The organism is Staphylococcus coagulans, from assembly GCF_022557135.1.
Classification (GTDB): Bacteria; Bacillota; Bacilli; order Staphylococcales; family Staphylococcaceae; genus Staphylococcus; species Staphylococcus coagulans.
In genome coordinates this window covers 1374935-1432605 of record NZ_CP092966.1, presented here as the reverse complement: position 1 = coordinate 1432605, position 57671 = coordinate 1374935, and the positions used below count along the sequence as shown (strand labels likewise).

Sequence of the window (57671 nt, the reverse complement as noted above, 5' to 3'; positions counted from 1 at the left end):
CCTTCTTCATTTTCCTTCGTATCTTTAGAGCCGCGTCCCTTTTTACTGATCATATCAGTCATATCGTCTGTACTATCGCCTTCTCTTGCGGTGTCATTATCACTTAACACCTCACTGTTTTCACCTTCGTGTAATTCCATTTCGAGATAGGCACCACCAGCAGTGTTGCTATCTGCATGTTTAGACTCGATCTGCTCTGCTTCAACTTCCTCTTCTTCATCTCGATGGCCATCTGTTTGTGCAGCATCTGTCCGTTTTAAATCTTCAAGTGTAAGATTTGATAAAGCTTCATAAATATGGCGAGGAATATGATAATATTCATTGAGCATATCTTCACTGAGCCAGTCGTCCACTTGAAACATAATCCGTTGTACAAGGTACATTGTCTCTTCACTAGAACGAAGTTGAAAAGCATCAGGCAGATATTGATACATTCTATTTAATATGCCTTCTAACTCAATATGAATATCCGGTACAGTGTAGAAATCATCTTGTAAAAATGATAATTCTAAATTTAGAAACAGTAAGTCAGTGAATAATGTTTTAGTGCGGTATACATTGATTTGTGACTCACAATACTGTTTGCGAATCTGCTTTCTGACTTGTATCATCCGTTGTGTCATCGGTCGTTGTTTGATAATTAAGTTTAAAATACGCATTTCCTCAATCATTTTAAATAATTGACGATACAGTTTAGGATGTTTAAAATCTTCTTCATTATTTAAAACTTCATTGACCACTTGCGGATCCATATGAAAATAACTATACGTTGCAAGTAAAATATCAGTTTTCAGGCCTGTATGTTCGATGGTTTTAGGTCGATGTGCCCAAAAAGAACTACAGATTACTTCATTTTGGATAGCGTCATAATATGGAAATTTATGAATTTTTACTTGCGTGTCTTCATTTTTCAGTAACAACCTTGCAAGGTCTTGGAGCATCATCACTTTCATTGCATCAAGTTGTTCATCATTAAACATGATAAAACGATCGCTCATCAAATCACCCTCTAAAAGTTAAGTTCTACTGCATTCATTATCGCTTGTTGCTCACGTTCATCTTCTAATTTATCAATAATGGTACGTTGTATGGCTCTTTCAATTGGCATCACTGTTGCTAAATCACTCATATCAATTAAAGCACGTATACTGGCTGCTTCTTCAGAAAGCTGACCTTGTTGTGTCATCGTGCGCAGATCTTCATTAAATTTAATAATTTGATGGATTAATCGGTCGTCTTGCAAAAGACTTTGTGCTTTAATGACATCATGCAATGTATCGCCATCGATATAATCCACATTAATGACCACAAAGCGGTTTTTTAAAGCTTCATTCATGGGTAATGTACCGACGTACCCTTCATTAATTGCAGCAATCACTTTAAATCCGGGTGCGGCTTTGATGACCTCACCAGTAAAAGGATTCGTAAGTTGTCTTCGATAATCAAGAACACCGTTTAAAATCGGTAGTGTTTCAGGTTTGGCCATATTAATCTCGTCAATATACAAAATATGTCCTTCACGCATCGCTTTAATGACTGGCCCATCAATAAAGACAATTTCTTGATGCCCTTCTTCTGAAGTTTTAATTGTTTTGAAGCCGAGTAAACTTTCAGCATCTAAATCCACAGAACAGTTAATTTGATGCATAGGCAATTGAGTGATATGACTTAATGTTTCGGCTAATTTAGTTTTACCAGATCCTGTTGGCCCTTTAAGTAAAATGTTTTTATTTAAAGCAAATAATTTTTCAGCATCTCCTAATACTGTTTCATCTGAGTTTATATAACTTGTAAATTGTTCTTTCATCATTCCCAAAATCCTTTCTAATTCAGTGCATGAAAAAAGACGTGAGTAAAAAGATACCCCCGCTTTTTGTCACATCTATTTTCTATGTCCGTTTGTATTAAACTTCTTCAAAATAAGTTTTATAGTATCCACCGACATGACCAGAATTATCAATAATTTGATAATACTCTTCTGTTTCATTAACGACTGGATATGTATTACCAATAGTTAGCATATCACTTACTGTAAATTTCTTTGCATCTGTATGAATGACTTTAACTTGCTTTTGAGGTGTTTGTTCTTTCCAAGTTTCGTGTAACATCTAATTTCATCCTTCCTCTTGTTGTTCTAAAGTTAAGATATATGAAATACCGTTCGCATCATTAATGCGAATAGAACGTGTATGTTGTTGATCATTTTTTAAATTTTCGTAAGGCATTTGATGCGCTTTTAATTTATTAATTGCATCATTAAATTCAGAAATATTTTGTGCAGTAAACTCGACTTGCTCTACAATGCCATATTCTGGGAGTATTACGGTTTCTTCTGATTCAAACACGTGAATTTCAGCGCCTAAGCCACCATTTTGAGATTGTAATACAACTGTGCGTATTTGTGTTTGTGGTGTCACGTATTCTGCAAAAACTTCAAAATTGAATATTTGCGTTAATAAAGCAATCGTAATCATCAACTCATTTGTTTTAATAATCACTGGGCCCACGCCTTGAAGTTGATGAAGTGGATTAACGGTACTCTCTTCATTTGGTATACCTAGACCCACACCCGTATTGTTTTCGTTTGAAAAAATGTCAAATCGTTGTTCATTGGAATCATAAAAAGCGAGGTGTGAATGACCATTCATGAATGTGGGTTCTTGAAAATCAAGACGATGTTGATGAAAAATATCTTCATATTCCCGAATTCCTTCATCTGAAGGTGTACGCAATCCAATCAGTTGAAAATGCTGATGCTCTGGGTGAATAGGTTGATTCACTTCAACAAATTGTATTCTTGTTCCTGGATTAATTGCTGCATCACCAAATTGAACAGTGTGATTCTTTTTTTGATAAGTCATTCCTAACACATTATGAAATAAATCAATCGTTTTGTCTATATTTTCAGTCGCAAGTGTAATACTTCGAATATGAGACATAAATGATTCTCCTTCTTTCTTAAGTCCGTTTTAGATTTCATCTTAAAGTTACGTTATCGCTATTATTATTTAAAGAAAATACCAAACACAATAAAAAGAATTCCTGCCCACAAATATATGGACTTCGCATGACTGTATTTCATCATATCAAAACCATATAGTACGAGTAATGCTAAGCCTATCGTTTGGAAAATAGGATAGTAATGAATAGAACCAACTAGGCTTGCTATCATCAACCCTATATTGATTAAAATTAGGAAAATGCCCCCTGTTAATACAGGCACTATTAATTTACGATTCATTTGTCAAATCCTTTCTTAATGCACTTATCTTTTATTGTAACGTATATAGCAAAGTTTGAATATGTATTGACAATTGAATATATAATGATTATTCATTTAAAAATAAATACTTATCATTTTTCACTATTCAATGTAATGAATAGCATAGCGACATAGAGATAAAATAAAGCTTATTAAGTTGGTCGAATGTAAAAATACAACGGTGCATGACACCGTTGTATTTTAATGTGTAAAGTAGTTTCTTTTTATGATTCTAATAATAAATCTTCAGGATTTTCAATCAGTTCTTTAATCGTTTTTAAGAAACCTACTGCTTCTTTTCCATCGATAATTCGATGGTCGTAACTTAAAGCAATGTACATCATTGGTCGATTTTCAATCGTATCTTTATCAATTGCAATCGGTCTTGTCATAATAGAATGCATACCTAGTATTGCAGCTTGGTTACCATTAATAATTGGTGTTGACATCATTGAACCGAAGATACCACCATTAGTAATTGTAAATGAACCATTGACCATATCATCGAGAGAGAGTTTATTGTCACGTGCTTTAGCAGCTAAGCGTGCAATTTCTTCTTCAATCTCTGCAAAGTTCTTTTTATCACAATCACGAACGTTTGGAACTAATAATCCACCTGGTGTCGAAACGGCCACACCGATATCATAAAACTGTTTCGTTACCATATAGTCGCCATCAATTTCTGCGTTAACTTCTGGATATTTTTTAAGAGCGGCAACTGCAGCTTTTGTGAAGAATGACATAAAGCCTAACTTTGTACCATTATGGTCTTCCATAAATTTTTCTTTTTTACGTTTACGCAATTCCATAACATTTGTCATATCAACTTCATTGAAAGTTGTCAGCATTGCTGTATTGTTGCTCACTTCTAATAATTTTTTAGCTGCAGTTTTCTTTCTACGGCTCATTTTTTCACGAATCACTGGTTTGTTCGGATTTTGTGGTGCTTGTGATTTTGATTCATTTTGCTTATCTGATGATTTTGTTGCTTGTTGTTCTTGAGGGCCACGAGCAACATCTTCTTTACGAATAACATCGTTCGCTTTGCTACTCACTTCACTCAAACTGATGCCTTTTTCACGTGCAGCACGTCTAGCTGACGGTGTGGCATTGATTCGTTCATTTGAAGCAGTTTGTGCGACTTCATTTTGTTTATCTGATTTTGCTACTGCTTTTTGATCAGACTGGCTTTCTTGTTTATCATCTTTTTCTTTTGATGATGCTTCTTTTTTAGAATCATCTGTATTTGATGCTTTTGCGCCACCTTCGCCTACAACAGCGATTGCTTGACCGACCTCAACTGTATCGCCTTCTTCTACAAGTAATTCTTGAATTGTACCTTCTTCTTCAGAAACGACTTCAACGTTTACTTTATCCGTTTCTAGTTCAAGTATGGCTTCACCTTTTTCAACAGTGTCACCTACTTGTTTTAACCATTCTGCAATGGTACCTTCTGTAATTGATTCTGCTAACTCTGGAACTTTTACCTCTGCCATTTTAAATATGCCCCCTAAATATTTAAACTATTTTCAATAATGATATTTTGAACAAGTTTGTGAATCTCTCCATCACCCTCAGAAGGTGCAGCACGATGTTTTCTGCCGTGATAAATGAGTTGATATTGATCCCCTGCAAGTTCATTTAAAATAGGGTGAACAAAGTACCATGCACCTTGGTTTTGCGGTTCTTCTTGAACCCATGCAATGGTTTCAAGTTTTGGTAATGTTTTTAATAGCGACTCAATTTCTTCTTTTGGAAATGGATAAAGTCTTTCAACAGCTACAATTAAAATTTCATCGTTTGGTGATTCTTTTAGACGTTCTTTCAAATCAATAAACATTTTTCCTGATGCTAAAATGACCTTTTTAATCTTATTTGCGTCGTGATTTTCAGTAAGAATAGGTTCAAATCCACCGCTTGTAAATGCATCAATAGGCTGTGCAACAGTTTTATTACGTAATAAGCCTTTTGGTGACATTAAGACTAAAGGTCTCATCGCATCTGTGGCTAAACTTGCTGCTTGTGCACGTAGCAAATGGAAATAGTTACTTGAACTTGATAAGTTACATACTGTCATATTGTTTTCTGCTGCCAGTTGCAAGAAGCGTTCTAAACGTGCTGATGAGTGTTCGGGACCTTGTCCTTCAAACGCGTGTGGTAAGAAGAATGTCAATCCTGAACGTTCTCCCCATTTTGCATTACTTGAGAAAATAAAGTTATCATAATACATTTGTGCCATATTCGAAAAATCACCGAATTGTGCTTCCCAAATATTGAACGATGATGGATTTTCTACATTGTATCCATATTCAAAGCCAACAACAGCAGCTTCTGATAATGGTGAATTATGAATATCAAAAGTTGCTTTTTGATCAGGTACATGTTGTAACGGAATGTACGTTTCTCCATTTTCTTGATCATGTAGGACTGCATGACGATGACTAAATGTACCACGCTCACAGTCTTGACCTGTCATACGAATTGGGATTCCTTCTTGCATCACTGTAGCAAATGCCAATTGCTCAGCATGTGCCCAGTCTACGAGACCGCCTTCTTTTTCAAAAGGTTCTCTACGTTGTTCGAGGATACGATTTAACTTTTTAAATACATTAAATGTTTCAGGATAATTGAGCATTGCTTCATTAATTTCTTTTAATCTTTCAAGCGATAATTCAGAATCATTATTTGCTAACGGTTTTGTGATACTTTCAGGCATTGCCATATCAGTATTGTTATTTGTATCTTTCTTATCAATTTTGTCGTGTGCTTGACGCATTTCTTTTTGTACGCCTTCAATCACTTCATCCATCTCGTCTTTACTAATCACGCCTTCATCCACCAATTGTTGACCGTAGATAACCTCTGAAGTGTCATGCTTTTTAATTTCTTTATATGGTAATGGATTGGTAAGAGTTGGCTCATCCATTTCATTGTGACCGAAACGACGATAGCCAACTAAATCAATAACGACATCTTTGTTGAATGTTTTTCTAAATTCCATAGCAATATCGATAGCTTCGATTGTAGCTTCTACATTATCTGCATTCACATGTAGTATTGGAACGTCATAACCTTTAGCGACATCTGTTGCATAAGTTGTTGAACGGCCATCTTCTGGATCTGTTGTAAAACCAATACGGTTATTCGTAATAATATGCAAAGTACCTCCAGTGGAGAAACCATTCAAGTTACCCAAGTTCATTGTTTCAAAATTAACACCTTGACCGGGATAAGCGGCATCACCATGAACGATGATTGGCATTGCACTATTGTAATCTGTCTCAATTTGACTTGAGGCGTCAGTGCGATCTTGTGCAGCTCTTGTACGTCCAGTGACAACAGGTGCCACAACTTCAAGATGGCTAGGGTTATTTGCTAATGTGATACGTTGTTCAAAGCCATGGTCTTTAATTGTTTTAATGCCACCTAAATGATACTTAACGTCTCCTGTCCAACCTGAAGTGATTTTTAAACTGCCATCTTTAGGTAAAAACTTCATCGGATCTGTATGCATAAATTCAGAAAGCATCATTTCGTAAGGCTTTTTAAGTACATGGGTTAGCACATTTAAACGCCCGCGATGTGCCATACCAATTTGAATATTTGTAATTTGTTCTTCTGCTGCACGTTTAATTGTTTGAGTAATCATAGGCACGAGGGTATTTACACCTTGGATTGAAAATCTTTTTGCACCTACGAAGTTTTTGTGAAGGTATTTCTCAAACCCCTCTACGTGCGCGAGAAGTTTAAATAGTTTAATTTTTTCTTCCTTGTTGAGGCTTGCTTTATAAGGTGTCTCAATTCTACGTTTCAGCCATACACGTTCTTTATTATTATTAATATGTGTATATTCAAAAGCGATAGGACCTTTGTACCGTTTTTCCATTCTCACTATGGCTTCATACGCATTATCATAAATATCCTTAAAATGGTCAGAAACGATTTCTGCTGAGATACCCTCAAGTGTTTGTTTGTCTAAATTAAAGTCTTCTGGATTTAATTTAGGAATATTCGTACGTTGAGGCGCGTTTACAGGATAAATATCAGCCTCTAAATGACCATATTGTCTAATATTATCAATTAATCGCATGACACGTTTTATCGTGCTATCCCCTGAGCTTGATTGATGTTTTGATGAAACTGTTGCTTCACCGTCTTTAATTGTACTAAAGAGAACTTGTAAATCTTCAGTAACAGAACTAGGATCATCTAAATATTGATCATAAAGTTCTAAAATTAATCCTAAATTTGTTCCAAAGTTTACAGGTGCCTCTGTCACCTGTTTATCGTTCTTCATAATCCACCCTCCACATTTTAAAAAATAAAAACGCTTACAGGTCAATAATAGCATTAAAATGTGAACATTTAAAGGCAAAAAATTGGATAATTATAGTTATTACAATGAATCGAAGCTGATGATAAATGTTGTAAATTGACCCACTTCACTTTTGACTGAAATACGACCGTTATATAGTTTCACCATTTTATGTGCAATTGATAAACCAAGTCCGTTTCCACCTTGTTGGCGAGAACGAGATTTATCAACACGATAGAAACGATCAAATATATGTGCTTGATCTGCTTGAGGTATGCCCATCCCCTTATCTGTAATTTTAATTAAGACTTGGTTGTTAATCAGTTTTGTTGATATTGATACATGCTTATTTTTCGTATCATATTTAATTGCGTTGTCGAGAAAGATTAAAAGTATTTGTTCTAGATGGAAAGAATTAATATCTAAATAGATAAAATCTAAATTAGATGAAAAGTCAAATTGATAGTCTGGGTGAATTTGTTGTAAAGAATGTATACGATTTTTAATTTCTTCGTTTACATCTACTTTTTCTGTTTGATTGTCAGTTAAGCGTGAGTCATCTTTAGTTAACAATAATAATTCTTCGACAAGTTTTGTAATTCGATTCATTTCTTCTAATGAAATATTCAATGATTCTTCTAATATGTCAGGGTCTTTTTTACCCCAACGTTGAATTAAATTGAGATGGCCCTGTATGATTTGTAACGGTGTGCGCAATTCATGTGAAGCATCTTCAACAAATTGCTTTTGTTGATTAAACGAATTTTCAAGTTTGACCATCATACTGTTAAATGTGTCAATCAGCGCATCTGTTTCTTCGTAATTCGTAGGCACTTCGAGTTTCTCTTGAAACCCATTACGTCTAATTTGAGTCATCTTTTCAGTAATAATATTAATCGGCTGTGTGATTTGCGATGAAAAGAAATAACTAATACATGCGGTTACAAATAATGCGATAAAACCAAATATAAGTGCTAAGTAGGTAATAAAATTGAGCAAATCATCGTAAACATCAAGAGAATGAACAATCGTAGCATAGCCTTTAAAGTGACTCGTATCTACAGGATTAGAAACAGTAATATATGAGCCTTTATCATTTCGTATAATTTTAATATTTCGTGTTTCGTGAGGGTGAAAAGGTGGTGAGAACTGGATATTCGTTGTATTTGAGTTTTCTAATAATTTATGTCCATGTTCATCATAAAGAATGACTTTTTGAGAGCTATCTGTGACGGAACTATACTCTAAAGCTGTAATATTTTTTACCGGTTTTGTCTCTAAAAGATTGTAAAGATCATCAGCACTTCTTTCTGCTTTTTGAAATTCATTTTGCTTGAGTAAACTACTAATTGCATAGATAATGAGTAAGCAAAATATGAAAATAATAAGAAATGTAATGAGTGTCGTCACAAATGTCCATTTGGTTTTTAGTGTCGATTGTTTCATTGTCTGATCACGTATCCTACACCTCTAACCGTTTCAATTAGCTTTTGTTTATCGATTTTTTTCAATTTATTTCTTAAATATCTAATATATACATCTACTACATTTGTTTCGACTTCAGATGCATAACCCCAAACATGATCAAGAATTTGTTCTCGATGCAAGACGCGATTTTTGTTTTCTGCAAGGAGTAATAATAAATCAAACTCGGTTTTAGTGAGTTCGAGAGTTTCATTTTCATACCATACTTTGAAAGCATTTTTATCTATTTTGATGCCATCTATTTCTATCACATTTGATTTAGCTGCATGCTCATCTGTGTACCGTCGTATCAATGCACGACTCCTAGCTAATAATTCTTCAATTTCAAAAGGTTTGACAATATAATCGTCAGCGCCATAATCTAACCCAGTGACTTTATCTTCTATTTCACCTTTAGCAGTAATCATAATGATAGGCGTATCTTTTTGCGTACGCAATCTTTTACAAACTTCTAAACCATCCATTTCAGGTAACATTAAATCTAATAAAATAAGATCAAAATCATGTTGTAAAGCGCGATTCAATCCTGAAGCGCCATCATTTCTAATTTCTACATCATAATTTTCATGTTTAAGTTCTAATTCAATAAAGCGAGCTAAGTTTTTTTCATCTTCTACAATGAGTACTTTTTTCATGTTTGTCACCTCTTCCATAATCATATGCTAAAACTATAAAACGGGAAAGTTTTTTAAAAAATTTTGCATTTTTAATTGACAATCATTCTCAATGAGTTATAATGTAATTGAAAATGATTATCAATCACAACGACCCCCCACTACAATTCGTTCTTAAGATTGAGTCATTTTCAATAATATCCCCTTTTATATGCCCGTATAAAAATTCGTTGATATTAAACGTTAAATAAAAGCCGTCGCATTCATTTGCGGCGGCTTTGTTACTTTTATAGATTCAATTGTTTACGTAGGATGAGTTGAGTAATTAAAATACAAATCACACCGCCTACAATTCCTGCAATGATGTCAGTTGGATAATGAACCCCGAGATAGACACGAGAACTAGAAATCAAAATGATAAATAGTGCACTTGCACTTATAACAAAAGCTTTTGATTTCCCTTTTAAAATGCGGTGTGCAACAAACATTAAACTTCCAAAAAATGCTGTTGCTCCCATGGCATGTCCGCTTGGAAAACTAAAACCTGATATATCAATGAGTCGTAACAAAGTTGGTCGTTCTCTATCGAATATATTTTTAAGTATCGGATTAGTTACGCCCGACATTATCATAGTCAGTGCAAAAAAGAGCGCTTCAATTTTATATTTATAAAGCATAAGTAATGTCACAACAATGAGTGATAGTGTAATCATTGCCCAAACTTCACCGATTTGAGTTGCACCGAAAAAGATAGAAGTGGATATAAAACTCTCTGAAGAATAAATAAATGAATAAACTTCATTATCAATCCACTTGCCTATGCGAGATTCATGAAACATGGCAATCACTGAAAATATCAGTGTGAAAATGAGTAAAAGTGAAATTCGTTTCCAATGAGACATGGATTAACCTCCTTAACCAAGTGCATCATGAATAATTTTTTCAAGTAAATCATCTTTCGTATAACTTTCATTGAAATTTTCCATATTATTAATATATTGAGCTCTATTTTTTTCAATTTCATTGAGTGCTGCCATCAATGTTTCACTAGAGAGTTCAGACTCATCTAACATGGTAGCGTAACCTTGCTTTTCGAAATATCGCGCATTATCAATTTGATCCCCTCGTGATTGGTCAAGACCTAATGGGATTAAAAGCATTGGCAAACGTAATGCTAGAAATTCATAAATCGCATTTGAACCCGCTCTTGAAACGACGGTATCTGTAATCGCGAGTAAATCCGTTAAATCATCTTTAACAAATTCAAATTGTACATAACCTTCAGTTTGGACATGTGGCGCGACTAAACCTTTACCAGTCAAATGAATAATCTGATAAGTTTCAAGCAATGTATCAAGATGACGACGAATGGCCTCGTTTATTTTAAGGCTTCCCATACTGCCGCCCATCACAAGTAACACTTTTTTGTTTGGATTAAATCCAGTTAATTGATAACCACGTGTTTTATTGCCGCGCTTCAAATCTTCTCGAATGGTAGCCCCGACGAAATCTGCTTTTTCTTTTGGAACATGTTTTAATGTATCTTCAAATGTCGTATAAAGTTTTTTGGCAAACTGAATTGCAATTTTATTGGCTAGTCCCGGTGTTAAATCAGATTCATGAACAATTGTAGGTATTTTCAATGATTTTGCAGCTAATACAACTGGCACGGAGACAAAGCCCCCTTTTGAAAATACGATATCTGGCATTTCGCGTTTTAAAACTTTACGTGCATCTAAAATCCCTTTTAGCACTTTAAAGACATCTTTCAAGTTTTCAAAAGAAAAGTAGCGACGTAATTTACCACTAGAAATGACATAATAAGGTGTTTGAGGCAATTGCGATTCAATCATTTCACGTTCTATTCCCTTTTTTGAACCAATATAAAATGCCTCGTGCCCTTTCTCTATTGCAGTCGGAATTAAGCTCAAGTTGACCGACACATGTCCAACAGTTCCGCCACCTGTAAATGCAATTTTAACCATATTAACCCTCTATTCTGTTAAATTTTTATAATATGCATAAAATGGTTTTCCCTTATCAAAAGGAAATTCAGTACTTGTCATTTCACCAGTTTTGACAAAATCATATTTTTTGAACAATCCTTGTGCACGTTTATTTTGTGAAAATGTATCTGTCAACAAAATTTGAACGTGATGTGATTCTGCCAAGTCCATTGCGAATTGCATCAGTTGTTGTGCAATGCCACGATATTGTGGCGATGCGACAAGGCGATGAATGACATAAGCATTCGATTTATCAATTGGCCATTCAAGCGCATCATACCAATCCGGTGCGTTTTGGTCAATAACGATAAAACCTTTTATTTCTGAATCGTCATAAACGTATAGGCCTCCCATTTCAATATCTGTTTTAAAATGGTTTTTAAGTGGGTAACGATGATCCCATTGTGGATTGTTATCCTCAATCATTAATTGTTTTGCTTCTTCTGTTAAAGCTTCGATTTGATTAAGGTCTTGTAATGTTGCTTTTCTAATCAATGAAATCACTCCTCAAGTTTCTTTAGCGTTTGTTCAAGCATAGGATCTTCACTCGTTGCTTTTTCTACTAGCTTTTCTGTAAATAGACGATTTGTTTCTTCGTTAAACATCCCATTTGCCTCTATGTGATTTTTTTGTTGAAATGCTTTAATTGCAGTTGATAATTGCGCATCGTATGATTCGTCAACTGTATCTATTGAATAACCTAAGGCTTTTATTCCAATTTTAATGGAGCGTATATTTTTATCGTGGTCGCCTTGTTGATAAGTTTTATCTGTCGGAATTGGTTTAATATTTTCATAGTCTGCACCTTTAACTGGAACGTCTGGCTTAATGCCTTTACCGTGAATGTAATGACCATCAGGCGTTAACCATTTCATTTCAGTAAATTTCAATAAAGATCCATCTTTAAATTCACGTGTCGTTTGTACGATACCCTTACCAAATGATTTTGTACCATAAATTTTGGCAATATGATGGTCGTGTAGCGCACCTGAGAATACTTCAGAAGCACTCGCTGAACCTTCATTTAATAAAATTGAAATCTTCATATCTTTAATATGATCTAACGGTTGGTTTGCTGTTTTAACAGCATCTTTTTGATTGCCTTTTTCGAGTTTGACGACAGTTTCTCCTTTATCAAGGAAAATATTTGCCATTTTTACAGCTTCGTCCAACAAGCCACCAGGGTTATTTCTTAAATCCAATAATACTTGTGTGACACCTTCTTTTTGTGATTGCTGAATGGCAGATTTAAGTTCTCCTGCAGTGCCTTCTTGGAATTTATTAATTTTAAACACACCTATCTGTCCATGTTTTTTGTATTCGACACTTTTTACATGAATCTTATCTCTTTTAACCGTAATATCTCTTGTGTCATTGCCTCTTTTAATTGTCAGTTTGACTTCAGTTCCTTTTTTACCGCGTATTTCAGGAATAATGGCATTGAGCGCTTTGTTTTTAGTCGAATGACCATTTATTGCTAATAATTCATCTTTAGGTTTTATCCCAGCTTTTTCTGCAGGTGAATCTTTCATTGGACTTGTAATAATAATTTGTTTTCCTTTTTGTTGCATTTCGGCACCGATTCCGACAAAATCTCCAGAAACATCCTCTTGAAAAGATTTAGTTTCATCTTGCGATAAATATTCAGTGTATGGATCGTTTAAGCTTTTTGTCATGCCTTTAATTGCGTGATCGAGAAGTTGATCTTTATCTTGCTTTTTATAATAGTCATTCGCAATTAATTCGTATACGTCACTTAGTTTCTGGGCATTCGCAGTCACTTTTTGGTTTTGAGATGAATGGTTATAGTAAAAAAATCCCCCTGCGATGACTAATACGGTTAAAACAAAAGTGAGTAGGATACTTAAAATAAAGGTTCTAAAAGATATGTAACGTTTCGGCTTTTTATTGTTGTTAGACGTACTCAATCGTAATTCACCTTCTTATTTGATTTTCTGATTACTAAAAGGAAAAAGGGTGAGACATTGCTCGTCCGCACCCTTAAAACGCATATGTGGAAAGATATACATCACATTAAAATTGTAGCCATTCTTGATATTCTTCATATAAATCATCAAAGACAGACATAGGTAAAGTATAATTACCTTCCGTTTCAATATATTCGGACAATACATCGAAACTTTTCTCATATTTAGGAAATGATAAATCTTCAAAAATCATTTCTGCGAGTGTTCCTTGTGCATCTTTGCGGCCACGTACAGTTAATGCGAATTGATAAAATGATGCATCTTTCATTATTTCATTTTCACTTCTATCACTGAAGTTTCACCTTTGCTCAGATGTGATGGCTCTTCAAATTGAATTGATTCCGTGCTAGCAGTATTGGTAATGATAATTGGAGAAACAGTAGATTTAGCGTTCTGTTTAATAAATTCTAAATCAAACGATACGAGCGCATCACCCATTTTCACTCGATCACCACTTTCAACTGAAACTTCAAATCCTTCACCATTAAGTTGAACAGTATCTAAGCCAATGTGAACTAACACTTCAAGGCCATTATCAGCTTTTAAACTAATTGCATGTTTAGTAGGGAAAACATTATCTACAACACCATCTATAGGTGAAACAACTGTACCCTCAATAGGTTGCACGCCAAACCCTTCTCCCATCATTTTCTGAGCAAAAACTGGATCTGGAATGTCTTCGATTTTTACAAGTTCTCCACTAATAGGTGCATAAACCGTAATATCTTTGCTTGCTTCATTATTCTTACCGAAAAGTTTTTTGAACATCTTGTTAACTCCTTTATTTATCAAAAAGTTTTACGAGATCACCATAACCGAGTGCTTCAAGTTTTTCATAAGGAATAAACTGAATTGCTGCTGAATTAATGCAATAACGTAATCCACCACGTTCTTTTGGACCGTCATTAAAGACATGACCAAGATGACTGTTGCTATCTTCAGAACGGACTTCTGTTCGAATCATTCCAAAAGATTTATCGACAAGTTCTATAATATCTTGATCATCAATGGCTTTTGAAAAACTAGGCCAACCACAATCTGATTCAAATTTATCATCGGATGTAAACAGTGGTTTCCCTGAAATTTTATCCACATAAATGCCTTTTTCATAATGATTCCAATATTCATTTCGGAATGGAGGTTCTGTCCCATCTTGTTGTGTTACGAGATATTCTAAGTCAGTTAAATCCTTTTTATCTTTTTTAATCATGCTTGATCACCCCAATGTTTTTTGATGAATGCTTTTCTACCAGATCCACGTTGATATTGGTAATAATGAACGGGATGTTTTTTATAATAATCTTGATGATAGTCTTCTGCTGGATAGAAATTTTTATAAGGTTCTACCGGTGTGACGACAGGTTTATCGAATATTTTTGCCTCATTTAGCGCATCAATTTTCTTCAGTGCACTTTCTTTCTGTACCTCATCATGATAAAAAATGACAGGTCGATAACTTTCCCCTCTATCAAAAAATTGTCCATTTTTGTCAGTAGGATCAAATGTTTTAAAATAAATATCTAATATATCACTAAAAGATATCACTTGTTCATCAAATACAATTTGAACAGCTTCAACATGTCCGGTTGTATTCGTACACACTTCTTCATAAGTTGGATATTCAACAGTGCCACCACTATAACCAGAAGTGATGCTCTTAACACCGTCATATGATGTAAATGGTTTTACGAGGCACCAAAAACATCCGCCTGCTAATGTTGCTATCGCCATTTCTGACACCTCCGTGTTTTATAAGTCTTTAGAATTTTTCAAGACAACTAAACCAATTGCACCCGCACCTGTATGCGTAGAAACCACGGGCGTCGTATGTCCAAATTCAAATTTTTGTATATTAAATGTTTCGTCTAATTTTTCTTTAAATTTATCCATAAAATCTTGTGCTTTTGCATGCGATATACCAATGGATTCAATAGCATTATCACCGATAAATGATTTTAAATCTTTCAGTATAAATTTAATACATGCATTTTGTGTACGTGCATTATGAATCATTTCTAAATTACCATCTACAAGTTCACCAATTGGCTTGATTTTCATAAAGTTACCAATCAGGCCTTTTGCCTTACTAATGCGTCCACCTTTAATCAGTTGGTCTAATTGACCGATAATGACATATAACTTGATATTTTCTTGTAATTTTTTTAGTTTATTAAGGATTTCTTCTGTTGAAAAGCCAGCTTCAACCCATTGTGTTAAACATTTCAATTGATAGCCCAAACCAAACGAAATTGATTTTGAATCAATGACAGTAATTTTAGCATCAACCATTTCACTTGCTTGGACAGCCGTTTGATAAGTGCCACTTAAACCTGAAGATAGATGGATACTAATAATTTCAGCACCAGTTTGAGCAAGTTCCTCATATTTCTCTACAAATTTTCCGATTGGAGGTTGACTTGTTTTAAGATCATTTTCATCATGGCCCAAGTATTGAGAAAAAGATTCATTTGTAATTTCAGTTTGATCTTCGTAAGAATCGCCATTAATTGTAACGCTTAATGGAACGACGTGAATATTATGTTGTTTTAAAAATGATAGTTCTAAGTCTGATGTTGAATCAGTAACAATAATTTGTTGCATAGTATGAAACCTCCAAGATTTACTTTCGAGTCAAATGTAAAAATGTATGTGGGTACTTGTTTTTCTCGTCTACTGTACCTTCTTCTGCAGAAACGACTTTCCACTCTTCAAATGTATAAGGTGGAAAAAAAGTATCTGCTTGAAATTCATCATCTATCACTGTGATATACATGTCGTCAACTTTGTCGATGTATGTTTCGAATAAAGATTGTCCGCCAAATATAAAAACATGTTCGTCTTTAATGGATTGTATCTCATCAATGTCATGTATCACATCAACGCCATCATGATGGAAGTCCTTATTTCGAGTCAACACAACATTTCTACGTTGAGGTAGTGGCTTGCCAATTGACTCAAAAGTGGCGCGTCCCATAACAAGTGTATGTCCTGTGGTTAATTTTTTGACATGCTTCAAATCATTAGGTAAATGCCAAGGTAATTGCCCTTGGAATCCAATACCACGATGTTGATCATGTGCGACTAAAATAGATAGTGTCATTTGTTTGCTCCTTTATTTATACAGCAATCGGTGCTTTTATTGCTGGATGTGATTGATAATTAACAATCTCTAAATCTTCATATTCTATATCAAATATCGAGCAATCAGAATTAATTTTTAACTGAGGTGGTGCGTAGCTTGTTCGTTCAAGCTGTGTTTGAATCGCTTCTATATGATTGCTATAAATGTGCGCATCTCCAAAAGTATGAACAAATTCACCTACTTCTAATTGACATTCTTTTGCGATAAGATGCGTCAACAGACTATAGCTTGCAATATTAAATGGAACACCTAAAAAGATGTCAGCACTTCTTTGATAGAGTTGGCAACTCAATCGATTGTTCTCTACATAGAATTGAAATAGCGTATGACATGGCGGAAGAGCCATTGTTTCAATTTCTGATGGATTCCAAGCACTCACAATATGACGTCTCGAATTAGGCTGCGTCTTAATTTGTTCAATAACTGTTTTAAGTTGATCATAATGCTGCCCATCGGCACCAATCCAATCACGCCATTGTTTACCGTAGACATTACCTAAATCTCCGTGTTTTTCCATGAAAGCATCGTCGTTCAATATTTGATGTTTAAAGTTGTTCATCTCTTGTTGGTATATTTTTGCAAATTCTGAGTCACGTTGGACACGATGACCAAAATTAGTCATATCTGGACCGTGGTAGTCTGAACTTTGGACATACTTTTCAAATGCCCATTCATTCCATATGTTGTTATTATATTTTAAAAGATATCTTAAATTTGTATCGCCTCGAATAAACCATATTAATTCAGTAGCAATCAACTTAAACGAAACTTTTTTAGTAGTGAGTAACGGGAACCCTTTCGAAAGATCGAATCGAAGTTGATGACCAAACTTAGAAATGGTGCCTGTGGCTGTTCTATCATCACGTTGATTTCCAATTTTTAATACTTCTTCACATAAGCTGTGATACGCTTGATCAAATGGATTCATGACATTCACCTCTTTCTCTTAGTATATATAATAGACGATTTTTAACTATTTGAAAAATAAAAACAACGTTGTTGACAAGAGATGCTTACTGGCCAGTGATTGGTTTCTAGATAAACGTATGCTCTTACTTGCCTGTCTGACACCTTTGCTTACTTCTAATTAATGAAACCTTACCTTCCTTTTGTCGCAATGAGTCATTAGATGATAATATCCTGTCGCTACTATATGAACGTCAAAAAGGATTGAAACAGCATTTGTTTGGCATGTTTCAATCCTTGTTAAAAAATTATGCTTGGCAATGTGTATCGAAAGCGTCTTTAATATCCATGGCGATATCATTAATATCTCGACCTTCGATATGTTCACGTGGCATAAAGTGCACAAGTTGTGTTCCTCTAAATAGTGCAAATGATGGACTTGATGGTACTTGTTGAATATATTCTCTCATTTTAGCTGTTGCTTCTTTGTCTTGACCGGCAAATACTGTTACTTTATGATTAGGTTTGTTTTCATTTTGTTCAGCGACAGCCACTGCTGCTGGACGCGCAAGTCCTGCTGCGCAACCACAAGTTGAGTTGATGACAACAAATGTCGTTGAATCGTCTTCCACATTTGCCATATATTCACTAACATCCGCTTCACTCTCTAAACTTTCAAATCCATTTTCTGTTAACTCGCCTCTCATTTGTGCAGCAAGTTCTTTCATATAAGCGTCATATGCATTCATTATAAATACACTCCCTCTATTTAATCATTTATTGATTTCGATTTGCAATTTGCTTCCAAACAGATCCAAGCGCGTCTTCTCCATTTTCAATACGCGTAATCGCCATTTCAATTTGGAGCTTTACTTCATACGCCGAATCGTCTTGATGCGCTTTTAAACTATCCAATTGTGCAGGACCGCCCTCATCAAAAAGAAACATTGCAGCACGCCATCTCACTATTTTTTGTGGATCGTCGAGCGCGCGTTCCATTTCTGGTAAAGCTTCCTTAAAGCCTAAATCGCTAATACTGTCTCCTGCTGTTCTTCTAACTGCTGGGCTTTGATCTCTTAAACCTTTATATAAGTATGGAAGTGTGGCTTTGTCTTCAATCATACTCAGTAAGACAACAGCTTCTCTTCTTAATGGTACTTTACTTTCAGTTAATGCCACATCGAGTAAAGGATAGTCGTCTGCGGTTGGCGTTGGAAAAGATTTAAGCATCCGTAGACGTGTTTTCCAATCCGCTGTTTGCTGATATGTCTCTAAAGAAACATGAGTATAATGCTTTTCAGGAACGGTGATATTAGTATTTTTAGCTTCTTCAACCAATTGGTCTAAAACATGTTGAGGATAAACTGCGTGCATTTCTTCAATGACTTCTGCCATAACGTCTTCGATATCACCATATCTTACACCTAGTGATGCCCATTTGCGTAAAAATACGACGTTATCTTCAGGTAATTGTGTAGAAAGCATCGCATTGACAAAGCGATCCTCTAATTGCGCTCTATACTCTTTTTCCCCTGTAGTTAATTTAACCTGATATGGGATTCCTTTAAACTTTAGTACTTCTACTTTAATTTCCCCAAAATGTGAGTCCGGTTGAATTTCAGAAAGAGAATCTTGCTGATCATGATTGAGCGCCGCAGTGACTTTAGGCAAAACATTCTCCCAATCTGCTTTAGGTGTTTTATCAACCGCTATAAAATCTAACACATAAAAAACAGATTTAACTTCTTCTATTTTCAAAATAGCATTGATAAAGGGAGGTTGTCCTTCTTTAACTTTCGTATAAGTCGTAGAATGACGACCTTCCCTTGTTTCAGATAAAACAATTTTCATGGTATTGGGACTAGGCGTAGGCTCTACCTTAACAATTTCCATAAAAAACCTCCTCATCAAATCATGACATTTATTGCAACTCGTTTCCAAGTTGTCGAATTTGCTTTCCAATTGAACATTCATTGATGCAGAAGTGATGTGCTTGTGTCTTCCCTTTTACTTTTCGAATGTATGATTTAACAAGACATTGCTCACAATATTGCTGAGAGAGTTGGTCAATCTCGGCAATAGCATTTCTCTTAGATTCAGTGAGCACAAAATTCACCTCTTTAAAATATAATGCATACAATATTCACTATGTTAACATGATTGATAGGTACATTGAAGTGTTTAAACTTATCGATTCCCTCAATCCTTTCAGAAAAACCTATCTTGAAAATACAACAGGGTTTGCTTATAATAGTAAAGTTATATCGTTGAGCGGTTTCTAAACACCCGCTTTAACAAAATTTAGGAGGGATTCTCATTGTATAACGAATGGCTAGGTTTAGTCGCGTTTTTAGTTACATTTATATTAATGGTTTTAATGTTTCGTTTATTTGGTAAGGCCGGATTATATGCGTGGGTCGCGATAGGAACTATTATTGCGAATATCCAAGTATTGAAAACGGTGGATATATTTATGATTTCAGCCACTTTAGGTAACATTATGTTTGCTTCTATTTATCTTGCAACTGATGTATTGAATGATATTTATGGCCGTAAAGTTGCTAAAAGAGCAGTTTGGTTAGGTTTTTCATCCACTTTAGTGATGATTATCGTCATGCAAATCTCCCTAGCATTTCAACCAAGTGATGCGGATATGGCACAAAATGCATTGAAATCTATTTTTGATGTCGTACCTCGTATTGCATTTGCCTCAATCATTGCTTATATCATCGGCCAACACATTGATGTGTTCGTATTTAATGTGATTAAGAGAATATTTAAATCGGATCGCACATTTTTTATACGTGCTTATGGAAGTACAACGTTTAGTTCGATATTTGATACTGCGTTATTTGTGCTCATCGCTTTTTATGGCAGTCTACCTAATTCTGTTATATTTGAAATATTTATAACAACGTATTTATTAAAATTGCTTTCTACAATTTTGAATGTGCCATTTGGTTATTGGGCAAAATCACTTTATCGTAAAGGTAAAATTAAAGATGATGGCTATTGATCAGCAATCGTGTTAATTTAAAATTGAAAATGACTTTGAATTGGTCATTAATCTTGCGGGTGAATATTTCTGTAATAATGTAATACGATATCGTATTTAATCTTAAAGAAGTTGAAGTGTGGTGAGCTCTATTGGCGAAAATACATTTTGATGCAGCAACGAAAGGCAATCCGGGTCTAAGCACATGTGGCGTCGTGATTGTAGATGAACATGAGCGTTATACAGCCACTAAAGTGTTAGGGATGATGGACAATCATACTGCAGAATGGGAAGCACTCCTGTTTGCAATGGAACAGGCCAAAGCGTTAAATATCGAGACTGCACTAATCTATACGGATTCACAACTTATCGAAGATGCTGTGAATCGAGAATATGTTAAAAATAAACGCTTTAAAGCTTATCTTGAGCGTTACTTAAATGAATCAAACCATTTTGCACTTTGCTTTGTGAAATGGGTCCCAAGAAAGCAAAATAAAGCAGCAAATCAATTAGCGCAAGTTAAGTTATACCAAACAATTAAGCAACAGTCTGATTAATCCAAATGAAAAAGTACCGAGATTAACTGTTTTTCATAAGTTAATCTCGGTACTTTTTTGTAATATTGACATCTATGCCTCATTCTGAAGATATGCTATAAATGCTGAATAAATCGTTTCGAGACAAAAAGCTCATGTTGATCACAAATTGAAAGGACGTGGTTAATTTCGACTTGATGTGCCATAGATTCAAGTAATGAAGTCCATTCGATAGGAACGTAACACTCTATCGTTGCCAATTGTTTAGACAGTTTAAGTTCAGATAAATGTTCATGGATTTTTTTCTGCTGCCCCGGTGTTAACTTTGCAAGGTTTTCGATAACATTTTCAACTGAATCATATTGTTGAATCAATTTAATAGCTGTTTTTTCTCCGATTCCTTTGACACCAGGATATCCATCAGCTGTGTCTCCCATAAAAGCTTTAACATCAATAAGCTGTTGCGGTTTTAAACCATATTCCGCTTCAAAGCGGGCTTGATTATATTTGTGATATTCATTAAATCCTTTTTTAATCAGCCAAACATTGACATTTTCATTAATACATTGAAGTAAATCGCGGTCACCTGTCACAATATAAACTTCGTGATACTCTTCAGACTCTGAAAAAGAACGTGCGAGTGTACCGATAATGTCATCGGCTTCAAAGTTTTCAACGCCTATATTTAAAAAGCCGAGTGATTGTGAAATATGTTTGACATGATTAAATTGAGGGATTAATTCTTCTGGTGGTTCTGGGCGGTTTTGTTTGTAATTCTTATACATTTCGTTTCTAAATGTCGCCTTCCCCATATCCCAGCAAATTGCGACATGTGTAGGTTGGATATCACGAATCGCGCTATAAACATGTCTGACAAAGCCTTGTGTCCCATTTGTAGGGACACCTGCTGAATTTCGCATAAAATTTTTATGGATACTCGTCGCATAAAAGTGACGAAATAATAAGGCCATGCCGTCTATAAGTAAAAGTTTTTGAGTCATCGTTTCAGTCCTTTAAGTTTAAAATTTGTGCTAATTTTGGCGTGTTTATTTTTAATTGATTGATAAGTGCATCATCAACTTTGAAATCAAGGATAGCATTGATTTCATTTTGTGCTTCTAATTCTGCCATTTCAATCGCTTCAATTGCTTTTGAAGTGAGTTGGTCTAACAGCGATTCTAACACTTTTCGTAGTTCAGTCAACTTTGGCTGAAGTAAGTTAATCGTATGTACTTTGATTTCTGATTGGATTTGTTTTTGTACTTTAGGCTGTAAAAGGTTTCGCTTCGTCAGCTGCTTAGGTAATTGATTAACCATTTGTTGTAATTCTAGCGTTAAAATGGACTTTTCATACGGTTCAATCTGGATCGTTTCGTAATCAGGTATAATAATTCGATACTGTTGAAGTATTTTAATTTTAGGTGCCATTTCTTGTTGTAATGCTTGATTAAAGAAATGCTTAATTCTTTCTATTAACAATGTTTGTTCTAAAAAGAGTTTTTGGTGTATTTGGTCAAGGTATGATTTTGTGCTTCGTCTTTTTTCTTCATTAAAATGATTGGTATTTGTCATTTGGCCATTATAAATCGCTTTAACATCATCTGCTAATTGGATTTTTAAGCGCTCATTTAAATGATAAATTTGATCTTCTATTTCATTAAAGGTCTTTTGTGCAATTGATTGAATTAATTCAGTTTTAAATAGTTTTTCTCGGCGCATGTGTTCAAGTTGTTGTTTAGTCTGATGCATTTGTTGCGTATTGGTTTCAAAATCACTGATGATTGTTTCGTAAGCTTCCTTAATATAAGCAAATTGATCATACATTTTCTGTTCTAATAGTGATTTAGAATCGACTTCAGCAAAATGTGTGATACTTTCTTTTAACGTGTGAATCCCTTCATCACCCGTCTCTAAAGCGGTGCGACTCGATACCATAAAGATATCAGGGTTCATTTGGACTTTAGACAACGCATCTTTGACATATGCATATACTGCTTGTTGATCAACATTGTTTTCAGCTAAATCAACAGCATTAATGACCATTTTAAAGGACTGATTGGCTTTCAATTGATTCATATCTTTCATATGTTGTATGAAAGCTTGATCATTTTGTGTAAACGCATGGTTAAAATAACTCACATATAAAATAAGATCTGATGTTGTCAAAATCTTTTCAGTTTCATTCGTGTGTCGCTGGTTATTAGAATGTAAACCTAGTGAGTCAATTATCACTTTGTCTTTTAGCCAAGGTATGGGTAGACGTAGGTGCACCATTTGTACAAAGGTAGCAAATTCATCTTCCGCACTCCATTTTGAAATTTCTGAAGCATCTATGGGATGTTCTATGCCCTTTTCGATATAGGATTGATATAAATCATAATTTTTTTCTACTGCGTTAATAAAAGCAAGGCTATTTTTATCAATCTTTGTTTTTAATTGTTCAAGATTTGTATTTAAAAATGAAGCGATGGAATCAAATTGATCGTCCATCAGTTGGGTCATATCATTAATGTCTGCTAATAAGGCATCAGGTGTTTTAAAGGTAACACTGTGATGGGACCCATATGATATTTCTGTCGTAGCGGCAGTGGTAGGATTAGGCGAACTTGTTAAATAAGCTTTACCTAGTAGCGCGTTAATCAAGCTACTTTTTCCAGCGCTGAATGTACCGAAAACGCCTATTTTAATTTTTTGTTGAGTCATTCTTGTTAATGTATCTTCAATGTTCTTGACACTCGATTTAAAGAGTGGGATGTTGCGAACGACGTCTAAACCTTGTTGGATTTGAGTTGTATGCAAAGTTCGCTCATTTGTGATCGCACCTTGATAATTATCGGTTTCATTTGTTAAGCCAGATACGTTCTTTTGCGGTTGGAAATGAATGCGTGTCCGATCAATCAGTTGGTCAAGAGAGTCTGACATATGAATATAGTAATGGCGATAGTTTTCTGTTTCTAGTGATTGCTTTAATTTCCGCAAATCTATATAGCGCTTATAGTCTTGAATATCAGTGGAATCTTCAACTAAATGTTCTTCCGCGTGAACATTTGCAATAATTTCTTCATCTAAAGGCTCAGACATTTTCAAAATATATTGCTTGATTTCTTTCATTAAGTGTTCTGAGAAAGTAAGCACATACTGATTCGTAATTTCTATTTGTGTTTGATAAAGTTCAGTGATGAGGCTTTCAGGAATTTCAAAGTGTTGCTTTAAAATTTGCTGATTCAATTGTGTATTATTGATAAAGCGTGTCAAAAATGACAAGTCATCTTGCATAGGCTTTTCAATTTGATGCGCAATCTGCTTCTGCAGCTGTTGCATGACGTCATTAAGGCGTGTAGAGCGAATTTCCTCTGTTTTTCTTTTTTTATTAAAAAGTCCCCCTGCTTTAAAGTTTTTAGTCATACTTTCTAAATAAAAACGAATGGTTTCACGCATGTCATGCGTCATAATATAAGCATTATCGATAATAGATCTGCGTTTATCTTTTAGATATTGCTTGAGGGCTGAAGGCGTGTTTAAAAGTTGGGCTTCTTCACTTATCATTTCATTTTTCTGATGTGTTTGATACGCTTGATCAAATTGTTCAGGCGTGATATTCAAACGTTCTAGAAGCAACTGCATTTCTTGCTGTAAATAATCTGTTTGATGCTGTTGAATAAAGTCTTTCATTCGAGCAACATAATCTTTGACGGGTTCTCTATGTTGATCTTGTTCTCGTATAAATAATGAAAGGGCATCAAATTCATTATAAGGATGCTCAAATTTAGTAATATAAAATGTTTTCAAAAGTTGAATATCCCATTCTTGAATCGACTGTTGTACGCGACGTTGAAAAGCTTCAAAGTCGATTTCTTGATGATTATGTTTATCAATCTGGTTAACAACAAAGACAACCGGAATACCTGCATAATTTAATCTTTTCATAAATTTGAAGTTTAAAGCAGATTGAACGTGATTATAATCAACCGTGTAAAAAACAATGTTGCTGGTATATAAAAATTGCTCGGTCTGCGCACTATGTGATTGTACATTGGAATCTACACCTGGCGTATCTTGAAAAGTGAAGCCATTATTGAACTTTGAACTTTGTATTTGAATATCAATGGATTCAACTTGATAATTTTCTCGATTCATCGCTTTAACTTCGTCATAATTTTGAAGGAGGGTGTATTTTTGACCTTCAATATTCGCGGTCATACCTGATTGCTCAGCAACAGTCACTCGTGCGGTATTACTAGTGGTTGGAACCGGTGAGCTGGGTAATATCTCCTGACCAATAAGGCGATTAATGACTGTTGATTTTCCAGATGAAAAGTGGCCTACAAAGGTCACGGTATATTGATTTAAGTAAACTTTTTTAATCATTTGATTGATCGTTTGAACAAACGTATGATGATCTGATTTTTCTACTTCTTTTTTTAATTTATATAAAATATCTAGTTCTTCTTGGTTCTGCATGTAAACTGACTCCCCTTGTTTATAAAGCACTCTTTAGTTCTATTATATGAATTTAATTGTAACATTGTACAGTCATACTTATTTTATTACCTAAAGCGTTCTGCATAACGATAGGAACACATTATGATGAAGTCAAAACATTGTGAAAGGTTTTTATTTATCCTATTAACCCCAATCTCGTTAACGCTTAATTTGTATTAAAATGCAGATTAAAAAACAACGTCACATGAATGTAACGTTGCAGCGTATTGAATATGCTAATGAGTTAATATACAGCATCAAATAGTATCTATTCTTGGAATTCAAGCGGCTTTGGACGACGTTTCATTTTGAGTAATTGAGAAATGACATAAATCAGAATGCCGGTCCAAATAAAACAGAATGTAATAAACTGATCCATATTAAATGGCTCTTTAAACACAAAAATACCAAGTATAAAGATAAGCGTCGGCCCGATATATTGAATAAAGCCCATGAGCGACAACGGAATACGAATAGCGCCTTCTGAAAAAGCAAGAAGGGGTATCGCCGTTACTGCGCCTGAAAAAAGGAGCCAAAATGATGACGTATTGATTCCGACACTTAACCCTGATGTTTGTCCAAGATAAATAAGATAGATTAACGCCATCGGTGCAGTTGCTAATGACTCAATCGTAATACTACTTACTGCAGGCATAGGTACTAATTTTTTGAGTAGGCCGTATAGGCCGAATGAAAAAGCTAAAAGTAAAGAAATGACTGGGAATTCTCCTACTTTGATTGTCATATAAACGACACCTAAAGCAGCAAAGAGAATTGCAAGCCACTCTAAACGATTAAAACGTTCTTTAAAAAAGATCATTGCGAGTAAAATACTGACTAGCGGATTAATGTAATAACCTAAACTTGTTTGTAGCACATAACCAGAGTTAACTGCAAAGATAAATGTCCCCCAGTTCACTGCTACAACATATCCCGCTAGTATAATGATAAAAAGTTTGAGTGGTTTAGCTATTAAATTTGAAAAATCTTGATAGACTTGCTTTTGTTGGCCTATTAACGGAATTAAAATAACCATAAATATGAGTGATAATACAATACGAAACATTAACGTTTCAGTCGCATCTATCCCACGAATTAATGTCCAATAGAGTGGGAGTGTCCCCCACATGACATAAGATATTACTGAATAAAAAATTCCACGTTTAAACGCCTGATCTTGATACAAATCAGTCCCTCTTTTCTAAAAAAGTTTTCATGAATTGCTTATTCACTTTTATTTGCCCAATATTGATAATAAGTCGTTTCGATATAGCCATTAAAAAGTTTACGTCGTTTTGTTGCTTTACGATTAACTAAATGTTCGAATGCTTTATGACTTGTCATAATATACAGTGAAAGTTGAGGATTTTGATGCAGTAATGTACCTAAATAGCGATACATAGCTTCTACTTCATCGCGATCACCAATACGTTCACCATAAGGCGGGTTTCCTATTAGTCCAATTGGCCCTTCATGCGCTATTGTTAAAGTATTGACGTCTTTAACTTCGAATTGAATGATATCGCCAATCCCTACTTCATCAGCATTTCGTTTTGCGATTTCAACCATTTTAGGGTCAATGTCTGAAGCGTAGATTTCTATTTCTTTATCATAGTCAGCCTGTTGATCTGCTTTATCTCTCAGTTGATTAAAGAGCCCTTCAGGAATCATATCCCACTGTTCTGATACAAAAGAGCGATTAAAGCCAGGTGCAATATTTTGGGCGATTAAACAAGCTTCTATTGCGATAGTGCCAGAACCACAAAATGGGTCAATTAATGGTGTATCACCTTTCCAGTTTGCAAGCTTGACTAAGCTAGCGGCTAACGTTTCTTTAATCGGTGCTTCACCTTGAGCGAGTCGATAACCGCGTTTGTTAAGCCCTGAACCTGATGTATCAATTGTTAAAAGAACGCGGTCTTTTAAAATATTAACTTCTACAGGATATTTCGCACCGCTTTCGTCTAACCAGCCCGACACTTGATACGCTTTTTTAAGTCTTTCAACAATTGCTTTTTTAGTAATGGCTTGGACGTCTGGAACACTATGTAACGTCGATTTTAAGCTACGACCTTGCACTGGAAACTGTCCATTTTCAGAAATATAGTTTTCCCACGGAAGATTTTTAGTTTGTTCAAATAAATCGTCGAAAGTTTTTGCTTCAAACTGACCGATAATTAATTTGACACGATCTGCTGTACGCAACCATAGATTGGCTTTAACTAGCGCAGATGCATCACCTTGAAAGTAGATGCGCCCATTTTCAACGCGCGTTTCGTATCCTAACTCTTGTACTTCTTTGGCAACAATCGATTCAAGCCCCATTGGACATACTGCTAATAATTGATACACAATCATTCTCCTAACATACATAATTGGAATTAAACTGCCTATAAAATATCAAGTCCTCCCCCGGCATGTAAGGAAGACTAGAGTTTTGAAGAGATTGACTTAAATGTATACGTGATTAAGTCAACGGCCCTTAATTTCTGAAATAATATTATGATTCAAAAGAAAGGCGCGTCCTATAAACCTTTATTTTCCTATGCTTTCCTTCTACAACATAGCAAGTTAAAAATTTAATCGTTATTTTTAAGTATGCGATTTATTTTTAACTATTATTTTGTAATCTATTAAAATTTTTTAGTGAATTTTTAACACGACTTTATTTTAACATACGATTAAGCTTCTTCATTTATTTTTTACATAAATGAAGGGCTGGAACTCGATGTCCCAGCCCGAACTAGTTGAGATATTTCTATAAGCCATGTTCTGTACTATTGTACTCATTACGTGCACTAGTAGCACTGGTACGCCAGTTGTAATCATCTGTCTGAAAGGGACATTACCTTTCCTCGTCTATACGTTGAATTTCGTTAGACAAGTGCTCCTACCAAATTTGGATTGCTCACTCGAGGGGTTTACCGCGTTCCACCTTTATTATTTCTAATAAAGCTACGTCACTGTGGCACTTTCAAACTAATATAACCTTATCTAATGACTTAGGTTAGTTCATTGCCGTCAATATCATTGATATTGCCTTGACTTATTGTTTCATCAAGCACGAACACTACAGTCATCTCAGACTGTGTGAGCATGGACTTTCCTCTATATGTAAACCATATAGCGATTACACGAAATATCCTTAAAAATTATAGCATTTTTAATCTTAAAAGCAATGACTATTTTCCAAAGACCGCTTTTTCTAAATTAGAAATACGTTTTAATATGTCTACGTTATTGTTTTGAGTTGAACTTTGGTTAGCGAAACTCTTATTATCTTGAGGTCTACTTGAAGCAACACGAATACGTAGATCTTCAATTTCTTTTTTAAGTTTGTGATTTTCTTCTGATAATTTAATCACTTCATTATTTAGGTCTGCCATTTTTTGATAATCAGCGATGATATCGTCTAAAAATGCATCAACCTCTTCTGGTCTGTACCCACGTACCATCGTTTTTTCAAAATCTTTTTCATAAATGTCTTTTGCTGAAAGCTTTAACGAAACATCTGACATTTGTTCCACCTCATTTGATTTAAATTTCTTCTGACCATTGTAAATCATTGATAAAGCTCATAATTTCGTCAAACGTCACAATATCACAAGTATAGTTTGTTTTTTTAACAAAATCAACTAACTTCTGCTTGAAGAACTTAGGGCTTGCCTCTTGTTCATCATCATAAATTAAGACTGTGACATCCGTATGGTCCAACATAAATTGATCTGCAGCTTGAAATTGATAAGGGCCTTGATAAGCAGACTGGTAAATACTATTAACATAGTCGCTTTGTGTTATGATTTGTTGGTACTGTAATTGGTTAGCCTCATTCCATTTAGAGCTATGTTCTAAAAAAGGCGTAATGACACCGAGTTTTAACTCTGGATATTCCTTTTTAAGTTCAATGACACATTCTGCAGCCCACATTTCAATTCCCAACTGTCCTTGTATTAATACCCACTTAAGTCCCTCTTCAATGTATTGAATGAGCTTTTGAGTAATAAATTTTTTCAAATAGGTCACTTCTTTTGCTTGAGAATCAAAGATCTGAAGTTCATATGATTTATAACCTGTAATATACATCGTTTTATACATGTTTATGACCACCATTTTGAATGAGATAATTCAAGTCGTGTTGAACCGCTTTAAATCGATCTATAAATATTTTTTTACTGGTTGTGGATTGGTGACAGCTGACAGCAAGCTCTGAAATAAGTGATTGCATACGCACAAATTTTTGACGATTAAAATATGGAAGATTTTGAATTTGATTCTGATACAAATTTAAAGATTCTACATCTTGATCAACTTGAGCAACAAATGGTGCAATGTCTTCGTAAAATTCAAATTGGTGCCCTCTTCTAGCCTGTTGATAACGTAATGAGATATGGTTCAAGTCATCAAGAAGTTTTTCGATTGCAGATTGCATAAGTGGTATCACCTCATGTTAGATTACCTCGATTTTATCATATTCAAATTCAAAGTTTTAACCAGATATGTTTAGGGGTAACGGTCAAGACCTATCTATGTTACAATAATGACAGTTTATGAATCGTTTTTTGATTTATAAAACGCCTATCCTATCATGTTTAATAGGACAGCAAGCATGGACTGTAGGTGAAAAAATGAATTATCCAAATGGTAAGCCTTTCAAGCCAAGTCGGACTCAAGACGGAAGCCCTGTGCGTCATAGTTCTAGTAAAATAAAATACGGTGGCCGTGGGATGACATTAGAAAATGACATTGAACGTTCTAATCAGTTCTATTTGAGAATGAATAAAGCTGTGATACACAAGAAACCGACACCTGTGCAAATTGTTCAAGTCGATTATCCTAAGCGGAGTCAAGCTGTAATAAAAGAGGCTTATTTTAGAACGCCTTCAACCACTGACTATAATGGTGTTTACAAAGGCTTTTATATCGATTTTGAAGCGAAAGAAACAAAAAATAAAACGTCATTTCCATTACAAAATATTCATGAACATCAAGTGAAACATATGGAGCAAGTTGTGGCGCATGGCGGTATTGCATTTTTGTTATTTCGTTTTAAAGGAATCGATGAAGTCTATCTTTTACCGTTTAAGCGATTTATTCCATTTTGGGAGCGTTACATAAAAAATGGAAAAAAATCAATTAAGGTTGAAGAAATTCAAGAAAATGGTTACTATATTCCTTATCAGTATCAACCCAGATTAGATTACCTCAATGCAGTTGATAAGTTGATATTAGATGAAAGTGAGGACCGCTTATGACGGAAAAGAAAGGGACTTCTAGTCACGCCAACAAGAAGTCCGGTCAAAAAAAGAATAAAAATATTAAGCGTACGATTATTAAGGTGCTGAGCTTTTTAGTTCTGGCATTTGTCATTTTAGCGTTATTAGCTGTTTTGCTTTTCGCTTACTATGCGTGGAAAGCCCCTGCTTTTAACGAATCAAAATTACAAGATCCGAGTCCGGCAAAAATTTATGATAAAGATGGCGATTTAGTCAAGACGCTTGATAATGGTGCAAGACGTGAGCATGTTGATTTAAAGGATGTTCCAGATACGATGAAAGATGCTGTACTTGCTACTGAAGATAACCGTTTTTATGACCATGGTGCGATAGACTATAAACGTCTATTTGGCGCTGTACTTAAAAATGTATCGGGTGGTTTTGGTTCACAAGGTGCTTCAACTTTAACGCAACAAGTTGTTAAACGGACATTCTTGACTGACCAAAAATCCATCGAACGTAAAGCGCAAGAAGCATATTTATCTTATCGTCTTGAGCAAGAGTACTCTAAAGATGAGATCTTTCAAATGTACTTGAATAAAATTTATTATTCTGATGGTGTTTATGGCGTTAAAGCCGCAGCAAAATACTATTTCAATAAAGACTTGAAAGATCTTAATTTAGCAGAATCTGCTTATCTTGCTGGTTTACCACAAGTTCCAAACACATACAATGTATACGATCATCCTAAAGAAGCTGAAAAGCGTAAAGACACAGTGCTTTATTTAATGGCTTATCACCACCGTATTACTGAAAAGCAAAAGAAAGAAGCACAAGATACGCCGATTACAGCGAACTTAGTTCAACGTTCAGCTGAAGAGCGTCAAGTTAAACCGGATGATGATTCACAACAATACAATTCTTATGTCAATTTTGTGAAGCAGGAATTAATGGGTAATCCTGAATTTAAAAATGAAAATTTAGCTGATTTATTAAATAGCGGTATTAAGATTTATACGTATATGGATAAAGATGCTCAAAATTCTTTACAAAGTCATATTGATAATGGCGGCTATTATAAAAATGATGATCAGCTCGTCGGTTCAACAATTGTAGACAGTAAAACAGGTGCCCTTGCAGCTATTTCTGGTGGTAGAGACTATAAAGATGTTGTTCAGCGTAACCAAGCGACTGACGCACATCCTACAGGCTCTACGTTGAAACCATTCTTAGCTTATGGTCCAGCTATCGAAAAATTACAATGGGCGACAAACCATTCTATCCAAGATGAGCAGTCGTACAATATTGACGGTGGTACATTCCGAAACTATGACCAGAAGAGTCACGGTACAGTTTCGATTTATGATGCATTACGTCAAAGTTTTAACATTCCAGCTTTAAAAACTTGGCAACAAGTAAAAGAACAAGCAGGAAGTAAAGCACCAACTGATTTTGCGGAGAAAGTAGGACTTGAATATGAAAATTCAAATATTGGTCCATCTGAAGTTCTAGGTGGTTCATCTTCTGAATTCTCACCTACGCAACTCGCTTCGGCCTATGCTTCATTTGCTAATGGAGGAACTTATAATAAAGCACACTCTATTAAGAAAGTTGTAGAGGCAAATGGCGATACAGTTGAATTTGATCATACAAGCCATAAAGCAATGAGTGATTATACGGCTTATATGATTACTGAAATTTTAAAAGGTACGTTTGAAGCTTATGGTTCAGCTTATGGTAACAGTGTTTCAGGTGTCCACATGGCAGCTAAAACAGGTACAGGCACATATGGTCAAGAAGCCTATCAACAATATAACTTACCTGACTCAGCCGCTAAAGACGTCTGGATTACAGGTTTCTCACCTAAATACACAATGTCAGTATGGATGGGCTTTGACAAAGTTAAGCAATATGGTGAAAACTCATTCGTCGGCAGTAGTGAACAAAAATATCCTCAACTTCTATTTAAAGATGTCATGAGTGAAATTAGTCCACACGATGGTGAGGATTTCAAACGTCCTGATTCTGTCAGTGGTAGCGGTAAAAGTTTATATGTATCAAAATCACCGGATGGCCATACGACAAGTAACTTTACAGAATCAAGTGAAGGTTCTAACTCCAATTCAACATCTGGATCAAGTGATAGCAACAATCAAAGCCAGAATTTGAATAATGGTAACCGTCCACAACAACAAGGTAACAATAACTCAAATAATAATGGTGGTTTTTTCGGTCATCTTTTTAACCGATAAATCATACAAATATCCCAGTTTACTCAATGCGAGGAAACTGGGATATTTTTTGTCTTTTATTTATGTTTGAAATCATTATATGAAGAAGGAGGATTACTCAATGTGATGTCGAGCACGATAAGCGGCATGCATTTTAATCAGTTCTGATTTGAGTGTTTTCATTTGTTGGTAACCCATATAGTGATGCTTTCTTTCTTCGATATATGCAAGTCGATCAACAATATTAAATGGAACGATTGTGAGCGAATCCAAATCAAGTTGTGCTAATGAAGTGGGTTCGACTTGGTTAATTACGTAAAAATAGTCCATTAATAATGCATAATAATGATCAAGTAATGGCTTGGCCTGTTCGCTTCCTATTTGACGAGTTTTTGCGAACTGATCTAATTCTTTTTCTAAACTAGTCATTTGATTTAACTGTTCCATCACCTATTCCCCTCCTGCTGCTTTAAGCGATGCACGATAACGCTTTTGACCTTCTCGACAATCATCAAATAAAGGACAAACACCACATTTCGGTTTTTTAGCTAGACAATGATAGCGGCCGAAGAAGATAAGTTGGTGGTGGCTCTTTGTCCAGCGTTCTTTTGGAATGATTGACGTTAATCGGCGTTCAACTTCAGTTACATTATCCTTCCATCTACAAATGCCTAAACGTTTAGATACGCGCTCAACATGTGTATCTACTGCAAGTGCAGGTTCGCCGAATGCGACACTCATAACTACGTTTGCCGTTTTGCGACCAACACCAGCAAGACTTTCTAGTTCAGCATGTGTATGTGGAACTTCTCCATTGAATTGATCAAGTAAAGATTGACTTAATTTTTGTATATTTTTAGCTTTGTTACGATAAAGTCCTATCGAACGAATATCTTGTTGTAATTCCTCCAAATCAACAGCTAAATAATCTTCAGGCGTATGATATTTTTGAAATAATGAATGCGTAACTTTATTAACGGTATTATCTGTACATTGCGCTGATAATAAAACCGCAATGGTCAACTCGAAAGGATTATCATGAACTAATTCGCATTCTGCATTGGGAAACATTTGATCAATCACATCGATCATTTCAAGTGCTTTCTTTTTACTTATCAAAAGGATTCTCTCCTTTCAACCAATTAAATTTTGGAAGGTTTTCTATTTTTTTAATAGGTTGTTGAGATTGAGACTGCTTTTTAAATTTTGCACGGATTGGTTGAGTATCTTCTACTGATGTCACATTATTTTTTTGCCAATTTAATAATATTCTATCCACATATTTTAATGATGTTTTTTGATGTGCAAGTGCCTCGTTCAGTGCAGCATCAATAATTTTGATGTCATAATGGTCAACATCTAGCCATTGATTAATATGTTCTATTTCTAAAGGCGATAAAGGACGCCCAAATTCAGTTTCTATGCGACGAAACAATTGTTTAAAAGCCTCTTCTTGAGATGTAGACTGTGTTGTTTGTTCAACTTGTGATAATACTTGCGAAAATTGTTCATAGAAACCTTCTAAGTTGATATATTCAGTGAATTTACCTTCTGTATTTTTTTCAACTCTCATTTCTAACAAACCCAGCTGAATGAGCTTTTGAATGATGGTTGTCACTTCGAATGCTTTCATAGTTGTCCCTTTTTTTAATATATCTATAGAAGGTTGTTCATTCGAGCGCTCGTAAGCATGCAAAATTTTAAGGAGTATCACTAAGTCATTCTCATTCAAACCTAAATTTTGATAATGCTCGAGGAGTTCATATCGAATTACAACCGGTCTAATTTGAAGTTCACGTGCATTCATACCATTTCCCCCTCACTATATTTAAATGAAGTCCGCGCTGATCTATTAAACATGAGCGATAAAAAAAGAGTGAGTGAGAAACCTCTCAAAAACAGGTTTCATCATCTCACCCCCGAACGAGGTTGAGACCTTTATCACATGGAGACGATAAATGAAAATAACGAACTGACTTATCATGCAAGAAAATTGATAAGTGAATTTATCCATGTGCGCCCAACTTCAATTCGATTGTTAATTAAGGATATAAACGGTTTAATAAACGTGGGAATGGTGAAGTTTCACGAACATGTTCTACTCCTGAAATCCATGCCACAGTACGTTCCAGACCAAGACCAAAACCACTATGTGGCACACTACCATATTTACGTAAATCAAGATAATATTGATAGCTTTCGGCATCGAGATGGTGTGCTTCAATGCGTTCTTCTAATAAATCAATATCATTGATACGTTCAGATCCACCAATGATTTCACCGTAGCCTTCTGGAGCGATTAAATCAGCACAAAGGACAGTCTCTTCATTTTCAGGGTTCGGTTGCATATAAAATGGTTTGATTTTAGTTGGATAGTTAATGATAAATACTGGTAAATCATAATGATTTGCGATAGCTGTTTCGTGTGGTGCACCGAAATCATCGCCCCACTCAATATCGTTAAAGCCTTCTTCATGTAAAAATTTAATCGCATCATCATAAGAAATACGTGGGAATGGCGTTTGAACTTTTTCTAATTTAGAAGTATCACGACCTAGTGCTTTTAATTCAATTTTACAATTTTCAAGTACTGATTTGACGATAAAAGCAACATAAGCTTCTTGCACTTCTAAACTCTCTTGGTGTGTTGTAAATGCCATTTCAGGTTCAATCATCCAAAACTCAATTAAATGTCTTCTTGTTTTAGATTTCTCGGCTCTAAATGTTGGACCAAATGAGAAAACTTTACCATGCGCCATCGCTGCAGCTTCCATATAAAGTTGACCACTTTGAGATAAAAACGCATCTTCATCAAAGTATTTTGTGTGGAATAATTCACTTGTCCCTTCTGGTGCACTAGCAGTTAAAATCGGTGGGTCAATTTTTGTAAAGCCATTATTATTGAAAAATTCATATGTTGCTCGAATAATTTCATTACGAATTTTCATCACAGCGTGTTGTTTTTTTGAACGTAACCATAAATGACGGTGATCCATTAAAAATTCTGTGCCGTGATTTTTAGGTGTAATAGGATAATCATGAGCATCATGGATAACTTCAATTTTTTTTACTTGCATTTCATAACCTAAATCTGAACGTTGATCTTCAGTGATTTCACCTGTTACATAAAGTGAAGACTCTTGTGTTATAGATTTTGCAAGTTGAAATGTTTCTTCATCCACTTCTGCTTTTACTACAACACCTTGCATAAAGCCTGTGCCATCACGTAACTGAAGAAATGCAATTTTACCGCTTGAACGTTTGTTTGCTAACCAAGCGCCTATAGTTACTTCTTGGCCAATCTTATTTTTTGCTTCTTTAATCGTTGTTTTCATAACCATTCTCCTATTTATTAATACTGTTACTATTTTAACAAAAGTAATTACGAACTTCTACCTAATGACTAATCTGCCGAATCATTCGATTGCATTCGATTGAGTAATCGTTCAAATTGTTGAATATTACCTTGATGTTGTTTGTAATGTGTTAATGTGTTTTGGAAAAATTGTTTATATTGACTATGAACGAGGCGATTGTCGAAAGATACGATGACGCCTTTATCTTTTTCGTTTCGTAAAAGACGTCCTAGCCCTTGTCTAAATCGTAAAACAGCTTCTGGCAACACATAATCCTTAAAGACATTATCAAACTCATTCGCAAGTAGCATAGGCTTCGTTGCATGTTGATTCATAAATGGCAATTTAGCAATCATTACACATTTAATCCCTTCTGCTTGATAGTCAAACCCTTCAAAAAATGTGCTTGTTCCCAATAAAATCGCTTTATCAAAATGATTAAACTGTTGAGCAATTTTATAATTTTGGTTTTGTTGTTGCGTTAAAATCACATAATCTTCAAATTCAACCATTTGATTTAAATAATCCATAACGGTATACAACATTTTATAACTTGTAAATAATATTAAGCATTTCCCTTCAACTGTTGTCACGTATCGCGCGATATAATCGACAATGGTTTGGATATATTCATCTTGGTTTTGATAGTTGTAACGCTTGATATCTTTTGGAATAAAGATATGACCATTCGGTTGAAATGCTTGTTGGGATTGGATTTGATAGGTTTGAAAAGATGTTTCATCTTCAAACCACTTTTTAAAAGTTTTAAATGATTGATTAAAAGTTAATGTTCCAGATACAAACGAAATAGAGTCAAATTTATTCAGAATTTTCTCTGATAATAGATGTTTCACAGAGTGGTCTTTAATATGAATTTTGATGGTTGACTTTTGTTGTAAATTTTTGAGCGACAGATAAGCCATATGTCCCTCTTTCAAACCATTCTCAATGTGTCGTAATTGATCGACAATATAAAGTAAATGTTTACGCATGGTCTTAATCACTTTATGTTTCATACTGTTAAAGTTTTCGAGTGTTAAATTAATCTGTGAAATAAAGTGATGTAGTGATGGTATTAGTACATTGACATCAATATCATAAACATAAAACAGTTTTGACGTTTCATCGTCAAATATGTGTGCATTATGGACCATCTCAAACAAGGTTTCAAAAAACTGTTCGTTCATATCATGTATTGCATTAATATCTTGTTTAACGTTAAAGACATCTATAGGCGGAATATCTAACTTTTCGAGTATTCGTTGTTGCTCCAGCTGATCAATTTGTTTGAGTAACTTTTCGTTTTCTGTTTTCCCAATGAGCCCCAGTTGATATTTAATGTCTGAATAGCCAAAAGCACGCATGGCACAATCAATCGCATAATCAGGCAATCGATGGGCCTCATCGATAATACAATGATTAAACAATTGATAGATTGTATGGTCAGGTGAAGAATATAATAAATGTGCGTGATTTGTAATACCAATTTGAATTTTCGAAGCATTTGTCCGTATATGGTTATAATAATGAATATCTTTACGGATAGGCACATAAGTTTCAACTTTTTGCTCAAAATACATTTTTTGTCCACCACGTAGATTGAGTTCTTCTATATCACCCGTATGTGTCTCTAAAATCCAAATTAATAACTGCATCTTAAGTAAATTCACATCATAATTCGATGTTTCATCTTTTAACACTTGACTGATGAGTCCCAGTGAAATATAGTCTTGCTTACTTTTGATAAGTGTTGCGTTAATCGTACTATTTAAAGCATCATTCAACATCGGAATATCATGAGATAAAAGTTGATTTTGTAACATTTTAGTATTAGTCGAAATCATCACATGTTCGCCTGTTTCGATATAATACATTAATGCAGCGATCAAATAAGCTAAAGATTTACCGCTTCCTGTGTTTGCTTCAATCAAGGCTTTATCATTATGCATCAATTGCTCAAAAACAACTTGTGCCATATAAAGTTGCTCTTCTCTATATTGATAACCACAATGATCGATAATCAATTGATATAGGTCATTTAAGTCACCTTCAAACTTTAATGTCGCTTCATGAAATTCGGATTGCGGCTTATAAAAAATCTGCTCAAATTGTTGTAACTGCTTTTGTTCTAATGAAGGTTGGTGTAATCGAACCAATTCGAAAAAATAGTCATCCAGGTTATATTTGAGTTGTTTACTTAAATAGTAAAGCTGCTTTTTAGTATTGAGCGGGAGTGTTTCAAAGTTATCAAAGGCTAAAATCATAATACGCGCTGTCGTCCGGGCATCTTCATCCGCACGATGTGCATTCGTTAGAGGCACACCTAAAGATTCTGACAGCTCTGTTAATTGATAGCTTTTTTCGGTAGGAAAAGCTACTTTAAATAGCTCTAAAGTATCAATCACTTTCTTTGGTTGATAATGAATATGACACTTTTTAAAAGAACGTTTCAAAAAATTCAAATCAAAATTCACATTATGTGCTACAAATATACAATCTTTTATTTTTGAATAAATTTCTTTTGCCACTTCATGAAAATAAGGCGCTTGTTGTAACATTTCTTCTTCTATTGAGGTTAGAGCTTGAATAAATGTCGGTATTTGAATATCTGTTTTTATCATTGAATGATAACTATCAATAATTTGTTTATCTTGTACAAATGTAATACCAATTTGTATGATTTCATCATAATTTGTTTGATTGCCAGTCGTTTCAAGATCGATGACGGCATAACAAGGCGATTGCGCCATATAAAAGCTGCCTCCTTTCTCTGATTGTCGTTTATAATTCGATGTCAGCACTCATTAATCTGTGAAGATTACCTTGACGATCAACGACATGTAAAAAGCCTTGGTCATCAATTTCAACGACTTTACCATAAAATTGCTGTGAACCTTCTGTAAAACGCAGTTGTTTATTCCATATATTTGAATGTGCAATGTATTCATCTTTAATTGCAGTGAATGGCTCATTTAAAAATTGTAAATAACGTTGCTCAATATTACGCATTAACACTTTCAAAAAGTCATAACGATTAGTGTCTTTGCCGTTATGTATTTTAAGGCTTGTTGCTATATGATTTAAACTTGGGTCAAAGTCTGAAGCTTCATGATTAACATTAATACCTATACCACAAATAACTGCTTCTATACCATCTGCATTGGCAATCATTTCAGTTAAAAAACCGCAGACTTTTTGATTTCCAATATAGATGTCATTAGGCCATTTGATTTGAACTTGCTCTGTGAGATAAGTTTGTATCGTTTCACAGATGGCCAGTGAAATAAATAAATTAAAGGTCGTAAGCATTGAAAAAGAAATTTCTGGGCGTAAAACGACAGACATCCATAACCCTTTCTCTTTTGGGGATTGCCAAACGCGTTTGAATCGCCCTTTTCCCGCAGTTTGCGCATCGCTCAAAATCAACATAGTCCCATCAAAATCAACAATCGATTTTTTAGCAATTTGTTGTGTGGAATCAACCGTCGAATAACACTCGAATTTCTCTATAAATGTAGAATCTTTAAAAAGCCCATTTAAGACGCCTTCGTGCCATTGGGTTGGAAGCTCATTCAATTTATGCCCACGATTATGGACAGAATCTATTGAAATTCCTTCTAATTTAAGTTGATCAATTGTTTTTTTAACAGTCATTCTCGAAATGCTCAGTTTTTCCGCAATGCTTTGGCCAGAGATATAGTCAGGTCTTGCTTCGGTAAGTAGTTCTAATATTATTTCACGATATTTCGACATGTTCTTTCACCCATTCAATAATTTCTTCTTGTTGATTCCCTAGTTGGCCTTTAATGATAGCACATTCAACTTCCCGCAAGGCTTTTTTAAGCCAAGGTCCACCTTTTAAATGAAGTGCATTCATTAAAATAGCGCCATTAATAGCCATAGACTGACGATCCTTTATTGGAAGTTCATCCCATACTGTTCGAAGTGTGCCTTCATTATAAATTAAAGGTGAGGGTAATGAGATTTGGTTTGCTTGCCATATTTCCATTAAACGCAGAAGTTCAAGTGATAAATCCAAACCAAAGTCATAAACAAATAATTTTAATGCATTTTTGGTTTCAATCGATTGACTTGTGTTTATCGCTTTGATCATTGTTGAGACCAACTGGTTTTGGGCTTTACTAAGCTTCAACGATTTTAGAGAGGCTTCCCCATTATTTAACAGGATCAGTGCTAAAAATGCTTCCAACGTAAGTGGTGTGACGATTTTCAAGGAAGACATATTCATATCTTTGAAAAAAGGGATATATTGCCAAATGTTCAACGCTTGTAATAAAGGGAAAGTCTCAGCAACAAAAGTACCATTAAGTAATTTTGTAAGTTCAGCCGTGATGCGTTCAATTGATAAAAATTGTATATCTGATAACCGTTTTTGCATCGCATCATACGTTTGTGATTCGATATGAAATCCTAATTGCGACTTGAAGCGGACTGCACGCAAGATTCTTAAAGCATCTTCATTAAATCGTGTCTCAGCGTCGCCAACAGTTCGAATCAATCGCTGCTGAATATCTTGTTCACCGTCAAAGTAATCATAACGTTGAAAAGAAGTATCCATAGCAATAGCGTTCATTGTGAAGTCACGTCTTTCAACATCTCGATATAAATCACGTACAAAATAAACCTCAGAAGGCCGTCTATGTTCAACATAAGTACCTTCAGCTCTAAAAGTCGTCACTTCATAATTTTCTTTATTCCATACAATATTGATTGTGCCGTGATCTTTACCTATAGGAATCGTGTGTTCAAAAAGTGATTCGATTTCATCAGGTGTCGCACTTGTTGTAATGTCAACGTCATGTATAGAGCGATTCATAATGTAATCTCGTACTGAGCCACCAACGAAATAAGCTTCATAACCATTGTCTGTGAGACGATTTATAATGGGTTGAGCGACTTCAAATTGAAAACGATTCATGAATTAAAGCTCTCCTAACATTTGTTTATAATAATATTCATACTGATCTGCGATATTCTGAGAATGAAAGCGTGTCTCAACATCTTTTAGCATGTGTTGTTGCATCGTTTGATAAAGAACTGGATCTTTTAATAATTTTAATGCATATTGCGCAGCTGTATCACTATCTCCTATGTCTACAAGATAACCTGTTTTTTCGTGTTGAATCACTTCTTGAATACCACCTGCATAGGTTCCTATTGGAATAACACCCGTTTTCATTGCTTCTAATAAAGTTAAACCAAAACTTTCTTTTTCACTCATTAATAAAACAATATCTGCAATTTGATAGAAATTACTCATACAATCTTGCTTGCCTAAAAATAGCACTTCATCGGATAAGCCAAGTTCACGTACTTTCATTCGCATATCTAATAATTCTGGACCGTCTCCGATTAATAATAATTTAGCTTTCATTTGTTTTCTAACTTTACTAAATGTGTCGATGATAGTGTCAATACGCTTCACTTGTCTAAAGTTTGAAACATGGATTAATACTTTTTCATCTTGCTCAATATGATAGCTTTCTTTAAAGGATGGATTATATCTTGTCGGAAATTCTGATTCTCTCACAAAATTATAGATAGGAATAATTTCTTTATTCGGCGCAATAATCTCATTTGTTTGTGCTTTAAGTGATTGACTTACACTTGTCACGACATCACTTTGTTCAATTCCGAATTTTATCGCATTTCTTAACGAATGATCGTATCCTAAAACAGTGATATCTGTTCCATGTAGAGTGGTCATGATTTTAATATCTTTACCCGACATTTGTCTTGCTAAAATACCACAAATGGCATGAGGGATTGCATAATGCATATGTAATACATCTAAATCATACTCATTAATGACGTTCGCAATTTTTGTACTTAACGAAATATCATAAGGCGGGTATTGAAAAACAGAATACTGATTGACATCAACCTGGTGAAAGGTAATGTTAGGAATCGGTTTTGTAAGTCGAAAAGGCATATTTGAAGTAATAAAATGAACCTCGTGGCCACGCTCGGCCATTAATATACCTAATTCCGTTGCAATCACACCTGAGCCACCTACAGATGGATAACAAGTAATTCCAATTTTCATCGTCAATAATCTCCTTTATGATTTTCTTTCAAAACGGTTTTTATCACGCGTATTAAATTTTCGCATCGTTTGATTAAAACTATCCGTCATATCAATATTTAAAGAATTAGCTAAACAAAGTAATACAAATAAATTATCGCCTAGCTCTGCTTCAATCGTATTATCAGCTTCACTCTCTTTTTTCTTCTTTTCACCGTGAAAATGATTGATTTCACGTGCTAACTCCCCTACTTCTTCAGTTAAGCGTGCCAAATTCGCAAGCGGAGAAAAATAACCTGTTTTAAATTGTGATATATATGTATCAACTTCTTTTTGCATTTCAGAGAGTGACTTGGTCATTTTATGACTTCCTTTCTAAATTCATTCTCTTTTATCTTACATGAAATGAATCGATTTGGGCAATCTATCAAACTCATTCTATTTTAAGATACAACTCAATACGATTTAAATGAAATAAAAATGAGTGAATGCGTATACACAATACATCATGATTTAAAAATAGGTCATTTGAGATTGATGTTATTCCACCTCCAACCATGGCATAACACTGCTTTTAGAGCATAACAAAAAAGAGTTGGAGCAATTTCTCCAACTCTTTTTGCATTCTATTTTTATTGATCCGATGAACGCGCGATTAAAATAAATCGTAATAGCTCAGCGACTGCGACTGCTGTTGCTGCCACATAAGTCATTGCTGCGGCTCTTAAAACGCGTCCAGCGTGTTTATATTCTTTTTCATTTACAATGCTTAACTTTTGAATCTGATTCATGGCACGTTTACTCGCATCAAATTCAACTGGTAATGTCACTATTGAAAATAATACAGCAAAAGCCATTAAGAAAATCCCAATCCATAAAGCAGTTGAACCAATTGCCATTTGTAATCCGGTTAACACAATTCCAGCCATAATGAAAATATATGACAATGAGCTTCCTAGGTTCGCAACTGGTACTAATGCAGAACGGAATCGTAAAAAGAAGTAACCTTCATAGTCTTGAATCGCGTGTCCGACTTCGTGTGCAGCAATTGCAGTTCCGGCTACGCTAGGTCGACTATAGTTGGCGGGTGACAAAACGACTACCTTATTTTTAGGGTCATAATGGTCAGTTAGAAAACCTTGACCTTCTTTTACTTCCACATCATAAATACCATTCGCATGTAAAATTTCTAATGCGACTTCTCTTCCCGTCTTGCCACTTGTCGATCTAACTTGAGAATATTTTTCATAGTTAGATTTAACTTTGTGTTGTGCATACATTGGGAGGATCATAAGTATTACAAAATAAATAATTAAAGACATTAAAGACATTATGCTCACTCCTTTAGACTATATTTTACGTGGTACTTCAAATAGGGTCAATCTTTTTACCTTGTCTTGTAAAATAAATCAAAAACAAAATGGAAATGACTGAAAGCCAAAACGACATGTAACCTATTTGTGTTTCAAATTGTGAGAGTCCTCCATATACAGGATATTGATGGAACACATAATCAATGACATCATTATGAAAGACCCATAGGATACTGACAATAATACTACTTTCGGTAAATTTAAAGAGGGGTAAAAATAAAAAGGCTTGAATGGCCATGATAGCATGCATCAATAGCAAGAAAACACCCATCCCATAAATCGTTTCGTCATGCACAAATAGAATGATATTCATCAAGACGGCCCAAACACCGTATTTAATTAAAGTTACAAAAGCTAGCGCATCGATAAGCGCACTCTTTTTATTAAAATACAGTAGGACAAGTGACACTACTAAAAAGAGTGTTGCAGTTGGACTATCCGGAACAAATGGCCAAAAATACCAAGGTGTCGTGGCCAATCTGGGTTGATACCAAATATAGCCGTAAATTGTACCTAAAATATTAAATAAAATAAGAAGTAAAAATGGCGTTCGATTGTAAAATAATATGTTTTGGATTTGTGTCCATAGCATGGTGGAACCTCTCGTAATTAAATTGAATTTGACCGTATTAATCATTCATGTGACGTAGTTTTAATAAGTTCAAAACGTTTGAATAATGATGAAAAGCCTCTACATCGTTCATGTTAAGGCTTAAATCAATTTGTGATTGAATGGTGAGAATTAACTGATGCTCAATATTTTTAGATAATTCAATAGTATACATATCTTTTAAGTAATCATGGTTATTGTAAGAAGTAATAATTTGATGTAATAATAGGCGATCCATTCTCTTATCGCGTTGAGATGTATGTCCAAAATGGATTTTTATATCAATAATGTCATCGTGCTTTACGATATTGTGAAAAATCTCGTTTGAATTCATTAAATTCGTATGTGTATCATGATACTTAATTGCAACAAACGGGGCATCTTCAGTTGCAATTTCAAGTGTGGGATGCCCCTGTACAATATGATCAACAAAATGAATACGTTCGAGCCTTTTGCTATTTGATCTGATTAGGTTTAAGATCCAAACGCTAATTCTTGATTTAAATTGATAATGAAATAGTAGATAATCAATAAAGTTTCTTTTTTCGTAATTTAAATGCACTTCATACATGAATCATCACCTTAAATTAAACGTTCTTGTTCTTCAATCCATGTTGTATTACCTTTATCTTTTTCAATAAGCGTTTCGAGTATACCTTTTGCTTGACCTGTCTGACCGACTTCGATGAGGTAATAATAGTAATCTTTTAAGAAATCGATATTTGCTTTATACGTATCAAAAGCGAGTTCATAAAAATGTTGCGCTTCCTTATCGCGTTCTTCTTCTCCAAATGCATATGCCAATTGCCATACAAATTGAGGATCCATATCTTCTTCATTGACAAATTGCACCAACTCAATAATGGCTTCATATTCTTCTTCTTTTCTAAATAAGTCCGCAAGCATCAATAAAGGTTCTTGATAACTTGGATCAACTTCAAGGGCTTGTTTTAACAATTCGACACCCTCGTTTTGGTCGCCATGTTCAATTTGTAATGCGCCTGTACTATACATTAATTCTTTATAAAATTGGTTGAGTCGCAACCCCTCTTGCCCAATCTCAATGGCATCTGGAAAACTTTTTTCATTTTCATATAGTTGTTGTAAATAATAATACGCTTGGATGAAATCCGGATCTTTTTGTAATAAAGTTTTCATGAGTTTAATCGCTTCATGCGTTAAATCATTTTTTTCATAAGCAATTGCTTTTTTCAAGTAGTCTTCAGAATGAAGTTCTTTTTCGTTGATTTCATCAAACCAACGTAATGCATCTGTATAATTACCGCTTTGAAGGCTACTGTCGGCTAATCTAGAAAACAAATTGATACCATTGATTTCATATTCACCGCTTTCAAGAACAGTGTCATATTCTCGCGAAGCACGTAAATATTGTCCATCGAAATAAAGAAGCTCCGCAAGCGCAAAATGTATAATCGGATCCGCAGGTTGCATATCAATCGCTTGTTGTACTTTTTCTATTGCGATATCCACCATACTGATTTGTTGATACAAATCTGCTTCTAACATTAAACGTTCAGGAGTAAGGGGGACTTCGTTTAAATATTCTAAAGCTTCGTCTGTGTGGTTTTCGGAAATCAATCCATCAATAAAATAAATTAGTATTTCATCTTCATCGGGATACTTCATATAAAGAGTTCTAAAAACTTCAAGACCTTGAGGTGTTAGACCAAAATTGTATAGTGTCTCACCTAAAACGAACAACGCATCATCATCGTCAGACTCCAATGCTTGTTGTACTCGAGAATCAAGCTGGTTTAATTTTTGTAGATTGATATCATCGATTAATTTATAGATGTCTTGCATATTATCCCTCATTTTCTAATTGTTTTAACATAGGTAAGAACCCCGGGAAAGATACGTTTACACTTTCAAATTGATGAATACGTACAGGTTGTTCAGTGAGTAATGAAGCAACTGCTAGCATCATGCCAATTCTATGATCCGTATGGCTATCGAGATCTGAAAGTTTGGAAACTGTTGAAGGCTCAATGATAAGCCCATCTTCTGTCGGTTTTAATTTTAAGCCAAGTTTACTCAGTTCGTTTGCTGTCGTATCAATTCGATTGGTTTCTTTTACCTTTAATTCTTCAGCATCTTTTATGATACTTGAACTCGTAGCTTGTGTACAGAGTAATGCAATCACTGGTAACTCATCAATACAACGTGGGATGAGTGAACCTCCAATTTCAATACCTTGTAAATGAGGTGTATATTGTACACGAAGTGTCGCTGTAGGCTCGGGTCCGTCGGTTTGTTGAGTTAATGTAAGGCGGCCTCCCATTTTCTGTACAATTTCAATGATGCCATCACGTGTGGGGTTGATTCCTACATTGTTTATCGTGATATCACTATTCGGTGTTATTAAGGCAGCAACAATAAGAAAAGAGGCTGAAGAGATGTCGCCTGGAACATAAAAATCTCGTGCAACAATGTTGTCAATCCCTCTCGGTGGCAATGTCACTGTTAATTGATTTGTTTCAACAGGTATCTGATAATGGGCAAACATCGTTTCTGTGTGATTACGAGACACTTCAATTTCATGTATGACAGTTTCTTCATTGGCAAACAAACCCGCTAATAAAATAGCACTTTTTACTTGCGCACTTGCAACGGGCATTTGATAATCTATGCCTCGAACTTGACTTGGCATTACAATGAGTGGTGTATAGTTTTCATCAACGCCACTAATATTGATATTCATCTTTTGAAGTGGTTGTAAGATACGATTCATTGGCCTTTTTGCAATAGATGCATCGCCTGAAAGCACACTTCTTAACCCCATTCCGCCAAATAGTCCTGCTAATAATCTTGTTGTTGTACCTGAATTTCCTGTATATAAACATTGATGGGGTGTTTTAAAATCTTGATACCCTGGTGAATCAATCACTATTTTTTCTGATGTGATGGTCATCTTGACCCCTAGTTTTTCAAATATTTCGGCTGTACGTAAACAATCTTCACCTAACAGAGGTTGATAGATGACTGATGTTCCTTTCGCTAAAGAAGCAAAAATGATTGCACGGTGTGTCATTGATTTGTCTCCGGGAACCGTGATTTCCCCTTTTAGAGGACCTTTTAATGTTATGGTTTCCATTTAATTCACCTCTTTGTGGAGTTGCTTAAGTTGCATAAATGCTTGATGTAAAATGTTACGATTCACGTGGACTGCAATAGGACTACCGATGCCTTTTAATAAAACCATGCGTACACCATCAGCGTCATTTTTTTTATCGTGTAACATCAGCGCATATAACGGTTCAAATTGGAACGATGTGACGATTTCCAACGGATAACCTAATGATTCAAAGTAACGATAATAGTGTTGAAGATTAAACGAAGTGTTGAATAAAATATTTGATACAATAAATTGATATAATATGCCAATCATAACAGCATAACCATGTGGTAATCGATGATGATATTCTACAGCATGACCAAAAGTATGACCTAAATTTAAAAACTGGCGTTGTCCCTTTTCTTTTTCATCTTCAACGACAATTTGTAATTTTGTTTGGATACCTTGAATTAAGTATGTTTCGATTTGTTTTAAAGATTTGAGCTCTATTTGACTCGGGTATTGATTTTCTAAAGCTTTTGTTGCATTTTCATTTCTCAATAAAGCATGTTTGTATATTTCAGCGAAGCCACTTAATATTTCGCTTTCAGGTAACGTGTCTAAAAAGTCTAAATCATATAGTACCGCTTTTGGCCGATGAAATGCGCCTACTAAATTTTTACCTTGCTTTGTATTAATGCCGACCTTACCTCCGATACTTGAATCGTGTGCCAAAAGTGTCGTAGGAACTTGTATAAAATCTACGCCTCTCAAAAGTGTAGCAGCTAAAAAGCCTACAAAATCTCCTGTAGCGCCACCTCCAATTGCGACAAGACAGGTATTTCGAGTGGGATGATAAGATAATAATAACTCTAAGTACTCTTCATAATATGAGAAATATTTGACTTGCTCTCCTGAAGGAATCGTTATGCATGTCATCGCTTGAGTGGTCACAAGTTGATCGATTTTACTTTTCCAAAGTTGATAAACTGATGCATCTACGAAGACGAAAGTGTGCTGATAACTCGAAGTGAATTCGGTTAGCTTGTTTAAGGATGAATGTGCGACAATAATAGGATAATTATTTTGTGCGTATGTGGTTGTCAATTCCAATGTCAATCACCTATTCTTTTAAAATGTTTTGTTAAGTTCGCGTCTCTCTGTTACAAGTTGAACTAAACGTGCGAAATCATGTGAACCAAATTCTTCTAAAATTGCTTTCGAGATTTCAAAAGATACCGCGTGTTCGCAAACGACACTCGCAGCAGGTACAGCACAACTATCTGAACGTTCAATCGTTGCTTTAAATGGCGCTTTCGTATCAATATCAACTGAATCAAGTGGTTTGTACAAGGTAGGAATCGGCTTCATAACACCATTCACAATGATTGGCATCCCATTTGACATTCCGCCTTCTAAACCACCAAGATGATTGGAGGCTCTGTAGTAACCTTTTTCCTCTGAAAATAAAATTGGGTCTTGTATTTCACTGCCTAACTTTTCACCAGCTTTAAAACCTTCGCCAAAACTAACACCTTTAAATGCATTAATACCAACGACGCTTTGTGCAATGCGACCATCTAATTTTCTATCATAATGCACATAACTTCCTATACCGATTGGCATATGATTTACAATCACTTGCACCACACCACCGATTGAGTCACCGTCTTTTTTAGCTTGATCGATTTTATCACGGATAGCTTGAGCAATTTGAGAATCAATTACGCGGACATCATTTTGATCTACATTTTCTATAATTGTTTCAATATCATAAATACCTTGATCTTTAATGCCACCAATTTCAACAACACGACTATAAACGTCTATACCCAATTGTTTAAGCATTTGCTTGCAAAGTGCCCCCACAGCCACTCTTGCCGCAGTCTCTCGTGCAGATGAACGCTCTAAGATATTGCGTAAATCACGATGGTTGTATTTCATCCCGCCAACTAAATCAGCGTGTCCTGGTCGCGGTTTAGTAATGACACGTTTCATATTGTCTTGCGCTTCTTCTGAGATAGGTTCAGCACCCATAATGTTACGCCAATGTGTAAAATCATCGTTCTTTATGACAACGGTGATAGGACTTCCTAAAGTATAGCCGTGACGCACACCAGAAACTATTTCAACTGTGTCTTTTTCAATTTGCATACGGCGACCTCGGCCGTATCCACCTTGACGTTTAAACATTTCTTCATTGATTTGATTGATATCGATTTTCATATTTGAAGGCAATCCCTCAATAATAACTGTTAATTGCGGTCCATGTGATTCTCCAGAAGTTAAAAACCTTAACATGACTGACACGCCCCCTTAGATTAATATTCCTAATCAATTTGCGATTAATAGATCTAATTTAAAATTCGTATGCCTCATATCATAGCATAAAATAAAAGATAAATTAATACAATTCAGTCTTTTTTGTTTATCGCTTTTAATGGCTAAAGTGTCTGTTAGTATAACGCTTTTTAATCGTATTCTTTGAAGCGGCTCTGTATTAAGCGCTCTATACATAGGTTAAATGAATTGATTTGATGGAAATAGTTAGAATGATGTTACTCAAAGACAACTGCTTTTGCTCGAACAAATGCTTATTATAGTAGAAAGATGTATCAATGACTATATATTCATTTGAAAGACATAAAAAGGCTGTGGGTTGATACAAATGAGGCACAAATCAAAAAGAGAAACCCGAGATGATTCCGTTGTTTTCACGAAAGTCTCGGGTTCTTAATAATTAACCTTCATACAACCAAGTTTCATCAGGTGTATGATATGTACTGATTTCTTCTTCGTTAAACCATAAGGCAATTTCTCGCTCAGCAGATGCGATAGAGTCTGAGCCGTGGATGACATTACGACCAACAGTCAAGCCTAAGTCTCCTCGAATTGAGCCTGGTGTAGCTTCAGATGGATTTGTGCTACCGATAATATGTCTTGCGACTGCAACAGCATTTTCACCTTCTACAACCATTGCGAATACAGGTGCTGAAGTAATGAAAGAAACTAATGAAGAATAAAATGGTTTCCCTTCATGTTCTTGATAATGAGTTTCTGCAAGTGATTTAGAAACTGTCATCAATTTTGCACCTACAAGTTTTAAACCTTTTTGCTCGATACGCTGTACAATTTCACCTATTAATTTACGTTGAACAGCATCTGGCTTAATCATTACAAAACTTTTTTCCATGTTGAGATATCCCCCTGTGTATTTATAGTACAAGAATATCCTATCATTAGTTTGAAGCGCTTTCAACAACAAACTCATCTAATGCATTCTGTTTTGTAGTCGTTTAATTAATTTTTTAAAATGCGGTGTAATATCACTTTTAGGTAAAGTATTAAGTAAGCTTGTCGCTTTATCCAAATATTTTTGACTAATATCTAGCGATTGTTGAATGACATCAGAATTTCTAATCTGATTTATGCACCACTCAAAATCAGCAGTATCTGACTGTCGATTTAAAGCCACAACTTTCTCTTTAAACGTCGGATTGTTTCTCATTTCCAATAAGACAGGAAGTGTCATATGTCCATTGCGTAAATCACTTCCGACAGGCTTCCCTAATTTTTTCTCTGTACTCGTAAAGTCAAGCACATCGTCAATAATTTGAAAGCTCATTCCAATATTATGGCCAATGTTGCGCATTTTTCTTACAGTTTCGGTATCAGCTTCAGCTGTCATTGCGCCAACTTCAGTTGCTAATTGGATTAATAATGCTGTTTTACGATTAATACGTCTCAAATAATTGGTCATCGATTGTGTAGCTCTAAATTGATCTTGAAATTGAAACAATTCACCTCGACAAACTTCAATAATAGCTTGTGAAAGCGTTTGATGGATGCGATAATCTTCAATTTGAGATAAGTGTTCTAATGCCCGGGCAAGCAAAAAATTTCCAGTCAATATGGCTGTAGGTTGATCCCACTTTTTTTCAATCGTCAACTTCCCTCTTCTTTTGTCGCTTAAATCAATCACATCATCATGTACAAGTGTCGCCATATGAATAAGTTCGAGCGATGTAGCTACTTGATAAGCAGCTGTATTTGCAGGGTTTTGACCAACATAACTGCTTAAAATGACAAAAAGAGGTCGAATACGCTTGCCACCAGATGATAAGAGGTGATTAGCAGCATTTTCAAGTGTTGAATCATCCGATTGAACCAACTGCTTTAACGAGTTTTCAATTTTTTTAATTTCTTGATTCAAATTTATTTTCGACATGCATAATCACCTTTTAATTATTTCGATTTCGGTTTGTATGCTAAGTGCATAGCTGATACACCACCGGTAAAACTACGTACTTTAACATTTTGGAAATGCACTGATTCGAAAAGACCTTTTAATTTTTTACGATCTGGAAAATCAAATGCAGATTGCTGTAACCATTCATACTCTTGTTTTGATTTAGCGAAAATTTTACCGAATAATGGCATTACAAATTTAAAATACATTTTATAAACTTGTTTAAATACTGGAATAGTTGGTTGACTTGTTTCTAAACATACGACCATGCCCCCTGGTTTTAGGACACGATGCATTTCAGATAAAGCTTTTGAATAATCTGGAACGTTTCTTAATCCAAATCCGATTGTGACATAATCAAAAACATTATCATCAAAAGGGAGTGCCATCGCATCGCCTTGTACAAGACGAATATTATCCATATGTGCAGTCTTTTCTTCGCCCACTTTTAACATGTTTTCACTGAAATCAAGTCCTGTGACTTCGCCTTCTGGACCTACAGCTTTGCTCAACGCAATTGTCCAATCAGCAGTACCACAACATACATCTAGTGCTTTTGAACCAGGCTTAACGTTCATTTCTTTCATCACTTTTTTACGCCATACTTTATGTTGTTCAAAGCTAATAATGTTGTTTAATCGGTCATATTTACCGGATATATTTTGAAATACCTCATGAACATGGGCTTTGTTTACATTGTTTTTAGCCATTTTAGAAACCTCATTTATTCTTTAATATAATTTTGGAGTTGGTTAATCGTCTCTTCAATTTCAGTCGTATCAAAATCGATGAGATAGGTTAAATGTTGAATTTCAAGATGATTAATCAGGTAGGCACGAAGAGTATTAAATTCAGTTTCTTTGCTGAATCGGTCAATTAGAACTTTAATTAAGAGGGTTTCAATCGTAATGATTGTCTCCAAAAATTCTTTTTGGCTTAGCGCTTTGCCTTGATGTTGTATGAATGATTTCAGTTCATTTATTTTAACAATCGCCTGACTCATTTTAAGTTGAAAATGAACATCTTTTAAATCCGCTATTAATTGATAATAGTGGGCACTCATTAAATCACCTATTAAAATTGCATCCCGTTCATAATGATAGAAGCTAATCCGATCTAGATGCTTCATTGATGTATCAATTGAAAGGCATGCAAGTTTCGCATTTAAAGGGACTGATAACTGATCTAACAAATGACTTAATGGTTTATTAATATGTATATTATCTGGTTGATTCAATTGATTCAGTCGATTATCAATTTGTCGTTGTAAATACGTTAAAGTATTTTCCATATGCCCCACCTCTATTTTTAATCACTCTCTATCTTAACACTATCATTCAAAAAATTAAATCTGAATTACTTTTCTATAAGAGATATTGAGGTTTTGAGATGGTTGTATTGTGAAAAGATATGGAAAATGACTTAATTAAAGCAAAAAGCCCTATAAAGGGCTTTTTTACTTGTAAATAATTGAATTATTTTACTGCATCTTTCAATGCTTTACCTGCTTTGAAAGCTGGAACTTTACTTGCAGGAATATCAATTTCTTTACCAGTTTGAGGGTTACGTCCTTTACGTGCAGCACGTTCACGTACCTCAAAGTTACCGAAACCGATTAATTGTACTTTTTCACCTTTAGCTAGTGTTTTTTGAATTGATTCAAAAACAGCATCAACTGCTTGACCAGCTTCTTTTTTAGTAAGTTCAGCTTGATCAGCAACAGCGTTGATTAAGTCAGTTTTGTTCATGTCAATTCACCTCCTCAAAGGTTATGTAATGATAATTCAATTATCATTATGGTATGACTTTAACACAAGCCCATACAAGACTGCAACGATTTATATGCGAAAAACGTTGATTTAATCGCATTTTGTTAAATTTTAGAGATTTATGACTAAAATGACACCCTTCAAGGAAAGTTATTCTGATTTTTTAGTTCTTCCCATTAATGCTTTTACTGCGCGTTCAACAGGCTCATCCTCGAACAGTACACGGTATAACGCTTCAGTGATTGGCATCTCGACTTGTACCGCATTGGATAAATGATAAACAGATTCAGTTGTATAGACACCTTCAGCAACCATATTCATTTCACTCATAATTTCTTTCAACTTTTTCCCCTTACCGAGCTGATAACCTAAAGTGAAGTTACGAGAATGCGTTGAAGTACAAGTCACGATTAAATCTCCAATGCCTCCTAAACCTTGGAAAGTAAGAGGGTCAGCTCCCAGTTTGACGCCAAGTCTTGTTATTTCAGCAAGCCCTCGTGTCATTAAAGCAGCTTTTGCATTATCACCAAAGCCCATACCGACTAATACGCCACTCGCAATAGCAATAATATTTTTCAAAGCGCCCCCGAGTTCTACGCCAACTAAATCATCATTCGTATAAACACGTAAATAATCTGTCATAAAAAGGTCTTGGATACATTTACGTAATTCAGGATCACTTGAAGCAGCTGCGACAGTTGTAGGTTGTTTAATGACAACTTCTTCAGCATGACTCGGACCAGATAGAACGCCAATACCAGCATTATATTCAGGAGAAATTGTGTCTGCTAACATTTCAGATACACGTTTAAATGTTCCGTTTTCAATCCCTTTTGTAACATGGATAAACGATTTGCGAGTCGTTAACAATCCATTGACTTGTGTCATCACCTCTCGGATAGCTTTTGTTGGTAAGGCAACAAGGAAAATATCTGCATGGTCAATTGCCGCTTCGATATTTGTTGTCGCATTAATATGGTGATTTAATTCTACGTTCTTCAAATAATTATGATTGGTATGATGCGTGTTAATCTCTTCAACAGTTGATAAAGTTTTCCCCCACATGAGTGTGTTATGGCCATTCTCTGCTAGAACATTTGCTAATGCAGTACCAAAACTGCCTGTACCAAACACGGTAATGCTTGTCATATAAACCCCTCCGATTTAGTTTCGTTTTCGAGCAATAATGTGAACAGGCGTACCTTCAAAACCGAACGCTTGTCTAATTTGATTTTCAAGGTAACGTTTGTATGAGAAGTGTAATAGTTCTACATCATTAACAAACACCACAAACGTTGGTGGCTCAATAGCGACCTGTGTAGCATAAAATACGTTCAATCTGCGGCCTTTATCCGTAGGTGTTGGATTCATGGCAATGGCATCTGTAATGACTTCGTTCAGCGTTGAACTTTGTACACGTTTTTTATGGTTTTCACTTGCTTCGTTAATTAACGGGAATAACGTGCGTAAACGCGTACCTTCTTTAGCAGATACAAAAGCGATTTGTGCATAGTCTAAAAATTGGAAGTTTTGTCTAACATCATCCATAAATTTTTTCATTGTTTTACTGTCTTTTTCTAATGTGTCCCATTTATTGACTACGATAACGATAGCTTTTCCTTCTTCGTGTGCATAGCCCGCAACACGCTTGTCTTGTTCGATAATACCTTGTTCTGCATCGAGTACGACAAGGACGACATTAGAACGTTCAATGGCTTTCAATGCGCGTAACACTGAATATTTTTCAGTAGATTCGTAGACTTTACCTTTTTTACGCATACCCGCCGTATCAATTAATACATAATCTTGGTCTTCATAGCTGTATACAGTATCAATGGCGTCACGTGTTGTTCCTGCTACATTAGAGACGATAACACGATCTTCACCAAGAATCGCATTGATTAAACTAGATTTACCAACATTGGGTCTTCCAATTAATGATAATCGTATTGTGTCTTCATCATATGGATCTTCTTCTTCAGGTTTAAAATGTTTTGCGACCTCTTCTAATAAGTCTCCAAGTCCAAGTCCGTGTGAGCCTGAAAGTGGGAAAGGTTCTCCAAATCCAAGTGAGTAAAAGTCATAAATATCATTGCGCATTTCATGATTATCTACTTTATTGACAGCCAATACGACTGGCTTTTTTGATTTATATAGCATCTGTGCAACCATCTCATCACTTTGAGTGATACCTTCCCGCACATTGACCATAAATATAATGACATCCGCTTCATCAATCGCAATTTCGGCTTGTGCGCGAATTTGTGTTTGAAAAGGTGCATCCCCAATTTCGATACCGCCAGTATCAATAATATTAAATTCGTGTGTTAACCAATCGCCACTTGCATAAATACGGTCACGTGTTACACCAGGTGTATCTTCCACTATGGACACACGCTCGCCGACGATGCGGTTAAAAATAGTAGATTTTCCAACGTTAGGACGACCAACGATAGCAACTACAGGTTTCGTCATGATTGTTCTTCCTCTCTATTAATATCTTTATTATTTTAACATATCCGTGTAAGCGCATCGACTACAAGCACTATGCTAAATACAACAATCGTATTATATCATGTGAAGTAATGGATATAAATGGAACGTATAACAGTCTTTTTCTCTTCATTAATGCATTCAAAGAAAAAGAGTAAAGTACAAGTCAATTGTAATTGCTTAGACTCATACTTTACTCCAGAAATACAGACGAATGCATCAACACATATCTGATTAATGATCTATGTTGACGCATTGTAATCTCAATAAATTTATATTATAAATTTAAGTCTTTAAGTTTATCTCCAAAAACATCTCCTAATGTAGGATTGTTTTCATTTTCATCAGTTGATTGTTGCGTGTATTGTTGTGTTGTTTCCTCTGAAGCTTCTTCAGTTTCCTCTTTAGGTAAAGCCGCTTTGATTGATAATGAAATACGTTCTTCTTCAGGATTGATACCTAAAATTTTAACTTGAACTGTTTGTCCAGGCTCAAGTACTTCACCAGGTGTACCAATGTGCTTATGGCTGATTTCAGAGATATGAACAAGGCCTTGTAAACCATGATCGATTTCAACAAATGCACCGAAAGAAGCTAAACGCATAACTTTACCTTCTACAACGTCACCTTCACTATATTTTTCTTGAATCGTTTCGAAAGGACTAGGTAAAGTATCTTTAATTGAAAGTGAAACACGCTCAGAATCTTGTTCTACAGAACGAACTTTCACTTTTACAGTATCGCCAATTGTAACGACTTCTTCAGGTGTTTTTACATGCTCGTGAGATAACTCAGATACATGGACTAAACCATCTACGCCACCAAGATCGATGAAAGCACCAAAGTTAGTTAATCGTGCTACTTTTCCTTCGATAATGTCGCCAGCTTTAATAGATTTTAAAAGTTCTGCTTTTTTCTTCTCATTTTCTTCTGCTTCTACTGCTTTGCGGCTTAAGATGACACGATTTTTTTCAGGTTCAAGTTCTTCAACTTTAAGTTCAAGCACCTTACCTTCATAATCTGAGAAATCTTCAATGTAATCAGTTGAAATTAACGATGCAGGAATGAATCCTCTTTGACCAACATCCACTACTAAGCCACCTTTAACAACTTCTGTTACTTTAGCCTCAATTGTTTCGTTGTTATCTAATTTTTCTTGTAAGTACGCATAAGATTTCTCTTCTTCTAACTTGCGTTTAGAAAGGATGTAACTTCCTGTTTCATTTTCCTCATCGATTTCAATTTTAGTAACATATGCACCGATTTCATCTCCAACTTTAACAACTTCATTCGCGTTGTCCACGTGATAAGTTGATAGTTGGCTGATAGGAATAATGCCGTTAAATTTTCCACCATTTACATGTACAACAACGTGTTTATCTTCAATTTGCTGTACTTCACCTGTAATCTTATCGCCTTCCTTAATGTCATTAATCATTGATTCATTGAATTCTTCAGTCATCATGAATGCCTCCTTATACTACTACATAATAATAACTTCTTATAAAAGCGTTGAATTGTCAA

The 57671-nt window shown here is 35.0% G+C and carries 58 protein-coding genes and 1 other RNA gene (1 of these 59 cut by a window edge); 4 read left to right on the top strand and 55 right to left on the bottom strand.

Annotated elements, in window-relative coordinates; genetic code table 11:
- From KM149_RS06820 to KM149_RS06710, 23 genes are all read right to left on the bottom strand, one after another.
- Positions 1–998 carry the 5' portion of a vWA domain-containing protein gene (locus KM149_RS06820; protein ID WP_241415211.1) on the bottom strand. 892 nt of this gene lie to the left of the window's left edge, so 998 of the gene's 1890 nt are visible here — the first part of the coding sequence; the start codon lies at positions 996–998; the stop codon falls past the left edge of the window.
- Positions 999–1009: 11 nt separating this feature from the next.
- Positions 1010–1807, bottom strand: coding sequence for an ATP-binding protein (locus KM149_RS06815; protein WP_371317742.1), 798 nt, complete (start codon positions 1805–1807; stop codon positions 1010–1012).
- A gap of 97 nt (positions 1808–1904) precedes the next feature.
- Complete coding sequence (locus KM149_RS06810; RefSeq protein ID WP_016425060.1) at positions 1905–2108, bottom strand: DUF6501 family protein; 204 nt, start codon at positions 2106–2108, stop codon at positions 1905–1907.
- A gap of 6 nt (positions 2109–2114) precedes the next feature.
- A complete protein-coding gene (locus tag KM149_RS06805; protein ID WP_241415210.1) occupies positions 2115–2939 on the bottom strand; it encodes a VOC family protein in 825 nt (274 codons plus the stop codon).
- Between the two features lie 65 nt (positions 2940–3004).
- Positions 3005–3241 carry a hypothetical protein gene (locus KM149_RS06800; RefSeq protein WP_182280356.1) on the bottom strand — a complete coding sequence of 79 codons (237 nt, stop codon included), beginning with the start codon at positions 3239–3241 and terminating at the stop codon, positions 3005–3007.
- Between the two features lie 245 nt (positions 3242–3486).
- Positions 3487–4758 carry a dihydrolipoyllysine-residue succinyltransferase gene (gene sucB / locus KM149_RS06795; RefSeq protein WP_182280357.1) on the bottom strand — a complete coding sequence of 424 codons (1272 nt, stop codon included), beginning with the start codon at positions 4756–4758 and terminating at the stop codon, positions 3487–3489.
- A gap of 14 nt (positions 4759–4772) precedes the next feature.
- Positions 4773–7559, bottom strand: a complete 2787-nt coding sequence (locus tag KM149_RS06790) for a 2-oxoglutarate dehydrogenase E1 component (protein ID WP_245393518.1) — start codon at positions 7557–7559, stop codon at positions 4773–4775.
- 99 nt (positions 7560–7658) lie between these two features.
- On the bottom strand, positions 7659–9023 hold the full coding sequence (locus KM149_RS06785) for a HAMP domain-containing sensor histidine kinase (RefSeq protein ID WP_050330910.1): 1365 nt from the start codon (positions 9021–9023) through the stop codon (positions 7659–7661).
- The gene (locus KM149_RS06780) at positions 9020–9697 is read right to left on the bottom strand and encodes a response regulator transcription factor (protein ID WP_241415209.1); all 678 of its coding nucleotides are present in this window, start codon (positions 9695–9697) and stop codon (positions 9020–9022) included. Before KM149_RS06780 ends, KM149_RS06785 begins: the two co-directional genes overlap by 4 nt.
- A 266-nt stretch (positions 9698–9963) precedes the next feature.
- Positions 9964–10578: a phosphatase PAP2 family protein gene (locus KM149_RS06775; protein ID WP_182317365.1), complete on the bottom strand. Its 615-nt coding sequence runs from the start codon at positions 10576–10578 to the stop codon at positions 9964–9966.
- Between the two features lie 12 nt (positions 10579–10590).
- On the bottom strand, positions 10591–11661 hold the full coding sequence (locus tag KM149_RS06770) for an undecaprenyldiphospho-muramoylpentapeptide beta-N-acetylglucosaminyltransferase (RefSeq protein ID WP_241415208.1): 1071 nt from the start codon (positions 11659–11661) through the stop codon (positions 10591–10593).
- 9 nt (positions 11662–11670) lie between these two features.
- Positions 11671–12177, bottom strand: a complete 507-nt coding sequence (locus KM149_RS06765) for a GNAT family N-acetyltransferase (protein WP_165545442.1) — start codon at positions 12175–12177, stop codon at positions 11671–11673.
- Positions 12178–12182: 5 nt separating this feature from the next.
- The gene (locus tag KM149_RS06760; protein WP_214969799.1) at positions 12183–13610 is read right to left on the bottom strand and encodes a S41 family peptidase; all 1428 of its coding nucleotides are present in this window, start codon (positions 13608–13610) and stop codon (positions 12183–12185) included.
- Between the two features lie 106 nt (positions 13611–13716).
- Positions 13717–13938: a YozE family protein gene (locus KM149_RS06755; RefSeq protein ID WP_060829920.1), complete on the bottom strand. Its 222-nt coding sequence runs from the start codon at positions 13936–13938 to the stop codon at positions 13717–13719.
- On the bottom strand, positions 13938–14438 hold the full coding sequence (locus KM149_RS06750) for a PTS sugar transporter subunit IIA (protein ID WP_050330905.1): 501 nt from the start codon (positions 14436–14438) through the stop codon (positions 13938–13940). Before KM149_RS06750 ends, KM149_RS06755 begins: the two co-directional genes overlap by 1 nt.
- A gap of 13 nt (positions 14439–14451) precedes the next feature.
- Positions 14452–14880 (bottom strand): peptide-methionine (R)-S-oxide reductase MsrB, encoded by a 429-nt coding sequence (gene msrB, locus KM149_RS06745; RefSeq protein WP_050330904.1) that lies wholly within the window; start codon positions 14878–14880, stop codon positions 14452–14454.
- Positions 14877–15401 carry a peptide-methionine (S)-S-oxide reductase MsrA gene (gene msrA, locus KM149_RS06740; RefSeq protein WP_050330903.1) on the bottom strand — a complete coding sequence of 175 codons (525 nt, stop codon included), beginning with the start codon at positions 15399–15401 and terminating at the stop codon, positions 14877–14879. Before msrA ends, msrB begins: the two co-directional genes overlap by 4 nt.
- 18 nt (positions 15402–15419) lie before the next feature.
- Positions 15420–16271 (bottom strand): DegV family protein, encoded by an 852-nt coding sequence (locus tag KM149_RS06735; RefSeq protein WP_165545444.1) that lies wholly within the window; start codon positions 16269–16271, stop codon positions 15420–15422.
- 19 nt (positions 16272–16290) lie between these two features.
- Positions 16291–16770 (bottom strand): dihydrofolate reductase, encoded by a 480-nt coding sequence (locus KM149_RS06730; protein WP_060829918.1) that lies wholly within the window; start codon positions 16768–16770, stop codon positions 16291–16293.
- A 16-nt stretch (positions 16771–16786) separates the two neighbouring features.
- Positions 16787–17740, bottom strand: a complete 954-nt coding sequence (locus tag KM149_RS06725) for a thymidylate synthase (RefSeq protein ID WP_050345624.1) — start codon at positions 17738–17740, stop codon at positions 16787–16789.
- Between the two features lie 286 nt (positions 17741–18026).
- Positions 18027–18467, bottom strand: coding sequence for a bacilliredoxin BrxA (gene brxA, locus KM149_RS06720; RefSeq protein WP_050330899.1), 441 nt, complete (start codon positions 18465–18467; stop codon positions 18027–18029).
- A gap of 28 nt (positions 18468–18495) precedes the next feature.
- Positions 18496–19611: a virulence factor gene (locus KM149_RS06715; protein ID WP_214969801.1), complete on the bottom strand. Its 1116-nt coding sequence runs from the start codon at positions 19609–19611 to the stop codon at positions 18496–18498.
- Positions 19612–19639: 28 nt separating this feature from the next.
- Entirely contained in the window at positions 19640–19825 is a 186-nt protein-coding gene (locus KM149_RS06710; protein ID WP_050330897.1) for a zinc-finger domain-containing protein, read from the bottom strand.
- A 210-nt stretch (positions 19826–20035) separates the two neighbouring features.
- Between KM149_RS06710 and KM149_RS06705 the strand changes: the two genes are divergently transcribed.
- Both KM149_RS06705 and KM149_RS06700 read left to right on the top strand, forming a co-directional pair.
- Positions 20036–20734 (top strand): queuosine precursor transporter, encoded by a 699-nt coding sequence (locus KM149_RS06705; RefSeq protein WP_214969803.1) that lies wholly within the window; start codon positions 20036–20038, stop codon positions 20732–20734.
- Positions 20735–20865: 131 nt separating this feature from the next.
- Positions 20866–21270, top strand: coding sequence for a ribonuclease HI family protein (locus KM149_RS06700; protein WP_214969805.1), 405 nt, complete (start codon positions 20866–20868; stop codon positions 21268–21270).
- 95 nt (positions 21271–21365) lie between these two features.
- Here KM149_RS06700 and KM149_RS06695 read toward each other — a convergent pair whose 3' ends face one another.
- The 8 genes from KM149_RS06695 to KM149_RS06660 all read right to left on the bottom strand — a co-directional run bounded on the left by KM149_RS06695 (position 21366) and on the right by KM149_RS06660 (position 30160).
- Positions 21366–22250: a 5'-3' exonuclease gene (locus KM149_RS06695; protein ID WP_241415207.1), complete on the bottom strand. Its 885-nt coding sequence runs from the start codon at positions 22248–22250 to the stop codon at positions 21366–21368.
- Positions 22251–22254: 4 nt separating this feature from the next.
- A complete protein-coding gene (locus KM149_RS06690; protein WP_241415206.1) occupies positions 22255–25710 on the bottom strand; it encodes a dynamin family protein in 3456 nt (1151 codons plus the stop codon).
- A gap of 289 nt (positions 25711–25999) precedes the next feature.
- Positions 26000–26917 carry an EamA family transporter RarD gene (gene rarD, locus KM149_RS06685; protein WP_281070342.1) on the bottom strand — a complete coding sequence of 306 codons (918 nt, stop codon included), beginning with the start codon at positions 26915–26917 and terminating at the stop codon, positions 26000–26002.
- A 38-nt stretch (positions 26918–26955) separates the two neighbouring features.
- Positions 26956–28083 (bottom strand): THUMP domain-containing class I SAM-dependent RNA methyltransferase, encoded by a 1128-nt coding sequence (locus KM149_RS06680; protein ID WP_241415205.1) that lies wholly within the window; start codon positions 28081–28083, stop codon positions 26956–26958.
- Between the two features lie 404 nt (positions 28084–28487).
- Positions 28488–28873: RNase P RNA component class B (gene rnpB / locus KM149_RS06675), an RNA gene on the bottom strand.
- 40 nt (positions 28874–28913) lie between these two features.
- The gene (gene gpsB / locus KM149_RS06670; RefSeq protein ID WP_050331966.1) at positions 28914–29249 is read right to left on the bottom strand and encodes a cell division regulator GpsB; all 336 of its coding nucleotides are present in this window, start codon (positions 29247–29249) and stop codon (positions 28914–28916) included.
- Between the two features lie 19 nt (positions 29250–29268).
- Positions 29269–29826, bottom strand: a complete 558-nt coding sequence (locus KM149_RS06665) for an SLOG family protein (protein WP_165545453.1) — start codon at positions 29824–29826, stop codon at positions 29269–29271.
- A complete protein-coding gene (locus KM149_RS06660) occupies positions 29819–30160 on the bottom strand; it encodes a DUF1798 family protein (RefSeq protein WP_214969814.1) in 342 nt (113 codons plus the stop codon). Before KM149_RS06660 ends, KM149_RS06665 begins: the two co-directional genes overlap by 8 nt.
- A 196-nt stretch (positions 30161–30356) precedes the next feature.
- On the opposite strand from KM149_RS06660, the gene recU reads away from it, so the two are divergent.
- Both recU and KM149_RS06650 read left to right on the top strand, forming a co-directional pair.
- Complete coding sequence (gene recU / locus KM149_RS06655; RefSeq protein WP_050330887.1) at positions 30357–30983, top strand: Holliday junction resolvase RecU; 627 nt, start codon at positions 30357–30359, stop codon at positions 30981–30983.
- Entirely contained in the window at positions 30980–33196 is a 2217-nt protein-coding gene (locus KM149_RS06650; RefSeq protein ID WP_214969816.1) for a transglycosylase domain-containing protein, read from the top strand. Before recU ends, KM149_RS06650 begins: the two co-directional genes overlap by 4 nt.
- Before the next feature lie 93 nt (positions 33197–33289).
- On the opposite strand, the gene KM149_RS06645 is transcribed toward KM149_RS06650, so the two are convergent.
- The 24 genes from KM149_RS06645 to rpsA all read right to left on the bottom strand — a co-directional run bounded on the left by KM149_RS06645 (position 33290) and on the right by rpsA (position 57609).
- The gene (locus KM149_RS06645; RefSeq protein WP_050346220.1) at positions 33290–33622 is read right to left on the bottom strand and encodes a YpoC family protein; all 333 of its coding nucleotides are present in this window, start codon (positions 33620–33622) and stop codon (positions 33290–33292) included.
- A 3-nt stretch (positions 33623–33625) separates the two neighbouring features.
- Complete coding sequence (gene nth / locus KM149_RS06640) at positions 33626–34294, bottom strand: endonuclease III (RefSeq protein ID WP_050330885.1); 669 nt, start codon at positions 34292–34294, stop codon at positions 33626–33628.
- Positions 34284–34982 (bottom strand): DnaD domain-containing protein, encoded by a 699-nt coding sequence (locus KM149_RS06635; protein ID WP_050345617.1) that lies wholly within the window; start codon positions 34980–34982, stop codon positions 34284–34286. Before KM149_RS06635 ends, nth begins: the two co-directional genes overlap by 11 nt.
- Positions 34983–35217: 235 nt before the next feature.
- On the bottom strand, positions 35218–36510 hold the full coding sequence (asnS, locus tag KM149_RS06630) for an asparagine--tRNA ligase (protein WP_060829907.1): 1293 nt from the start codon (positions 36508–36510) through the stop codon (positions 35218–35220).
- Positions 36511–36578: 68 nt separating this feature from the next.
- A complete protein-coding gene (locus KM149_RS06625; RefSeq protein ID WP_214969820.1) occupies positions 36579–39281 on the bottom strand; it encodes a helicase C-terminal domain-containing protein in 2703 nt (900 codons plus the stop codon).
- Between the two features lie 31 nt (positions 39282–39312).
- Entirely contained in the window at positions 39313–40284 is a 972-nt protein-coding gene (locus KM149_RS06620; protein ID WP_241415204.1) for a biotin--[acetyl-CoA-carboxylase] ligase, read from the bottom strand.
- Entirely contained in the window at positions 40268–41470 is a 1203-nt protein-coding gene (locus KM149_RS06615; RefSeq protein ID WP_165545459.1) for a CCA tRNA nucleotidyltransferase, read from the bottom strand. Before KM149_RS06615 ends, KM149_RS06620 begins: the two co-directional genes overlap by 17 nt.
- A 3-nt stretch (positions 41471–41473) precedes the next feature.
- Positions 41474–42598, bottom strand: a complete 1125-nt coding sequence (gene bshA / locus KM149_RS06610) for an N-acetyl-alpha-D-glucosaminyl L-malate synthase BshA (RefSeq protein ID WP_060829903.1) — start codon at positions 42596–42598, stop codon at positions 41474–41476.
- Between the two features lie 15 nt (positions 42599–42613).
- Positions 42614–42937: a nucleotide pyrophosphohydrolase gene (locus tag KM149_RS06605; RefSeq protein WP_060829902.1), complete on the bottom strand. Its 324-nt coding sequence runs from the start codon at positions 42935–42937 to the stop codon at positions 42614–42616.
- Between the two features lie 272 nt (positions 42938–43209).
- Positions 43210–43908 carry a zinc metallopeptidase gene (locus tag KM149_RS06600; protein ID WP_060829901.1) on the bottom strand — a complete coding sequence of 233 codons (699 nt, stop codon included), beginning with the start codon at positions 43906–43908 and terminating at the stop codon, positions 43210–43212.
- A gap of 37 nt (positions 43909–43945) precedes the next feature.
- Entirely contained in the window at positions 43946–44542 is a 597-nt protein-coding gene (locus KM149_RS06595) for a DUF1405 domain-containing protein (protein ID WP_241415203.1), read from the bottom strand.
- A 37-nt stretch (positions 44543–44579) separates the two neighbouring features.
- The gene (locus KM149_RS06590) at positions 44580–45131 is read right to left on the bottom strand and encodes a YpiB family protein (RefSeq protein ID WP_165545462.1); all 552 of its coding nucleotides are present in this window, start codon (positions 45129–45131) and stop codon (positions 44580–44582) included.
- An 11-nt stretch (positions 45132–45142) separates the two neighbouring features.
- Positions 45143–46384 (bottom strand): tetratricopeptide repeat protein, encoded by a 1242-nt coding sequence (locus tag KM149_RS06585; protein ID WP_241415202.1) that lies wholly within the window; start codon positions 46382–46384, stop codon positions 45143–45145.
- 1 nt (position 46385) lies between these two features.
- Entirely contained in the window at positions 46386–47675 is a 1290-nt protein-coding gene (aroA, locus tag KM149_RS06580) for a 3-phosphoshikimate 1-carboxyvinyltransferase (protein ID WP_241415201.1), read from the bottom strand.
- Positions 47676–48749 carry a 3-dehydroquinate synthase gene (gene aroB, locus KM149_RS06575; RefSeq protein ID WP_165545465.1) on the bottom strand — a complete coding sequence of 358 codons (1074 nt, stop codon included), beginning with the start codon at positions 48747–48749 and terminating at the stop codon, positions 47676–47678.
- A gap of 18 nt (positions 48750–48767) precedes the next feature.
- The gene (aroC, locus tag KM149_RS06570; protein ID WP_103356212.1) at positions 48768–49937 is read right to left on the bottom strand and encodes a chorismate synthase; all 1170 of its coding nucleotides are present in this window, start codon (positions 49935–49937) and stop codon (positions 48768–48770) included.
- Positions 49938–50376: 439 nt separating this feature from the next.
- Positions 50377–50829 carry a nucleoside-diphosphate kinase gene (gene ndk, locus KM149_RS06565; RefSeq protein WP_165545467.1) on the bottom strand — a complete coding sequence of 151 codons (453 nt, stop codon included), beginning with the start codon at positions 50827–50829 and terminating at the stop codon, positions 50377–50379.
- Positions 50830–50907: 78 nt separating this feature from the next.
- Positions 50908–51864, bottom strand: a complete 957-nt coding sequence (locus KM149_RS06560) for a polyprenyl synthetase family protein (protein WP_165545468.1) — start codon at positions 51862–51864, stop codon at positions 50908–50910.
- A 17-nt stretch (positions 51865–51881) separates the two neighbouring features.
- A complete protein-coding gene (locus KM149_RS06555; protein WP_050330865.1) occupies positions 51882–52595 on the bottom strand; it encodes a demethylmenaquinone methyltransferase in 714 nt (237 codons plus the stop codon).
- A 14-nt stretch (positions 52596–52609) separates the two neighbouring features.
- Complete coding sequence (locus KM149_RS06550) at positions 52610–53176, bottom strand: heptaprenyl diphosphate synthase component 1 (RefSeq protein WP_016425111.1); 567 nt, start codon at positions 53174–53176, stop codon at positions 52610–52612.
- Between the two features lie 184 nt (positions 53177–53360).
- Complete coding sequence (locus tag KM149_RS06545) at positions 53361–53633, bottom strand: HU family DNA-binding protein (protein ID WP_016425112.1); 273 nt, start codon at positions 53631–53633, stop codon at positions 53361–53363.
- A 171-nt stretch (positions 53634–53804) separates the two neighbouring features.
- Entirely contained in the window at positions 53805–54803 is a 999-nt protein-coding gene (locus tag KM149_RS06540) for an NAD(P)H-dependent glycerol-3-phosphate dehydrogenase (protein ID WP_165545470.1), read from the bottom strand.
- A 15-nt stretch (positions 54804–54818) separates the two neighbouring features.
- Positions 54819–56129 (bottom strand): ribosome biogenesis GTPase Der, encoded by a 1311-nt coding sequence (gene der / locus KM149_RS06535; RefSeq protein WP_060829892.1) that lies wholly within the window; start codon positions 56127–56129, stop codon positions 54819–54821.
- 295 nt (positions 56130–56424) lie between these two features.
- Entirely contained in the window at positions 56425–57609 is a 1185-nt protein-coding gene (gene rpsA, locus KM149_RS06530) for a 30S ribosomal protein S1 (RefSeq protein WP_037559132.1), read from the bottom strand.
- Between the last annotated feature and the right edge of the window lie 62 nt (positions 57610–57671).

Excerpts from the sequence above, each read along its gene's own strand:
- KM149_RS06815 (WP_371317742.1), bottom strand. The coding sequence starts at position 1,807 with ATGAAAGAACAATTTACAAGTTATATAAACTCAGATGAAACAGTATTA.
- KM149_RS06810 (WP_016425060.1), bottom strand. The coding sequence starts at position 2,108 with ATGTTACACGAAACTTGGAAAGAACAAACACCTCAAAAGCAAGTTAAA.
- KM149_RS06805 (WP_241415210.1), bottom strand. The coding sequence starts at position 2,939 with ATGTCTCATATTCGAAGTATTACACTTGCGACTGAAAATATAGACAAA.
- KM149_RS06800 (WP_182280356.1), bottom strand. The coding sequence starts at position 3,241 with ATGAATCGTAAATTAATAGTGCCTGTATTAACAGGGGGCATTTTCCTA.
- sucB (WP_182280357.1), bottom strand. The coding sequence starts at position 4,758 with ATGGCAGAGGTAAAAGTTCCAGAGTTAGCAGAATCAATTACAGAAGGT.
- KM149_RS06790 (WP_245393518.1), bottom strand. The coding sequence starts at position 7,559 with ATGAAGAACGATAAACAGGTGACAGAGGCACCTGTAAACTTTGGAACA.
- KM149_RS06785 (WP_050330910.1), bottom strand. The coding sequence starts at position 9,023 with ATGAAACAATCGACACTAAAAACCAAATGGACATTTGTGACGACACTC.
- KM149_RS06780 (WP_241415209.1), bottom strand. The coding sequence starts at position 9,697 with ATGAAAAAAGTACTCATTGTAGAAGATGAAAAAAACTTAGCTCGCTTT.
- KM149_RS06775 (WP_182317365.1), bottom strand. The coding sequence starts at position 10,578 with ATGTCTCATTGGAAACGAATTTCACTTTTACTCATTTTCACACTGATA.
- KM149_RS06770 (WP_241415208.1), bottom strand. The coding sequence starts at position 11,661 with ATGGTTAAAATTGCATTTACAGGTGGCGGAACTGTTGGACATGTGTCG.
- KM149_RS06755 (WP_060829920.1), bottom strand. The coding sequence starts at position 13,938 with ATGAAAGATGCATCATTTTATCAATTCGCATTAACTGTACGTGGCCGC.
- KM149_RS06750 (WP_050330905.1), bottom strand. The coding sequence starts at position 14,438 with ATGTTCAAAAAACTTTTCGGTAAGAATAATGAAGCAAGCAAAGATATT.
- msrB (WP_050330904.1), bottom strand. The coding sequence starts at position 14,880 with ATGATTAAAAAAGATAAAAAGGATTTAACTGACTTAGAATATCTCGTA.
- msrA (WP_050330903.1), bottom strand. The coding sequence starts at position 15,401 with ATGGCGATAGCAACATTAGCAGGCGGATGTTTTTGGTGCCTCGTAAAA.
- KM149_RS06735 (WP_165545444.1), bottom strand. The coding sequence starts at position 16,271 with ATGCAACAAATTATTGTTACTGATTCAACATCAGACTTAGAACTATCA.
- KM149_RS06730 (WP_060829918.1), bottom strand. The coding sequence starts at position 16,770 with ATGACACTATCTATTTTAGTCGCACATGATCAACATCGTGGTATTGGA.
- KM149_RS06725 (WP_050345624.1), bottom strand. The coding sequence starts at position 17,740 with ATGAATCCATTTGATCAAGCGTATCACAGCTTATGTGAAGAAGTATTA.
- brxA (WP_050330899.1), bottom strand. The coding sequence starts at position 18,467 with ATGAATGCATATGACGCTTATATGAAAGAACTTGCTGCACAAATGAGA.
- KM149_RS06715 (WP_214969801.1), bottom strand. The coding sequence starts at position 19,611 with ATGGAAATTGTTAAGGTAGAGCCTACGCCTAGTCCCAATACCATGAAA.
- KM149_RS06695 (WP_241415207.1), bottom strand. The coding sequence starts at position 22,250 with ATGACTCAAAAACTTTTACTTATAGACGGCATGGCCTTATTATTTCGT.
- KM149_RS06690 (WP_241415206.1), bottom strand. The coding sequence starts at position 25,710 with ATGCAGAACCAAGAAGAACTAGATATTTTATATAAATTAAAAAAAGAA.
- gpsB (WP_050331966.1), bottom strand. The coding sequence starts at position 29,249 with ATGTCAGATGTTTCGTTAAAGCTTTCAGCAAAAGACATTTATGAAAAA.
- KM149_RS06665 (WP_165545453.1), bottom strand. The coding sequence starts at position 29,826 with ATGTATAAAACGATGTATATTACAGGTTATAAATCATATGAACTTCAG.
- KM149_RS06660 (WP_214969814.1), bottom strand. The coding sequence starts at position 30,160 with ATGCAATCTGCAATCGAAAAACTTCTTGATGACTTGAACCATATCTCA.
- recU (WP_050330887.1), top strand. The coding sequence starts at position 30,357 with ATGAATTATCCAAATGGTAAGCCTTTCAAGCCAAGTCGGACTCAAGAC.
- KM149_RS06650 (WP_214969816.1), top strand. The coding sequence starts at position 30,980 with ATGACGGAAAAGAAAGGGACTTCTAGTCACGCCAACAAGAAGTCCGGT.
- KM149_RS06645 (WP_050346220.1), bottom strand. The coding sequence starts at position 33,622 with ATGGAACAGTTAAATCAAATGACTAGTTTAGAAAAAGAATTAGATCAG.
- KM149_RS06635 (WP_050345617.1), bottom strand. The coding sequence starts at position 34,982 with ATGAATGCACGTGAACTTCAAATTAGACCGGTTGTAATTCGATATGAA.
- asnS (WP_060829907.1), bottom strand. The coding sequence starts at position 36,510 with ATGAAAACAACGATTAAAGAAGCAAAAAATAAGATTGGCCAAGAAGTA.
- KM149_RS06625 (WP_214969820.1), bottom strand. The coding sequence starts at position 39,281 with ATGGCGCAATCGCCTTGTTATGCCGTCATCGATCTTGAAACGACTGGC.
- KM149_RS06620 (WP_241415204.1), bottom strand. The coding sequence starts at position 40,284 with ATGTCGAAATATCGTGAAATAATATTAGAACTACTTACCGAAGCAAGA.
- KM149_RS06615 (WP_165545459.1), bottom strand. The coding sequence starts at position 41,470 with ATGAATCGTTTTCAATTTGAAGTCGCTCAACCCATTATAAATCGTCTC.
- bshA (WP_060829903.1), bottom strand. The coding sequence starts at position 42,598 with ATGAAAATTGGAATTACTTGTTATCCATCTGTAGGTGGCTCAGGTGTG.
- KM149_RS06605 (WP_060829902.1), bottom strand. The coding sequence starts at position 42,937 with ATGACCAAGTCACTCTCTGAAATGCAAAAAGAAGTTGATACATATATA.
- KM149_RS06600 (WP_060829901.1), bottom strand. The coding sequence starts at position 43,908 with ATGTCTTTAATGTCTTTAATTATTTATTTTGTAATACTTATGATCCTC.
- KM149_RS06595 (WP_241415203.1), bottom strand. The coding sequence starts at position 44,542 with ATGCTATGGACACAAATCCAAAACATATTATTTTACAATCGAACGCCA.
- KM149_RS06590 (WP_165545462.1), bottom strand. The coding sequence starts at position 45,131 with ATGTATGAAGTGCATTTAAATTACGAAAAAAGAAACTTTATTGATTAT.
- KM149_RS06585 (WP_241415202.1), bottom strand. The coding sequence starts at position 46,384 with ATGCAAGACATCTATAAATTAATCGATGATATCAATCTACAAAAATTA.
- aroA (WP_241415201.1), bottom strand. The coding sequence starts at position 47,675 with ATGGAAACCATAACATTAAAAGGTCCTCTAAAAGGGGAAATCACGGTT.
- aroC (WP_103356212.1), bottom strand. The coding sequence starts at position 49,937 with ATGTTAAGGTTTTTAACTTCTGGAGAATCACATGGACCGCAATTAACA.
- ndk (WP_165545467.1), bottom strand. The coding sequence starts at position 50,829 with ATGGAAAAAAGTTTTGTAATGATTAAGCCAGATGCTGTTCAACGTAAA.
- KM149_RS06560 (WP_165545468.1), bottom strand. The coding sequence starts at position 51,864 with ATGTCGAAAATAAATTTGAATCAAGAAATTAAAAAAATTGAAAACTCG.
- KM149_RS06555 (WP_050330865.1), bottom strand. The coding sequence starts at position 52,595 with ATGGCTAAAAACAATGTAAACAAAGCCCATGTTCATGAGGTATTTCAA.
- KM149_RS06550 (WP_016425111.1), bottom strand. The coding sequence starts at position 53,176 with ATGGAAAATACTTTAACGTATTTACAACGACAAATTGATAATCGACTG.
- KM149_RS06545 (WP_016425112.1), bottom strand. The coding sequence starts at position 53,633 with ATGAACAAAACTGACTTAATCAACGCTGTTGCTGATCAAGCTGAACTT.
- KM149_RS06540 (WP_165545470.1), bottom strand. The coding sequence starts at position 54,803 with ATGACAAGCATTACCGTGTTTGGTACAGGCAGTTTTGGTACTGCATTA.
- der (WP_060829892.1), bottom strand. The coding sequence starts at position 56,129 with ATGACGAAACCTGTAGTTGCTATCGTTGGTCGTCCTAACGTTGGAAAA.
- rpsA (WP_037559132.1), bottom strand. The coding sequence starts at position 57,609 with ATGACTGAAGAATTCAATGAATCAATGATTAATGACATTAAGGAAGGC.